Source organism: Corynebacterium cystitidis (assembly GCF_900187295.1).
In the GTDB taxonomy this organism is placed as follows: Bacteria; Actinomycetota; Actinomycetes; order Mycobacteriales; family Mycobacteriaceae; genus Corynebacterium; species Corynebacterium cystitidis.
Genome location: NZ_LT906473.1, coordinates 2183575 through 2241245, shown reverse-complemented (window position 1 = coordinate 2241245; position 57671 = coordinate 2183575). Strand labels below are relative to the sequence as shown.

56 protein-coding genes (1 of these 56 running past the window's edge) are annotated in these 57671 nt (G+C 58.9%); 40 read left to right on the top strand and 16 right to left on the bottom strand.

Translation table 11 applies throughout. From position 1 onward, the window contains the following. Window positions 1–87 precede the first annotated feature (87 nt). From CKV99_RS10660 to CKV99_RS10650, 3 genes are all read right to left on the bottom strand, one after another. Window positions 88–513, bottom strand: a complete 426-nt coding sequence (locus tag CKV99_RS10660; RefSeq protein ID WP_092260161.1) for a hypothetical protein — start codon at window positions 511–513, stop codon at window positions 88–90. 56 nt (window positions 514–569) lie between these two features. Further along, window positions 570–2294, bottom strand: a complete 1725-nt coding sequence (locus tag CKV99_RS10655) for a long-chain-fatty-acid--CoA ligase (RefSeq protein ID WP_092260164.1) — start codon at window positions 2292–2294, stop codon at window positions 570–572. Window positions 2295–2422: 128 nt separating this feature from the next. Then, window positions 2423–4153, bottom strand: a complete 1731-nt coding sequence (locus tag CKV99_RS10650; RefSeq protein ID WP_092260166.1) for a long-chain-fatty-acid--CoA ligase — start codon at window positions 4151–4153, stop codon at window positions 2423–2425. A gap of 86 nt (window positions 4154–4239) precedes the next feature. Between CKV99_RS10650 and mshA the strand changes: the two genes are divergently transcribed. The 5 genes from mshA (at window position 4240) to CKV99_RS10625 (ending at window position 9714) form a co-directional block, all read left to right on the top strand. Then, complete coding sequence (mshA, locus tag CKV99_RS10645) at window positions 4240–5505, top strand: D-inositol-3-phosphate glycosyltransferase (RefSeq protein WP_092260168.1); 1266 nt, start codon at window positions 4240–4242, stop codon at window positions 5503–5505. A gap of 103 nt (window positions 5506–5608) precedes the next feature. Then, window positions 5609–6355, top strand: coding sequence for a phosphoglyceromutase (locus CKV99_RS10640; protein WP_092260170.1), 747 nt, complete (start codon window positions 5609–5611; stop codon window positions 6353–6355). A 30-nt stretch (window positions 6356–6385) separates the two neighbouring features. After that, a complete protein-coding gene (locus tag CKV99_RS10635; protein WP_092260172.1) occupies window positions 6386–7639 on the top strand; it encodes a sensor histidine kinase in 1254 nt (417 codons plus the stop codon). Next, on the top strand, window positions 7636–8328 hold the full coding sequence (locus CKV99_RS10630) for a response regulator transcription factor (RefSeq protein WP_092260174.1): 693 nt from the start codon (window positions 7636–7638) through the stop codon (window positions 8326–8328). The genes CKV99_RS10635 and CKV99_RS10630 overlap by 4 nt, the downstream gene beginning before the upstream one ends. Window positions 8329–8409: 81 nt before the next feature. Beyond that, entirely contained in the window at window positions 8410–9714 is a 1305-nt protein-coding gene (locus tag CKV99_RS10625) for a hypothetical protein (protein WP_143063464.1), read from the top strand. 452 nt (window positions 9715–10166) lie between these two features. Here the strand turns inward: CKV99_RS10625 and CKV99_RS10620 are convergent, their stop codons facing one another. Then, the gene (locus CKV99_RS10620; protein ID WP_092260177.1) at window positions 10167–10535 is read right to left on the bottom strand and encodes a roadblock/LC7 domain-containing protein; all 369 of its coding nucleotides are present in this window, start codon (window positions 10533–10535) and stop codon (window positions 10167–10169) included. 285 nt (window positions 10536–10820) lie between these two features. Here CKV99_RS10620 and CKV99_RS10615 point away from each other — a divergent pair, with 285 nt between their 5' ends. Beyond that, the gene (locus tag CKV99_RS10615) at window positions 10821–11372 is read left to right on the top strand and encodes a YceI family protein (protein ID WP_092260179.1); all 552 of its coding nucleotides are present in this window, start codon (window positions 10821–10823) and stop codon (window positions 11370–11372) included. Window positions 11373–11398: 26 nt separating this feature from the next. Here the strand turns inward: CKV99_RS10615 and CKV99_RS10610 are convergent, their stop codons facing one another. After that, window positions 11399–12313 carry a hypothetical protein gene (locus CKV99_RS10610; protein WP_092260181.1) on the bottom strand — a complete coding sequence of 305 codons (915 nt, stop codon included), beginning with the start codon at window positions 12311–12313 and terminating at the stop codon, window positions 11399–11401. A gap of 34 nt (window positions 12314–12347) precedes the next feature. On the opposite strand from CKV99_RS10610, the gene CKV99_RS10605 reads away from it, so the two are divergent. From CKV99_RS10605 to CKV99_RS10585, 5 genes are all read left to right on the top strand, one after another. Continuing rightward, entirely contained in the window at window positions 12348–13232 is an 885-nt protein-coding gene (locus CKV99_RS10605) for a Ppx/GppA phosphatase family protein (protein ID WP_092260183.1), read from the top strand. Then, window positions 13233–14120 carry a hypothetical protein gene (locus CKV99_RS10600; protein WP_092260185.1) on the top strand — a complete coding sequence of 296 codons (888 nt, stop codon included), beginning with the start codon at window positions 13233–13235 and terminating at the stop codon, window positions 14118–14120. A gap of 28 nt (window positions 14121–14148) precedes the next feature. After that, entirely contained in the window at window positions 14149–14964 is an 816-nt protein-coding gene (gene proC / locus CKV99_RS10595; RefSeq protein ID WP_092260187.1) for a pyrroline-5-carboxylate reductase, read from the top strand. Between the two features lie 143 nt (window positions 14965–15107). After that, complete coding sequence (locus CKV99_RS10590) at window positions 15108–15299, top strand: helix-turn-helix domain-containing protein (protein WP_018581546.1); 192 nt, start codon at window positions 15108–15110, stop codon at window positions 15297–15299. A gap of 333 nt (window positions 15300–15632) precedes the next feature. Continuing rightward, window positions 15633–15734, top strand: coding sequence for a 30S ribosomal protein bS22 (locus CKV99_RS10585; RefSeq protein WP_012359487.1), 102 nt, complete (start codon window positions 15633–15635; stop codon window positions 15732–15734). Between the two features lie 77 nt (window positions 15735–15811). On the opposite strand, the gene CKV99_RS10580 is transcribed toward CKV99_RS10585, so the two are convergent. After that, window positions 15812–16840, bottom strand: a complete 1029-nt coding sequence (locus CKV99_RS10580) for an HAD family hydrolase (protein WP_231910013.1) — start codon at window positions 16838–16840, stop codon at window positions 15812–15814. Window positions 16841–16985: 145 nt separating this feature from the next. Here CKV99_RS10580 and CKV99_RS10575 point away from each other — a divergent pair, with 145 nt between their 5' ends. The 4 genes from CKV99_RS10575 (at window position 16986) to CKV99_RS10560 (ending at window position 21542) form a co-directional block, all read left to right on the top strand. Beyond that, window positions 16986–17228, top strand: a complete 243-nt coding sequence (locus tag CKV99_RS10575; protein WP_092260191.1) for a glutaredoxin family protein — start codon at window positions 16986–16988, stop codon at window positions 17226–17228. 80 nt (window positions 17229–17308) lie between these two features. Further along, window positions 17309–18661 (top strand): glutamyl-tRNA reductase, encoded by a 1353-nt coding sequence (locus CKV99_RS10570; protein ID WP_092260192.1) that lies wholly within the window; start codon window positions 17309–17311, stop codon window positions 18659–18661. 11 nt (window positions 18662–18672) lie between these two features. Then, complete coding sequence (gene hemC / locus CKV99_RS10565) at window positions 18673–19554, top strand: hydroxymethylbilane synthase (RefSeq protein WP_092260194.1); 882 nt, start codon at window positions 18673–18675, stop codon at window positions 19552–19554. Between the two features lie 290 nt (window positions 19555–19844). Continuing rightward, entirely contained in the window at window positions 19845–21542 is a 1698-nt protein-coding gene (locus CKV99_RS10560; RefSeq protein ID WP_092260196.1) for a bifunctional uroporphyrinogen-III C-methyltransferase/uroporphyrinogen-III synthase, read from the top strand. A 54-nt stretch (window positions 21543–21596) separates the two neighbouring features. Here the strand turns inward: CKV99_RS10560 and CKV99_RS10555 are convergent, their stop codons facing one another. Then, entirely contained in the window at window positions 21597–22034 is a 438-nt protein-coding gene (locus tag CKV99_RS10555) for a hypothetical protein (RefSeq protein ID WP_092260198.1), read from the bottom strand. A 417-nt stretch (window positions 22035–22451) separates the two neighbouring features. On the opposite strand from CKV99_RS10555, the gene hemB reads away from it, so the two are divergent. The 8 genes from hemB (at window position 22452) to CKV99_RS10515 (ending at window position 32226) form a co-directional block, all read left to right on the top strand. Beyond that, entirely contained in the window at window positions 22452–23453 is a 1002-nt protein-coding gene (gene hemB, locus CKV99_RS10550) for a porphobilinogen synthase (protein ID WP_092260200.1), read from the top strand. A 19-nt stretch (window positions 23454–23472) separates the two neighbouring features. Next, window positions 23473–24099, top strand: coding sequence for a hypothetical protein (locus CKV99_RS10545; protein WP_143063465.1), 627 nt, complete (start codon window positions 23473–23475; stop codon window positions 24097–24099). Between the two features lie 15 nt (window positions 24100–24114). Beyond that, window positions 24115–24591, top strand: coding sequence for a hypothetical protein (locus tag CKV99_RS10540; protein ID WP_092260203.1), 477 nt, complete (start codon window positions 24115–24117; stop codon window positions 24589–24591). 47 nt (window positions 24592–24638) lie between these two features. After that, entirely contained in the window at window positions 24639–27230 is a 2592-nt protein-coding gene (locus CKV99_RS10535) for a heavy metal translocating P-type ATPase (protein WP_092260205.1), read from the top strand. A 61-nt stretch (window positions 27231–27291) separates the two neighbouring features. Continuing rightward, window positions 27292–28377: a chymotrypsin family serine protease gene (locus CKV99_RS10530; protein ID WP_092260207.1), complete on the top strand. Its 1086-nt coding sequence runs from the start codon at window positions 27292–27294 to the stop codon at window positions 28375–28377. An 81-nt stretch (window positions 28378–28458) separates the two neighbouring features. After that, window positions 28459–29505: a uroporphyrinogen decarboxylase gene (gene hemE / locus CKV99_RS10525; protein WP_092260209.1), complete on the top strand. Its 1047-nt coding sequence runs from the start codon at window positions 28459–28461 to the stop codon at window positions 29503–29505. A 40-nt stretch (window positions 29506–29545) separates the two neighbouring features. Further along, the gene (locus CKV99_RS10520; protein ID WP_092260211.1) at window positions 29546–30949 is read left to right on the top strand and encodes a protoporphyrinogen oxidase; all 1404 of its coding nucleotides are present in this window, start codon (window positions 29546–29548) and stop codon (window positions 30947–30949) included. Window positions 30950–31353: 404 nt separating this feature from the next. Further along, on the top strand, window positions 31354–32226 hold the full coding sequence (locus CKV99_RS10515; RefSeq protein WP_231910012.1) for a DedA family protein: 873 nt from the start codon (window positions 31354–31356) through the stop codon (window positions 32224–32226). A 111-nt stretch (window positions 32227–32337) separates the two neighbouring features. Here the strand turns inward: CKV99_RS10515 and CKV99_RS10510 are convergent, their stop codons facing one another. Beyond that, complete coding sequence (locus CKV99_RS10510; protein WP_092260258.1) at window positions 32338–33186, bottom strand: NAD(P)-dependent oxidoreductase; 849 nt, start codon at window positions 33184–33186, stop codon at window positions 32338–32340. A 113-nt stretch (window positions 33187–33299) separates the two neighbouring features. On the opposite strand from CKV99_RS10510, the gene hemL reads away from it, so the two are divergent. From hemL to CKV99_RS10465, 8 genes are all read left to right on the top strand, one after another. After that, window positions 33300–34673: a glutamate-1-semialdehyde 2,1-aminomutase gene (gene hemL, locus CKV99_RS10505; protein ID WP_092260260.1), complete on the top strand. Its 1374-nt coding sequence runs from the start codon at window positions 33300–33302 to the stop codon at window positions 34671–34673. A 19-nt stretch (window positions 34674–34692) separates the two neighbouring features. Beyond that, window positions 34693–35301 (top strand): histidine phosphatase family protein, encoded by a 609-nt coding sequence (locus CKV99_RS10500; protein WP_092260213.1) that lies wholly within the window; start codon window positions 34693–34695, stop codon window positions 35299–35301. Then, window positions 35302–35889, top strand: a complete 588-nt coding sequence (locus CKV99_RS10495) for a TlpA disulfide reductase family protein (protein ID WP_092260214.1) — start codon at window positions 35302–35304, stop codon at window positions 35887–35889. A gap of 5 nt (window positions 35890–35894) precedes the next feature. After that, window positions 35895–36680: a cytochrome c biogenesis CcdA family protein gene (locus CKV99_RS10490; RefSeq protein ID WP_092260216.1), complete on the top strand. Its 786-nt coding sequence runs from the start codon at window positions 35895–35897 to the stop codon at window positions 36678–36680. 33 nt (window positions 36681–36713) lie between these two features. Further along, a complete protein-coding gene (locus tag CKV99_RS10485) occupies window positions 36714–38414 on the top strand; it encodes a cytochrome c biogenesis protein ResB (RefSeq protein ID WP_092260218.1) in 1701 nt (566 codons plus the stop codon). 43 nt (window positions 38415–38457) lie between these two features. After that, window positions 38458–39507 (top strand): c-type cytochrome biogenesis protein CcsB, encoded by a 1050-nt coding sequence (gene ccsB, locus CKV99_RS10480; RefSeq protein ID WP_092260220.1) that lies wholly within the window; start codon window positions 38458–38460, stop codon window positions 39505–39507. Between the two features lie 344 nt (window positions 39508–39851). Continuing rightward, window positions 39852–40106 (top strand): helix-turn-helix domain-containing protein, encoded by a 255-nt coding sequence (locus CKV99_RS10475; RefSeq protein WP_092260262.1) that lies wholly within the window; start codon window positions 39852–39854, stop codon window positions 40104–40106. A 371-nt stretch (window positions 40107–40477) separates the two neighbouring features. After that, window positions 40478–40801 (top strand): DUF4229 domain-containing protein, encoded by a 324-nt coding sequence (locus CKV99_RS10465; RefSeq protein WP_092260264.1) that lies wholly within the window; start codon window positions 40478–40480, stop codon window positions 40799–40801. 87 nt (window positions 40802–40888) lie between these two features. On the opposite strand, the gene CKV99_RS10460 is transcribed toward CKV99_RS10465, so the two are convergent. Together CKV99_RS10460 and CKV99_RS10455 are read right to left on the bottom strand one after the other, a co-directional pair. Further along, window positions 40889–41824 (bottom strand): AEC family transporter, encoded by a 936-nt coding sequence (locus CKV99_RS10460; RefSeq protein ID WP_092260222.1) that lies wholly within the window; start codon window positions 41822–41824, stop codon window positions 40889–40891. Between the two features lie 576 nt (window positions 41825–42400). Next, window positions 42401–42655: a PLDc N-terminal domain-containing protein gene (locus CKV99_RS10455; protein WP_143063466.1), complete on the bottom strand. Its 255-nt coding sequence runs from the start codon at window positions 42653–42655 to the stop codon at window positions 42401–42403. Window positions 42656–42849: 194 nt separating this feature from the next. On the opposite strand from CKV99_RS10455, the gene CKV99_RS10445 reads away from it, so the two are divergent. Next, complete coding sequence (locus tag CKV99_RS10445; RefSeq protein ID WP_092260226.1) at window positions 42850–44028, top strand: HNH endonuclease signature motif containing protein; 1179 nt, start codon at window positions 42850–42852, stop codon at window positions 44026–44028. Between the two features lie 51 nt (window positions 44029–44079). Here CKV99_RS10445 and CKV99_RS10440 read toward each other — a convergent pair whose 3' ends face one another. From CKV99_RS10440 to CKV99_RS10425, 4 genes are all read right to left on the bottom strand, one after another. Next, window positions 44080–44994, bottom strand: a complete 915-nt coding sequence (locus CKV99_RS10440) for a 1,4-dihydroxy-2-naphthoate polyprenyltransferase (protein ID WP_092260228.1) — start codon at window positions 44992–44994, stop codon at window positions 44080–44082. Window positions 44995–44997: 3 nt separating this feature from the next. Next, a complete protein-coding gene (locus CKV99_RS10435) occupies window positions 44998–46221 on the bottom strand; it encodes an AMP-binding protein (RefSeq protein ID WP_092260230.1) in 1224 nt (407 codons plus the stop codon). Between the two features lie 31 nt (window positions 46222–46252). Then, a complete protein-coding gene (locus tag CKV99_RS10430; RefSeq protein ID WP_092260232.1) occupies window positions 46253–47485 on the bottom strand; it encodes an ATP-binding protein in 1233 nt (410 codons plus the stop codon). A 141-nt stretch (window positions 47486–47626) separates the two neighbouring features. Beyond that, window positions 47627–48229, bottom strand: a complete 603-nt coding sequence (locus CKV99_RS10425) for a hypothetical protein (protein ID WP_092260234.1) — start codon at window positions 48227–48229, stop codon at window positions 47627–47629. A 105-nt stretch (window positions 48230–48334) separates the two neighbouring features. Here CKV99_RS10425 and CKV99_RS10420 point away from each other — a divergent pair, with 105 nt between their 5' ends. The 5 genes from CKV99_RS10420 (at window position 48335) to CKV99_RS10400 (ending at window position 53630) form a co-directional block, all read left to right on the top strand. Further along, entirely contained in the window at window positions 48335–49465 is a 1131-nt protein-coding gene (locus CKV99_RS10420; protein WP_092260236.1) for a sensor histidine kinase, read from the top strand. Further along, entirely contained in the window at window positions 49462–50151 is a 690-nt protein-coding gene (locus CKV99_RS10415) for a response regulator transcription factor (RefSeq protein WP_092260238.1), read from the top strand. Before CKV99_RS10420 ends, CKV99_RS10415 begins: the two co-directional genes overlap by 4 nt. Window positions 50152–50231: 80 nt before the next feature. After that, a complete protein-coding gene (locus CKV99_RS10410) occupies window positions 50232–50969 on the top strand; it encodes an ABC transporter ATP-binding protein (protein WP_092260240.1) in 738 nt (245 codons plus the stop codon). A 3-nt stretch (window positions 50970–50972) separates the two neighbouring features. Next, complete coding sequence (locus CKV99_RS10405) at window positions 50973–52394, top strand: ABC-2 family transporter permease (RefSeq protein ID WP_092260242.1); 1422 nt, start codon at window positions 50973–50975, stop codon at window positions 52392–52394. A 78-nt stretch (window positions 52395–52472) separates the two neighbouring features. Next, window positions 52473–53630, top strand: coding sequence for an AAA family ATPase (locus CKV99_RS10400; RefSeq protein ID WP_092260243.1), 1158 nt, complete (start codon window positions 52473–52475; stop codon window positions 53628–53630). Window positions 53631–53808: 178 nt separating this feature from the next. On the opposite strand, the gene CKV99_RS10395 is transcribed toward CKV99_RS10400, so the two are convergent. Further along, window positions 53809–54765, bottom strand: a complete 957-nt coding sequence (locus tag CKV99_RS10395; protein ID WP_092260245.1) for a 1,4-dihydroxy-2-naphthoyl-CoA synthase — start codon at window positions 54763–54765, stop codon at window positions 53809–53811. Window positions 54766–55014: 249 nt separating this feature from the next. On the opposite strand from CKV99_RS10395, the gene CKV99_RS10390 reads away from it, so the two are divergent. The 3 genes from CKV99_RS10390 to CKV99_RS10375 all read left to right on the top strand — a co-directional run bounded on the left by CKV99_RS10390 (window position 55015) and on the right by CKV99_RS10375 (window position 57424). Further along, window positions 55015–55995 carry an o-succinylbenzoate synthase gene (locus CKV99_RS10390; protein ID WP_092260246.1) on the top strand — a complete coding sequence of 327 codons (981 nt, stop codon included), beginning with the start codon at window positions 55015–55017 and terminating at the stop codon, window positions 55993–55995. A 10-nt stretch (window positions 55996–56005) separates the two neighbouring features. After that, complete coding sequence (locus CKV99_RS10385) at window positions 56006–56623, top strand: hypothetical protein (RefSeq protein ID WP_092260248.1); 618 nt, start codon at window positions 56006–56008, stop codon at window positions 56621–56623. A 399-nt stretch (window positions 56624–57022) separates the two neighbouring features. After that, complete coding sequence (locus CKV99_RS10375; protein WP_092260252.1) at window positions 57023–57424, top strand: hypothetical protein; 402 nt, start codon at window positions 57023–57025, stop codon at window positions 57422–57424. A 2-nt stretch (window positions 57425–57426) separates the two neighbouring features. On the opposite strand, the gene CKV99_RS10370 is transcribed toward CKV99_RS10375, so the two are convergent. Then, on the bottom strand, window positions 57427–57671 hold the 3' end of the coding sequence (locus CKV99_RS10370) for an IS256 family transposase (RefSeq protein ID WP_197697175.1). It continues 1090 nt past the right edge of the window; only the last 245 of its 1335 coding nucleotides appear in the window; its start codon lies beyond the right edge, outside the window; it ends in the stop codon at window positions 57427–57429.

Here is a 57671-nt window from a genome sequence, read left to right as displayed (position 1 = left end):
ATTACTGGGTACTGAGCCGGTGGTGCGTGCGCAGCAGATCGAATTCACTGGTATGAATGAAAAGTACGTGGCGTGGTACGGACATCCTTAGCTTTCAGACTCGTTTTGTGCAAGATCATTTTTGGTTAACGCTGCAACCTTGTAAACAACGGGAGTTCCAGTGATGGCGAGCATTACCCCTATTGCTCCTGTCGCGTTAAACAGGCCCGTCACAGCAATGAATGCAATCGACGAGAGAACCGCTGCTGCACAGCCGACTAAGACGGCCAACTGGATCGCACTAAGTGCCTTTTGCGAGTTCCACCCTAAGAGAAGGAGCACGCCTAGATACGCGAGACAGACACCTACCGCTGCGCTGAAGACGAAAATCCCAGCCGCATAAGGGAACCCTCCACCCGAAACCTGTGAGGCTTGCTCCAGTAAATCTCCTGTTTCTACCGCTGCGAAATAGCCGGTGACCAAAACGATTAACGCGCACAAAAACGCAACTACGGCGAACCCTGGACTTTTCATAAACAGTTACCTTAGTACGAAGTTGTAGTGCATCGTGGTCGTCGTCAAGCGAAAATCTATTTTTTCCTGTTCAGGAGCTTGAGCAGGTCTTCTTGCACTTCACGACGACGGATCTTGCCCAGCTGATCGCTGGCGAGCTCCTCGAAGTGGTAGAAGGTGCGCGGCACTTTGTAGCGGGTCAGCTGGTTGCGGGCGTGAGCCTTCAGCCCATCTGGGTTGAGGGCTGCGCCGTCACGCAGGGTGACACAGGCGACAACGTCTTCAGAGCCGTCCTCGCGAGGGCGCCCGACGACGGCCACGTTTTCCACATCTGGGTGAGAACGCACAGCATCTTCCACCTCGGCGGGATAAACGTTGAAGCCTCCGGTGATGATGACTTCCTTCAGGCGGGAAACAATCTTGATGAAGCCGTCTGGCTCCATGAATGCGATGTCACCGGTACGCAGCCATCCATCATGGAAGGCTTCTTCGGTGGCTTGCTGGTTATTCAAGTAGCCATCGAACACCTGCGGGCCGCGCACGAGCAGCTCGCCCTCGGTGCCGTCGGGCTGGGTCTCATCAAGGTTTTCGGGATTGGCGATGCGGATCTCAGTATCCGGGAATGGCACACCAATATAACCAGGGCGACGATTGGTGTTCATCGGGTTCCCCACGATCACCGGCGATGTTTCGGTCAAACCGTAGCCTTCCACCAGCAGCCCACCGGTCAGATCTTCCCACTCGTCCACGGTCTCCTCAGGCAAGGAAGCCGCACCGGACAACGCGTTGCGGATCCCTTTAATTTCCACGCCCTGCTGCTTTGCCGCCTCAATGATCTTGGTGTACAAGGTAGGCACACCCGGGATCCAGGTGGGGGTGTGCTTTTTCATAATGTCCATGATCAGTGGGATACGTGGTGCTGGCATGAGCACCATCTCGCCACCGATATACACCGATAGCGCACCGATCAAGGTCATGCCGTAGGCGTGGAACATGGGCAAAGCGCCCAGCATCCGTTCGTCGGATTCGCCGAGGCGTGGCACCCACGCCTCGCCCATCTTGCAATTAGCCATAATGTTGCCGTGGGTTAGCACCGCACCCTTTGGCGCGCCGGTAGTGCCGGAGGTATACAGCACCACCGCGGGGTCTTCTTTGGTGACGTTTTCGGGAAGTTCAACATCGGCAGCGCGGCCACCCATCGCGTCGGAAAGCAACGTCTTCCATGCCACGGTGTCCGGGGCTGGGCCGGAAAGCTGTGCGCGTTTGTCGCGGATCTGCGGGATCGGTAGCTTGAGTGCGAGCTGCTGGAGCCGTGGCATGGCCTCGATCATGTTGACTGACACAATGGTTTCGATCTTGGTGTCGGCGCGCATCATGTCTATAACGGGCGCGGCTTTATCCCACACGATGGCAACGCGGGCACCATGGTCTTGGAACATGCCGGTCAGCTCATGCGCTGTGTATAGCGGATTGTGCTCGACGACGACCGCACCCAACTTCAACACAGCGTAGAACGCGGCGATGTTCTGCGGGCAGTTAGGTAAAACGATGGCCACACGGTCACCGGAGCGCACGCCGAGGGCTTTCAGACCGGCAGCGGTGGCACGTACCTGCTCATCAAGTTCCTTGTAAGTCTGGGAACGGCCGAAAAACCACGTTGCAGGTTTATTCGCATTCTTCGCCAGATTCTCATTGTAGGAGTCGACTAACGTGGTATCGCCATAGTCTAAGGTGGAAGGTGTCCACTCGGCGTACTGGGAAAGCCAGGCCTTAGTCTCGAACGCGGATGCAGTCTCGGTCACGGTAATCGGCGCCTTTCTTGTGCTTTGGTGGTGCTTACTATTAGCAGACACCCAGTATTGCAGAAAAGCGCCGAACGTGAGGAATTACTCACGTATTTTGGAGGGATAATGTGTGTGAAATCTCCTCCTCACTTCTTTCTTTCCAGCAAGCGCAGCAAATCCTGCTGTACTTCACGACGACGGATCTTGCCCAACTGGTCACTAGCCAGTTCCTCAAAGTGGTAGAACGTGCGGGGCACTTTGTAGCGAGTGAGACGCTGGCGGGTGAATTCCTTCATCCCCTCTGGATCGAGAGCAGCACCGGAACGCAGCGTGACACACGCCACCACATCTTCGGAGCCGTCCTCGCGGGGGCGGCCAACAACCGCGACGTTGACAACGTCGGGGTGCTCGCGGACAACTTCTTCCACCTCGCCAGGGTAGACATTGAAACCACCGGTGATGATGACTTCCTTGAGGCGCGAAACCAGGCGGATAAAGCCGTCTTCCTCCATCACGCCTATGTCACCGGTGCGGAACCAGCCGTTGTGGAACGCCGCCTCCGTGGCCTCTGGGTTGTTCAGGTAGCCCTGAAAAACCTGGGGGCCACGCGCGAGGATTTCCCCTTCTGTGCCGTCCGGCTGAGTCTCGTCGAGGTTGTCTGGGTTGGCAATCCGGATGTCGGTGTCGGGGAAGGGGACACCGATGTAGCCGGGTCGGCGCGCCTCGCTCATCGGATTGCCAATCAAAATTGGTGCGGTCTCAGTGAGGCCGTAGCCTTCCACCAGCAGGCCACCGGTGAGCTCTTCCCACTTTTCTACGGTAGATACCGGCAGGGTCGCAGCGCCGGAAAACGCGTTGCGGATTCCCTTGATCTCAATGCCTTCCTGCTCGGCGGTTTCGCCGATCTTTTCGTAGAGCGTCGGCACGCCCGGCACCCAGGTGGGCGTGCGCTTTTTCATCACATCCATAATCAGCGGGATGCGCGGCGCCGGAAGAAGAATCATTTCGGCACCGATATAGACGGACAATGTTCCCACCATTGTCATCCCATAAGCGTGGAACAGGGGCAGGGCAGCAAGCATGCGCTCCTCATGGTCGCCGAGTTCCTTCACCCATGCTTTGCCTTGAAGCAGGTTAGCAAAAAGGTTGCCGTGGCTAAGCTCCGCACCCTTGGGAGTGCCGGTGGTTCCCGAGGTATAGAGCACAAGTGCCGGCGAATCCTTGGTGACGGATGGGGCTGACTCAATATCGTCCCCCTCGCCACCGATGGCAGAACCGATCAGGGCTTCCCACGGCACCGTGTTTGGGGCTGGCGCAGTGAGTTGGTCCCGCATATCGCGCAATTTTTTGATCGGTAACTTCAAAGCAAACTGGTTCAGCTGAGGCATAGCGTTGACCATGTTCACGCTCACGACGGTTTCCAAGTCGGTTGTCCCACGCAGTTCTTCCAGTGTTGCGGCAGACTTATCCCATGCAATGGCAACGCGGGCTCCGTGATCGTTGAACTGTTCGCGCAACTCGTGAGCGGTATAGAGCGGATTGTGCTCGACCACTGTCGCACCCAACTTCAGCACGGCATAAAACGCGGCGATGTGCTGCGGACAGTTGGGCAGCATGATCACCACGCGGTCACCAGGGCGCACACCAAAGGCTTTGAGTCCAGCAGCTGCGCGACGCACCACCTTGTCCAGCTCGCCATAGGTCTGCCGTTTTCCGAAGAACCAGGTTGCTGGCTTATCGGCGTTGATGGCCAAGTTGTTGTCGTAGATGTCCAGCAATGTTGTGTCGCCGTAGTCCAGCGAGGGCGGGGTCCACGGTGTGTAGTGCTGTAACCACACTTTTTCTTTAGCGTTCTCAGAGCCAACAGGTGCCGACATACTACAACCTCACATAATCATTTGGGCAAGCTAGCAACCGAGTATAACGGGAATAGCGCCCAAACCTTTGCTATAACATTAAACCTATGCGCGTTGCGATGATCTCCATGCACACCTCGCCGCTGGAACAACCGGGCACAGGCGATGCAGGCGGAATGAATGTGTACATCCTCAATATAGCCCGCGAACTGGCAAAACAGGGTGTCACTGTAGACGTTTTTACCCGTGCCACACGCCCCAGCCAAGGCGAAATAGTGCAGGTCAGCGAGAATTTCCGCGTGATTAATGTGGTGGCCGGGCCTTACGAAGGCCTAGGGAAAGAAGAATTACCCACCCAGCTGGCAGCATTCGCAGGCGGGATCGTGCAGTTCACCCGCAACAACGCACTGCACTATGACCTGATCCACGCCCACTACTGGCTCTCCGGCCAAGTTGGTTGGCTGCTGCGCGACCTCTGGGATATACCCCTCATCTTTACCGGCCACACGTGGGCGGCCGTGAAAAATGCGCACCGCTCGGACAGTGATTCGTCGGAAAGCGAGGCCCGACGCATCTGCGAGCAGCAACTCGTGGATAACGCGGACGTGCTCGTGGTGAACACCTACGACGAGATCGATGAGCTCTGCAACCACTACGACGTAGATCCGCAGAAAGTCGCCGTGGTTACCCCCGGGGCGAATGTGGAACTGTTCACCCCAGGCACCAACCGCAATACCGAAAACGCACGCCGAGACCTAGGCGTTCCACTGCACACAAAAGTCATCGCGTTTGTGGGTCGCCTCCAGGAGTTCAAAGGCCCGCAAGTACTGATCCGCGCCGTGGCCGAGATGATTGAGCGTAACCCAGAGCGCAACGTGCGCGTGCTGATGTGCGGTGGCGCTTCCGGCAATAACTCGTCGGTGCATTTTTACCGTGCCATGGCGCACAAGCTGGGCTTGGGTAACCGTATCCGCTTCCTTGAGCCGCGCCCGCCCGAAGAACTCGTCGCTATCTACCAGGCCGCCGACGTGGTCGCTGTGCCTAGCTATAACGAATCCTTTGGCCTCGTTGCCATTGAAGCGCAAGCCACCGGCACACCCGTGGTTGCCGCGCGCGTAGGAGGGTTGCCGATCGCGGTGGCCGACGGCAAGACAGGTTTACTCGTTGATGGGCATGACCCGCAGGCCTGGGCCGATGCTTTAGAAAGGGTGCTTGACGACGATTCCCTGCGCCACACTATGGCCGAGGCGGCAGTGGAGAGAGCGCAACAGTTTTCGTGGGAGAGGTCTGCCGAAGTAATGCGCGATGTTTATGGCAAAGCGCTGGCAGAAATCGACACTTCCGAGGCGACGCGTCGCCCAGAAGGCGCATAAGAAGCCACAACAAGCTCCTCGGCGATCTCAAAGCTGGTGAGTTGGTCGCGGCAATCGTCGTTAAGCTCAGCAAAACTGACGAGAAAGTGGCAAACTTGGAACTATGACTAACGGAAATTTAATTCTGGTCCGTCACGGCCAGTCTGAATGGAACAAGTCCAACCAGTTTACCGGCTGGGTCGATGTTGACCTAACCGAGCAGGGCGAGGCCGAGGCTGTCGCTGCAGGCAAGCTGCTCAAGGAAAAGGGCATGCTGCCAGACGTGGTGTACACCTCACTGCTGCGTCGCGCGATCCGCACCGCAAACATCAGCCTCAACGCGGCTGACCGTCACTGGATTCCAGTGGTGCGCAATTGGCGCCTCAACGAACGCCACTACGGCAAGCTGCAAGGCCTCAACAAGACCGAGATCCGCGACGAGTTCGGCGAAGAGCAGTTCATGACCTGGCGCCGTTCCTACGACACCCCACCACCAGAGATCGACACCGACAACCAGTACGCGCAGACCGACGACGCACGCTACGGGTTCCTGCCAGAGGTGCCACGCACTGAGTGTTTGAAGGACGTTGTGGAGCGCTTCGTGCCCTACCTGATCGACGAGATCCTGCCACGCGCACGGAAGGGCGAAAACGTTATGCTGGCAGCACACGGCAACTCCCTGCGCGCGCTGGTGAAGTACCTAGACAATATCTCTGACGACGAGATCGCAGGCCTGAACATCCCCACTGGCCAGCCCTTGGTCTACGAAATCACCCCAGAGGGCAAGGTTGCTAACCCAGGTGGAACCTACCTGGACCCAGAGGCAGCGGCAGCAGGTGCCGCAGCCGTGGCAAACCAAGGCTCCAAGTAAACCGCTGTACTTAAGCCTTGACTGAGAGCCTTGACTGAGCTGCTTTTCTTTCTCCTCGGTGCCACGCTCACTGTGATCTCCTTTCCGGTAGTCCGGTGGGTGCGACGTCGGCGTGACCAGGCCCGAAATTCGGCGAGTCTGCAGGACAATCGGGTCACCACCGTCAGCCAAGTCCTTCACCTGGCAATCCAGGGATCCCCGACTGGGATTACGGTGGTGGACCGCTCCGGCGAAGTGATCTTGTCGAATTCCCGCGCCCACGAAATGGCGATCGTGCATGACCGCACCTTAAACCCCGAGGTGTGGAAAGTGGGCCAAGAGGTTTTCGACGACCTGGAAACTCGCACACTGGACTTGGAGATTCCACGACGCTCCACCGGTAACCGGGTGTCCGACGTGCAGGCGGTGGTGAAGCCGTTGACTTTGGTAGATAACTACTTCATCATCGTGTACGGCACGGATGAATCAGAAAATGTGCGGATGGAATCTGCACGTCGCGATTTCGTAGCCAACGTCTCGCACGAACTTAAAACACCTGTCGGTGGTATGTCCCTTCTTGCGGAGGCACTGCTGCAGGACCCAGATGACCCTGAGATGGTGACCTACTTCGGCGAGAAGCTGGTGAAAGAATCCCAGCGCATGTCCAACATGATTACTGAACTGATCAGTTTGTCCAAGCTGCAGGGCGCTGAAGCGTTGCCGGAGATGTGTCCGGTGAAAGTGGACGACATTATTGATGAAGCCATTACCCGAAACCAAGTGGCGGCGGATAACCTCGGGATTGAGCTAACTCGTAGTGAACCAACGGGGGTAATGGTGAACGGCGATCGCTCCATGTTGGTGATGGCGGTGTCCAACCTGATCTCAAATGCGGTGAACTACTCGCCGAAATCCCAGCCGGTCAGCATTACCCAGAAGGTAGTGCGAGAATCGGTAGTCCTGATTCGGGTCACCGACCGTGGTATTGGCATCGAGCCGGAGAATCAAAAGCGTGTTTTCGAGCGTTTTTTCCGCGTCGACAAGGCCCGATCACGCTCGACCGGGGGAACGGGGCTAGGTCTGGCTATCGTTAAGCATGTGGTGGCCAACCACAGCGGTAATATTAAGTTATGGTCTCGTCCTGGCACGGGATCCACTTTTACAATTGAACTTCCCATGTATATTCCTGAACCCGAACCTGAATTTTTGGATGTGCAGGAAGACGATGATCAGGCAGCATCGCCCACGTTGCGTGAGGCAGTCACTCGCGTGACCACGCGTCGGAAAGAAAAGGAGAAGCAATGACGACGACCATCCTCATCGTGGAAGACGAGGAATCGCTTGCGGATCCGCTTGCATATTTGCTGCGGAAGGAAGGTTTCGAGGCGATTGTTGCCCCCGACGGACCAACCGCACTTGACGAGTTCAACGCCAACGAGGTCGATCTAGTCCTGCTCGACCTCATGCTGCCCGGCATGTCAGGCACCGACGTGTGCAAGCAGCTGCGCGCTGTGTCCCAGGTGCCCATCATCATGGTCACCGCACGCGATTCTGAGATCGACAAGGTTGTTGGCCTAGAACTTGGTGCTGACGACTACGTGACCAAGCCTTATTCCTCCCGCGAACTCATCGCCAGGATTCGCGCTGTGTTGCGCCGCGGCCCGGATGCGGAGGGCGAAGAGATCTTTGAGGAGCAGATCCTCGAAGGTGGCAGGGTAAAGATGGACGTTGAGCGGCACACGGTGCTTGTCGACGGCCAGCCTGTCCCCATGCCACTGAAAGAGTTCGACCTGTTGGAGTACCTATTGCGCAACGCCGGGCGGGTGCTTACTCGGGGTCAGCTCATCGACCGCATTTGGGGAGCAGATTATGTAGGGGACACCAAAACGTTAGACGTCCACGTAAAGCGCTTGCGTTCCAAGATTGAAGCAGAACCGTCTCGCCCGAAACAACTGATAACTGTGCGTGGTTTGGGCTACAAGTTCGAAGCATAGGCCGATAAGGCATAGAATATGAAGGACAAGAATTAATGAACCAGAAATGACTTGTTTTATGCGAAGGGGAGGTGGATCACGGTGGTTGAGCGCCCGCATTACTTGTTGCCTCCGTCGGCGCTAGGTTATTACCGCCGTATCCCGGTAGACCACATAGTTAGTGCAACGGTTTTCTCTCACTACTCTCCCACAGAAGAGGAGAGCCTAATCCCCGTGGTGTTATACGGTGACCCTAGTACCGATGCGTGGAGGGTGCGGTGGCAGTACGGCATCCTCGGGGAAATTGGTGCTGATATCCGCGAGGAATATCGTGACGTTGACCGGGTGCTTGGTTCTGGGTTTATGCCGGAAACTATTGCTGGAATTTCTTTGGGCGAAGACGGGACCCCAGAGGTTGATGTTTTCCTGCCCCCTCCAGAACTGACAGTGCCACGCAATAATGTGTCGAGTGATGTTCTGGTCTTACCCCCAGGCGAAGCGATATATATCGATACAACGCTGGGTGATTTTGAGGACCATGACTTGGCCCTTGCATCACCTGGGCAGTGGTTCGTCGTCCTCATCGAAATGGTCGGTGAACCGGTAGCGCTTATCGATGGTCGCGTTGTTGGGGCTTTTGACCACGATGCTCGAGACACAGTGTTGCGTTACATGCGGGCTGCGAAAGAGGAAGACCCAACGGCGCCTGTGGCTGCGCGCGGTTACGCGATAGAATCATCCATCGCACTGGATATCGGTTACCCTCAAGGGGATGCTGAGCATGTTCCACCGCTGACTTTGCCTGACCCACGTCCACGCGACATTATGAGCGTGACAGATTATTCTGACGGCACGTATTCCATAAACGTGGCATGGTTTGCGGCAACTGACCCGGTAGACAGCGTTGCCGCGGACGACACGTCTCGGCGTGTGCCCACCATCAGCAACCATGATTATGGTGCTGTGGCAGGTGACTCGCTCTCCAAGGAGTCGTTAGAAACAGCGGTTATGGACATGCGCGAGGTTGAGGTTGCTGAACGCAGTGAGGAACCTGTACTACACGCAGAGCTGGCAGGCGCAGAGCCGGCAGACGCGGAGCCTGGAGGCGCAGATCTTGGCGACGAGCTCGCAGCAGAACTGGGGGTCGAGCTAGGCGCAGATTTCACGCAGGCTTATTCTCTGCCTAGTTTCAGTGAAGATACCAGGCTAGAAAGGCTGCCAGCTCAAGTTAAGAAAATCGAAGAAACGGTTCAGCCAGAAGCGAAACCGCAATCGCGTCCTTTAACTCAACGGGAGCTTGTGCAGGCACGCCGCGCCGAACGGGCCTGGCGGTTGGAACAAGGCCTTCCGCTGCACACCGATCTTGACGAACTTGACCAGGTGCGCTACCGGCACCCTAAAGGTTAAAACGAGAATATTTAAGGGCAGTGCGCGGATGTGCACTGCCCTTAAATGTTTTTCATCGTGAGCTTCTATCAGCTGCTTCGACCTACGGAGAACTAGGGTGATAGCTACGGCGAAGGTCGCCACCTGTCGATCCACCCCCGCAAGCTAAATGGCGTGTCATTGTTTTCCTTCTGCTGCCGGGGTTGGCTCTGAGGAGGGAGAGTATTTTCGGATCCGCTATCAGGGTACATACCGCTAGGTGGAGGAGGTGCAGACTCTGGTGAGCCATCCTGCATCTGGTATGGATTCTGTATTGGATCTCTAAAACCGTCGGAGCGTTCCGGAGCCTCCGGAGGTGGAGAGTGATCAACTGGGGTGGAAGCCTCAGCGGCGGTGATTTCTTCCGAATGTGGAAGCTCGTTGCCGCCGACTTCCCTGAGGTGAGCGTACTGCCCGTCCGCTGAGGATCCTGCTCAACTAATCTTGTTGAGGTGTTGATTCACCACCGAGCGGAGAATAGCAAGGTTGGTGTCCTGGCTTGATACCGCAGCGTAAACGAATTGATCCTGGGACAGGAGACGGATGAGGTGGAATTGATCGTCCAAAGTGATCAGCATATCCTGCAAACCGGTTTTGATATTCAATGCCCGCATTGTCTTCAGTTTCGCCTTGACCATCTCGGAGTTGTAGGCGGATGCGACTTCTAGGTCAAAGTCTGCACGGTTGCTTACTGCTGCCAAAGACATGCCCGTGGTCATATCAACAACGGATGCGCCAATAAACCCAGTAAGGTCGCTGGCGATTCCGTTCAGCATGGAGTTCAATTCTTCTTGGCGTGTCATATAATTCCCTTTCGCGAAAGATCAAAGTAGCTTTACCGCACCTTATGTTCTCTCGGCAGAGTATGCGAATCTGTCCTCGATACTTACTTCGGTACAGGGCCGATATTACCCCTTGCCGTGTCGATTAACACAAATACCCCCTTTTTTCTGGTAGTAAAATACCATTTTCCCTGGAAAATACCTATCTTACGTTTTCAAGTCTATGTCTTTGTTAAGATTTGTCTTTGTAATTTTCATAAAACCAAAGACGCATAACTGAAACGCAGAAAGAATCAAGGTGGCGCCATGAATATCGACGGTTATTACCAACTCGATCCTGACCACTCCGCTATTAGCTTCACCGCGCGGCACGCGATGATCAGTCGCGTCCAGGGAACATTCGAAGATTGGAATGCCACGATCCTGATCAACGAGGGTGCCCCTGAAAAATCCCACATCATCGCCCATGTGGATGCGGCATCGCTCTCTACGCGTCAACCGCGGCGTGATGCTCACCTTCGGAGTGCCGATTTTCTCGACGTGCGCACCTATCCTGACATGAGTTTTGTCTCTACTGACATACAATTTCAAGGCTCGGACACGGTGTACGCAACTGGCGATTTGACGATTATGGCGGTCACCCGCCCAGTTACGTTTAATGTCCACGTCAGCGGAACGGAACAGGATCATCTGGGGAATATACGCGTCGGATTTCATGCAACCACAGTGATTAATCGGGTTGACTTTGGGGTGGTCTGGAACGCTGTGCTCGACTCGGGCAGCGTGTTGATTTCTGAGGAAATTGAGATCAATATTGACGGCTCTGCCGTGAGAGAAGAAGCCGCGGAAGACTTATAGTCTGCTCACTCGCGCCCTCACCTCAGTTATTCTCGTTCGCCCGTACTACCCGTATTAGGGGTCGCGTTTGCTGTTGTAGATGCTGCCAGCGTGGCCGGATGGACAGCCTTGTATATATCGGGGAGTTTCTGGCGCTTACGACAGTGCTGCGCCACGATCTCATAGGGCTTATCGCCGATAAGTCCACGAAGTTCATCAGCCATCGTTTGCCACACAGGTTCTCCGCCCTCATGGCAGCCGATATCGCCGGAGCACCACCAATCAAATTCTTCCCCACCGTCACCCCACTGGCGGCGGTGGTATTCACTGATGGTGGTGCGCAGGATTTCGACGCCGTCGGAACGCTCCTCCCACGCATCTTCCCGTGAGTACGGAACTTGCCAGCACACCTCTGGTTTGGATACTAAGATGTCTCGGTCTTCTGCTACTGCCCACTGATGTAGTGCGCAGCCCGGGCCGGTGGGATTGTCGTCCCCGCCACGGTTAGCGAAGATGCAGCCACCGTCAACTACCAGTGTTTTGATGGAGGGTTCGTCTTCGTCGTCGTCCCACTCCAGCCACGGCTCTAACACTGTCGGGTCTGCCTCCTCGATGAAGGCGTCCACGCCGTCTGGGCGCAGCTGCCAATACTTGGCGGGCATCTCGGCGACGGCGTTATAGAGGTTGTCGCGGTCAGCTTCGTCAGAGAGGTAGGCGCCGTGGTTGCAGCAACCAACGACGGGCAGTGACTCCATCATTCCGTGGCACTTATCGGTGCCGAAACGGCACTGCCAAGTGGATTCGATCCAGGTCAGGTCAATGGAAAAGATGTGGTTGGGGTCGTCTGGGTGGACGAATTCAAACCATTCGCGGGGGAAATCTGGTGGGACTTCACGTCCCGCGCGGATAGATTTGCCAGCGGGGGAGTTAGCAGGGAACCCTAGAAATACTGGTTGATTCACACTTCATCACCGTAGACCGTCTACCCTAGAACGTGTGAGATTAGGTGTATTAGATGTGGGCAGCAATACCGTCCACCTCGTAGCGGTTGACGCGCGTTATGGTGGTCGCCCCACTCCGTTGAGCGACTGGAAGCAGTCGCTCCGGCTGGTCGAGATGCTTGACAGTACCGGCGCGATCGACGAGAAGGGCATGAAGAAGCTCACTACTGCTGTCAAGGAGGGGGCGGATCTTGCCTCTACATTGAAGTGCGCCGAGATGATTACATTTGCAACCTCAGCGGTGCGGTCTGCCACCAACTGTGACCAGGTTCTTAATCACGTTGAGAAAGAAACCGGAGTGCGTCTTGAGGTGCTCTCGGGTGAAGAAGAGGCACAACTGACGTTTCTCGCTCCTCGACGCTGGTACGGCTGGTCTGTTGGGCGGATCACCAACCTCGATATCGGTGGGGTTTCACTGGAGATTTCCACTGGCACCGATGAAGCACCCGCGCGCAAGAAGATCAATGCTCTACGTGATTTCATTGATGCAGAGCTTGCAGGTCCAGCAGCTGATGTTGCGGCGTTGGGCCCGCCAGGTCATGCGGTGGCAACGTCGAAAACGTTCCGTACGTTGGCTCGGTTAACGGGTGCCGCCCCGTCGGTGGAAGGTCCGTTTGTGAAATGGGCGCTGACAGCACCGGGTTTACGCCAGCTGATTGCATTCATTTCGCGGATGACTGCTGCTGATCGAGCAGAGCTGGAAGGCATTAGCTCTGACCGCTCTCATCAGATCGTTGCGGGTGCCCTAGTTGCGGAAGCCAGCATGAGAGCGCTTAAGCTTGATAAGTTAGAGATCTGCCCTTGGGCATTGCGTGAAGGTGTGATTCTTCGTCGTATCGATAAGGGTTTGGATGGTTTCGATGAGGGAGTTGACGAGTAGATGTCAGACAATGACAAGCAGCTGACGGTTGCAGAGCTGCTCGCGCGTGCCGGAAAAGATAATCCGGAAGGCAGCGAGCGTCCGCGGCGTCGCCGTCGCCGGAGCCTTGAAGAGGGCGGTATCTCGGTAGCCGAGCTCACCGGCTCCTTCCGTAAGGTTGAGGCGCGCCCAGAAGAAGCGAAGCATTCGAGTGTGCCGATCGACGCGCCAGAACCCGCCCAAAAGGACGAGTCTGCTCAGAAGGACGAGTCTGCTCAGAAGGTCGAGCCTGCTCAGAAGGTCGAGCCTGCTCAGAAGGCCGAGCCTGTTGAACCCGAGCCGGAAAATTCACAGGCCCCAAAGGCTAATGAGACAGCTGTCATCGAAAAGGTCGACGAGGAGCCGGCAGCGAAGCAGGCATCGGCACAGGATGCTGATCAAACAAGTATCATGCCGGCAGTAAAAGGTGAGCCACGCACCGACGTGGCCAATACCTCGATGGATTTGCAACGTGTGGAGATCGGTGAGGAACGCGATCGCGATCGCGATCGCGCTGCTGCTGCTGCGCTTGCCGAAGATGAGGTTGACAGCCACCTCGACGACTACGAAAGCGAGGAGGTTTACGGCGACGAAGAGAGCGAAGAACATGACGAAGGAATGAATATTCCAGCCCTCGTCGGCATGATCCTGGGCGGATTATTCCTTGGTGTTGTAGTGTTCTTCGGTTTCGAGTGGCTGTGGGCCAACCTGAACGCCTTTGTGGTGGCGGTCCTTGCGGTCGTCGTTACTGTGATCATGATTGGTGTTGTCAAGGCATTGCGCACTGAAAAAGATGGTCTCATGATGACTATCTCAGGTTTCGTCGGTGTGCTCATGACATTCGGCCCTGCCTTGGTCACTCTTCTCTAAATAGGTGAATTTGTGGCACGCTAGTGCCATGCGCAAAATTGCAGTAATCGGCGGAGGCCAGATCGGTGAGGCGCTCATCGCTGGCCTTATCGCCTCAGACCATGATCCAAAACACATTACGGTGACCAATAGGCGTCCTCAGCGCGCTGAGGAGTTGGGGCAGCGCTACGGCGTCCACACCACCGACGACAACAACGAAGCTGCGGCAAACGCAGACGTGGTCTTCCTCTGCGTTAAGCCTGCTGGCATCGTCGACGTGATTGATGAAATCTCTGACACCGTGGCGGATAACGATGTGGCTACCACGCTGGTGTCCATGGCCGCGGGGGTGACCATCGAGACGATGGAAGAGGCGATCTCTGCGGCTGGCACATCGATCGTTCGTGTCATGCCCAACACTCCGATGCTGGTAGGTAAGGGTGTTTGTGCCGTCGCGCCCGGTAAATTCGTGGCCGAAGACCAACTGGATTATGTAGTTAAGCTTCTTGAGGCGACAGGGCGCGTCGTCGTTGTCCCCGAGTCTCAGATGGATGCTGTGACTGCGCTTTCTGGCTCTGGGCCCGCCTATATTTTTCTCGTGGCTGAGGCGATGATTGACGCTGGTGTGTCGCTTGGTGTCAGTCGCGATAGTGCCCAGGAACTCGTCAGTGCCACCATCGCCGGCGCGGGCGCGATGCTGGAGCAGGAGGGTGCAGATCCAGTCGCACTACGTGCCGGGGTGTCCTCGCCCGCGGGGACGACTGTTGCTGCACTCCGCGAATTGGAGGAATCGGGGGTGCGCGGAGCTTTTTATCGGGCTCTCGAAAAGAATGCTGAGCGTGCCCACGAACTGGGAAAACAGTGATTTCTGACAATTAGTTGGAAAAATTGTGGCACTTGGGTCGCAAGTGTCACACGATTCACGCTAGACTAGTTTCGGCACGTGCGTGTTCGTCCTGTGGGAGGGGAAGCCTACAGCGCGCCAGGTGCTGAAGGGTTATATAAAATATGGCAAATGAAGATAAAGGTAAGTTCCTGACCGTCGCTGAGGTCGCGGAGATTATGCGCGTGTCGAAGATGACGGTCTACCGTTTGGTTCACTCTGGTGAACTGCCGGCTGTGCGCGTGGGTCGTTCCTTCCGCGTACACGAGAAGGCAGTCAGCGAGTACCTGGACTCCTCCGTCTACGACGTGGGATAAGTCAGACGTGAGATAAGTCAACGGTGCGCGTGCCAGCGTCCATGGCTGAACGCGAACTTATTTCGTGAGTCTGGGGCACCCACCTGCTTTTTCGGGATCGGCTACGGTCCTGGGTGCAGGTGGGTGCCCTAGGTTGTGTGGGATGAGAAGTTTCCGGCCCCTGTTTTCGTCGTGAAGCGCGCGCCCTGTATGCTGGGTGCATTCCTGCAAGGATGTGGGTGTCGTGTGCGAGTGTGCACCTCGCTCCCGGCGGCACATACGGGCTTCGGCCCCACGGTGTCATCCACCTGGTCTGCGCAGACTGTACGTACACGATCGATGTGAGGAGACCCCATGGGTTCAGTCATCAAGAAGCGCCGCAAGCGCATGTCCAAAAAGAAGCACCGCAAGATGCTCAAGCGTACCCGCGTGCAGCGTCGTAAGCTGGGCAAGTAAAGCGCAAGATCCCGTCAGGATAAAACCTGGTGGGATCTTTTTAATTTGCACGACCACTCGTGTACAAGGTCAACAGACTAACGGTGGTGATTTTTCCAACCCCAATATGTCGCAGCGGCTGCGAGCAGAGAGGGGATGCCCCACTTTCGGATCGCGCGGCGCATACTGCGGTAGTCGCGTACCACCCAGCCGCGTCGTGCCGCCTCCTTTTTCAGCTTCGCATCCGGGTTAATTGCCACGGCAGTGCCCACCATCGACAGCATCGGAATGTCATTAATGGAATCCGAGTACGCCGTGCACTGCTGCAAATCTAGGCCCTGAAAGGCCGCCAGTGCTGCCACGGCATGCTGCTTACCGGGACCATGCAGCACATCGCCCACAAGGCGTCCCGTGAACACACCGTCTTCCTCTTCCGCTACGGTGCCGAGCGCACCGGTGAAACCGAAGTGCTTCGCCAGCGTTTGCCCAATCTGGACTGGTGTCGCAGACACCAGCCACACCTGTTGTCCCGCAGCTAAGTGCATCTGCGCCAAGTCAATGGTCTCCGCATAGCTTTTCTGCGCGATGGACCGCGAAACAATCTCGTCGCTCAACTTCAGCAGCACAGACACTTTCCTGCCGCGTACAAATTCCAATGCCTGCTCACGGCCACGGTGCATATCGCCGGCGTGTTCAGATCCGGACAACCGAAACCGGAGCTGCTTAAACAGCACAGGCCCCACATCGCGCAACCGAAAGTACCGCATTCGTGCCAGGCCTAGGGCCAATTCAACCAGCGAAGAGCCCTGAATTAATGTGTTGTCAATGTCGAAGAATGCTGCGGCTTCGGCATCTTGCGGAAGATCGGGGTCCGGGGCGGTAATGTGTACGCCACCTGCTGCAGCGAAGGCACCAGAGACGGAATCCATGCCTGAGCTGAACTGCTCCATGTCGAGGCCGTAGAGCTCCTCAACCGCGAGAGTTGCCGCAGCAACACCGGCCTCTTTTTGTGTTTCATCGTCAATCGGGGGAACCGCAGTGTTTTCGAGAAAGCGCCGCAGGTTACCGTGTGAGCGAAACCATGAACCTAAAAATTCGTGTGGTGAAGACGGGAAGCTGTCCGACACTGGCGTGCGATTCCTTTCTAGCCCGGCACGTGGCCTACTTTGGTTCCATACTGTCATGCCATCGTAGGGCCCCGCCGCCAAACTTTCCTACCGAAGAAACAAGAAGAAAACAAGAAGAAAACAAGAAGAAAACAAGGAGCAAACAATGGCACCTAAGGTTGCATTGCTGGTACGGCAGACCTGCGGTTCTTGTGAACGTGTCGCGGAGCAGATCAAGCCCGTTGTTCACGCTGCCGGAGCAACGCTGTGCCTGATTGATGTGGACAGCGACAAAGAACTCGCCATGGAATACGGCGACCGCGTGCCTGTGGTCATGATCGATGGTGTCGAGTTTGCATGTTGGGAAGTTGATAACGAGGAGCTTGCCGACGAATTGGCCCGCGAGTGACCTGCACCTGCCCCGACACCGAGGCCGAAAATCCTGGGGGGTATCCTTTTGTTTGATTCCAATTGACCAGGAGGGCATCCGTGAGTGTGCTTGTAGTGGGTATGTCCCACCGATCCGCGCCCGTGGCGCTACTCGAGCGCTTAAGCATGGACGATACGGTCCAAAACAAGACGACAACGACGCTAGTAGACCAGCCTTCGTTGTCGGAAGCCATGATCATCTCCACTTGTAACAGGCTAGAGGTCTACACCGTCACCAATGCCTTCCATGCCGGCGTACAAGACGTTGTCGATGTGCTTGCCGACATCTCAGGCGTGCACACCGATGAGCTGCGGGGCTACTTGTATGTGCGTTATGCGGACGCGGCCGCTGAACACATGATGAGTGTTGCCTCCGGCCTGGACTCCATGGTGCTGGGCGAACAGCAGATTATTGGGCAGGTGCGCACCAGCTACCAGGATGCGCAGGAGCGCGGAACAGTGGGCCCGGGCCTGCATTCTTTGGCGCAGTCTGCTCTGCGTGCAGGCAAGCGGGTTCACACAGAAACAGCTATTGACGATGCCGGTGGTTCCATGGTCACCTTCGCCTTGGACGTTGCACGCCAGGAAATGAACGTTCAGGACTTCTCCGGTAAAACAGCATTCGTGCTTGGTGCAGGTGCGATGGCGTCGCTGGCTGCCACCCATTTAGGTAAACAGGGCATCGACAAGCTCATTATTGCTAACCGCACGCGATCGCGCGCTGAGCGTCTCGCCGAACATGCGCGGGAAGCAGGAGTGAATGCGGAGGTTGTTGACTTCAACGCGCGTGCCGGTGCGTTAAGCCGGGTGGACATCGCGGTCTCGGCTACTGCCACCGACGAATTTACCATCACTTCCGACGACATTTCTGGGCCGATCATGCTGGTCGACCTCTCGCTTCCGCGCGATATCGACGATGCTGTCACTGACCACAACGGTGTGCGCCTGGTCAACATCGAGTACTTGCATGCCCGACAGGAAGCCGAAGGCGTCATCGACGCGACCGCGCAGCGCGAGGCCGAAGCAATTATCGACGAAGAGCTGTCCGCCTACACTTCCGCTGAGCGCGTCCGCGACGTCACACCTGCGGTAACTCAACTGCGACGGACAGCGGCCGAGCTTGTCGACGAAGAATATGCCCACCTTAAGAATCGGTTGCCCCACCTTGATGAGGATGATCTGCGTCAAGTCGCCCGAAGCATGAAGCGGGTCGTCGATAAGCTTTTGCATAAGCCAACCGTGAAGGTGAAAGAACTGGCCGCAAGCGAGGGCACTGTAAGTTACGAAACGGCGCTGCAAGAGCTGTTCGGGCTGACCACGACGCCGCCTGCGGTCGCTGTCAACGTGGACAAGCTGCCGAACCGCGAAGAACTAGATTTAAGCCCGGACAAACCGGGTAAGTCGGGTAAATAAGGAGAAGCAAGGTGCTGAAAATTGGTACTCGGGGTTCGAAGCTAGCCACCACCCAGGCAGGCCATCAGCGCGATGCGATCAATGCTGCAGGTTATGAATCCGAACTTCACATCGTCACCACCGCCGGCGATGTCAATATGGCACCGGTCGAGCGCATCGGAGTAGGCGTGTTCACCGCAGCTCTGCGCGAGGCACTCTACGCCGGCGAATGTGATATTGCGGTGCATTCATTCAAGGACTTGCCAACAGCATATGAGCCACGTACTCACCTGATCACGCCGGTGCGGGAGGATCGTCGTGAAGCACTCATTGCACGCGACGGCCTGACCTTGGACACCCTGCCTGAAGGCGCGCGCGTGGGCACCTCGGCTCCGCGACGCATCTCGCAGCTCAAGGCACACCGGCCTGATCTGAACATTCAGCCGTTACGCGGCAATATTGATACCCGCATGGGCAAGGTCACCTCGGGAGAACTCGACGCTGTTGTCTTAGCGTATGCTGGCATTTCGCGAGTGGGCATGAGCAACGTGGCCACCCAGGTTTTTGAGCCGACAGAGATCATGCCGGCACCGGCACAGGGCGCGCTTGCTGTGGAGGCGCGTGTCGACGACCAGGAAGCCCGTGCCGCGATCGATGTCCTGGCTGACCATGACGTGCTGAAAACGGTGACTGCCGAACGTACCGTACTGGCCACCCTTGAGGCTGGCTGCACCGCGCCTGTCGCTTCTTACGCTGACCTGGACGGTGACACTTTGACCCTGCATGCGGGAGTGTTTGCTCTGGACGGTTCCCGCCAACTTGTCCACCACGCATCGGGAAGTGACCCGGTCAGCCTAGGCCAGCACGTGGCGCAGGCGCTGCTGGAGCAGGGTGCCGCCTCGATCATTGGCTAACAGGGGCCGGTAGGTAGTGGTGTAAAATAGTTGTCCGTTTTTCCTATTTGGGGTTCCTAAATTAAGGTGTAACTATCATACGTTGATAACCACGCCGTTCACGTGGTCCCGTTAAAGGGAAAACAACCCCTTGATCAGCATCTTTGTGTGCTAGTTGGGGGAGAGGTGGCGGAGTTGTTCAACATTTGCGATAACCGTAAACGCCTTCACATTTGGTTTGTCGGCAGTTCGGAGCACGTGATCATTTCCGCGTGTTCTGGCCACAGGCCCGAATTAGAAAAGAATCGTCTATGACCATGGCCCACACCACGCCCCAACCGGCGAAAGTCGTCTTCGTCGGCGCCGGCCCTGGCAACCCTGATCTACTCACCGTGCGTGCACGGGAAGTGTTGGAGAACAACGCGTACGCCGTTGTGGATCCTGACGTGCTGCCCGAGATACGCGCCGTTGTCGGTTCCGCGTTGCCAGTTCCGCAGCATAAAAAAGACGCTGCCCGCAAGGAATATGAGGCCATGTGTGCCGCCGCGAAGGAGGCTGGCGCACGCCGGAAGCCGCCAAAGCCAGAGGATCCCACCGCGGCTGAATTGTCGGAGTCTGTTGCGGACTTAGGCTCCCGCATTGAACAGATTCAGCAGGTCATGGAGGCATCGGCCCAGTCGATTGTAGACGGCGAAGCCGGCGAAGGCGACGTGATCCGCCTCGTCGCCGGTAATCCACTGACCCGTGACTCTGTCATGGAGGAAATCGCTGCCGTTGCCGCGGCCGGCCTTGAGTTTCAGGTGGTGCCCGGGATGAGCTTGCCGTCGACGGTGCCGTCGTTTGCGGGGATCGCTTTGGGCTCAACCTACACGGAGGCGGACCTGTCCCACGATGTGGATTGGGACCAGCTCGCGTCAGCGCCTCAGCCACTGGTGTTGCAGGCAGAATCAGAGGACTTGCCGACGATCGCTGCCGAACTGACTGAGCGAGGTTTCGCCCCCGCCACTTCGGTGTACGTGACGACGAATGGCACCACCCGCCTCCAGCGCACCTTTGATGCCACATTGGGCACCCTTGGCAAGCTTGATGTGGAGTTGCCTGGAAAACTCGTCGTCACGCTCGGTACTGCTGTTGATGACCGCACGAAGTACTCGTGGTGGGAAAATCGTCCACTGTACGGCTGGCGCGTGCTCGTGCCTCGCACGAAGGCGCAGGCTGCCGCGATGTCCACCCGCCTGTCCAGCTATGGTGCCATCCCGCAAAGCGTGCCGACGATCTCCCTGGAGCCACCGCGCAACCCCGCGCAGATGGATCGTGCGATCAAGGGCATTGTGGAAGGCCGCTACCAGTGGATCGTGTTCACTTCGGTCAACGCTGTGACCACGGTGTGGGACAAGTTTGAGGAGCTGGGGCTGGATGCCCGCTCCTTTGCTGGCGTGCATCTTGCTGCTGTCGGTACGAAAACTGCGGACGCGATCCGCGCGAAGGGCATGACCCCGGAGTTGCTGCCGCACCGCACCAAGCAGAATGCGGCCGGGCTTGTGGAGGTTTTTCCGGAGTACGTTGAGGAACTCGACCCAGTTCCGCGTGTGCTTCTGCCACGCGCGGACCTCGGCTCTGACGTGCTGTTCGACGGCTTGACTGAGCTGGGCTGGGAAGTCGACGATGTGGTGGCCTACCGCACCGTGCGTGCAGCCCCGCCACCGCCGGAGATCCGCGACATGATCAAAACTGGTGGTTTTGATGCGGTGTGCTTTACGTCTGCGTCTACCGTGAAGAACTTGGTGGGTATCGCAGGTAAACCGCACCAACGCACAATCATCGCGTGCATCGGTCCCATGACGGCCGCGGAGGCCGAAGAGCAGGGCTTGCGTGTGGACGTTATACCTGAGGTGGCCGATGTTCCGTCGCTTGTCGACGCGCTGGCTGACCACGTGGCCCAGCTGCGGGCGGCAGGTCAACTCCCTCCGCCACGCAAGAAGCGGCGGGCGCGCAGGAAGTCGTCGTAAAGCGAAAGTGTCAAGCATAAAGCCACAACGTCCAGAGAACGCGTTTAGCGTTAGCTAGGCGCGGGACGTAGCTGGCTCGGGGATTTGCTTGCCGGCAGGTTCTGGTTCGGCTGAGCTGGCGCGCATGGAGCTCCAGGCCCGCCAGATGCTAACCCCGAGGATGATGAGGGTTGTGAGGGCGAAGTCGAACGTCACGCTGGTTTCGGTCTGATTGGCCACGCTAAAAATGAGCGCGACGATCATGCTAATACCGCACATGCCAAGTGCAATGAACATGAAGGTTCGCAGGCCTTTGCCAGGCTTCTCTGCGACATCGCAGGCTGTGGTCACTGTGATTGTCGTCAGTACGAGTCCTCCAATTGTGAGGACGCCTATCACACCCTCCGTGGTGGGTGTCAGGGTGATGTTTCGGAAGGCTGACCACCCAACGAGAATCACAAAGAAGAAATACGCGATCAGCTTGGCTGTTATGGAAGCGTTGGTGGTGTTCACTTTCTTGAATCCTTTCTCTATTCTGATTCCGGTGGGAGCGATTGGATTCCAGGCGAGGCAGGGACACAGGAAAAGGCTGCGCAATGCTCAGCGTTTAATTGGGCAGTGGTTACCAGACAAAGCGCTACTGCAGGGGGCGACCCCGCCAGACCACAAGCGGTTTCAGCCCACCCGGGAGCAATCTTCTTTACCCAATCGTAGTTGTAGTAGGTGTTGAGGGGGACAAGAACGGGAAGTTGTTTATTCAATAAACCTTGTCTCTTATTTCTATTCTAAAAAACTTGAAAAGCTTGTCAATGGTTCCGCCCACACCGCCACCACCTAAGATGAAAAGCAACGGAAAAAGAGCAACTAAGTTAAGACCAAAGTGGTCAAGACCAACCCCACAACCCAGCAACCCCACAAAGGACTAGCACTGTGAGTTCACTGCACCTGCCCCGCCGTCCGCGTCGCCTGCGCCAAAACCCCGTTCTGCGCGAGCTTGTGGCTGAGACGCACTTGCACCCGTCCGATTTCATCCTGCCCATGTTTGTGGCCGACGGCATTGACGCCAAGCGTGAGATCGGGTCCATGCCCGGGGTCTACCAGCACACCCCCGACTCTCTGGTCGAGGCCGTCGCAGAAGCCGCCGAAGCAGGAATTAAGTGCATCGATCTTTTTGGTGTGCCGTCGGAAAGCGATAAGGATGCGCAAGGCTCGGTGGCGTGGGACGCAGACGGTGTGCTGAACCGCAATCTCGCGCGTCTGCGTCGCGAGTTCGGCGACGACATCATGATCATGGCCGATACCTGTCTGGACGAGTTTACTGACCACGGACACTGCGGGGTTGTCGCCGCGGATCGCCAGGGCAACTCTGTCGTAGACAATGATGCCACCGTGGAGTTGTACCAGCAGATGGCGGTGGCACAGGCACGGGCGGGCGCGCATATCGTCAGCCCTTCGGGGATGATGGATGGGCAGATCGGGGCGATTAGGCAGGCGCTTGACGACGAGGGCTTCAGCGAAGTGCTCATCATGGCATACTCCGCGAAATATGCGTCCAGCTACTTCGGTCCTTTCCGGGAGGCAGTGGGCTCGTCGCTGCAGGGGGATCGCAGGACGTACCAGCAGGACCCGGCGAATGTGCGTGAATCCCTGTTGGAGGTTCAGCTCGATATCGAAGAAGGCGCGGACTTCGTCATGGTCAAGCCTGCGTTACCGTACCTCGATGTGTTGACCAAAGTTGCTGAGATATCGCCGGTCCCAGTCGCTGCGTACCAAGTATCGGGCGAATACGCGATGATTCAGGCAGCTGGACGCAACGGTTGGGTCGACTTGGACGCGGTAATGATGGAAACGCTGATGTCCATTAAGCGCGCTGGCGCGGACCAGATCTTAACCTACTTCGCAGTTGACGCTGCCAAGGCACTGCAGGGCTAGGGGAGGGCGACGAACAATTATGACGATAATGCCCAACGGTAATCCGACACCCACGGATAAGAAACCAACACCAACGCCTGCGCCCGAGGTGATCACATACCTGATCTGGATTTGGTCTTTTATGGTTGGTGCGGAGCTGCTCCACCAGCTCCTGAGCATCACGATGAGCCTGCTTGATCCCACGGCGTTGAAAGCGGCAGCACGTCAGACGGCAGAAGAAAACCAGAATGTGCCACAGTCAGTCTTGAACGCGTCGGTGTACCTCTCGATCGGATTCATGGCACTGGTCACCATCGTGATCGTGGGATTGCTGGTGTGGATGCTCGTTCTCTTCGCCAAGCAACACAAATGGTCTGGCTATGCGCGTCGCTTGTTGTCAATCTTTTCCCTGTTTTTCGCGTTTCGTGTGCTGCTGGTATTCCTCTCCACGCCCGCAGCATCGGATGTTCCGCTGTGGCTTGTTGCGTGTGACGGACTAGTCCAGATCGCGCTTGGAGTTGCAGGAATCCTGGGAGTGTTCTTTGCTAACAAAGAGGAAGCTTTGGCGTGGACGGGTGAGGATCAACGCCCCCCGTTTACACACTCAAATGGCGGCTCCCAGAACAAGAACCAGAACAACAGCACGAGCACCACAGACAACAAATAAGAAAAGAGTCACCCCATGCCCTCGATGTTCCCGTCGTTTAGCGCGCATCCCGACGATCTCAACAGGCGCTATGACACGACCGTGGGAAACGATTGGCCACGGTCGCTCAAGGTCGCGTTCTGGCTCATCATCGTTGGTGCTGTTTTAATGTTGGTCACCGCGATGCAGATGGTGGCGGTCGGCGCCCCAGATCAAGCACCGACCCAGCAATTCGTCGCTGCATACCTGCGTAATATGTGGTTCATGGTGGCAGTGAATGCTGTCACAGCGTTGGTGATGGTCAGCGCTGCGTCGTACTTGCGCACAGGCAGCCGCAATGCGCGGCGAATCGTTGCCGTATGTATTGCTATAGCGTGCTTTTTTAATGTTGTGGCGTTTGCGATTCGTGTTGCGGGTTTTTCGGCAATAGTGATTGTGGCGGTGCTCGCATTCGCGGCCCTGTTCTTGTTCCGCCCGAAGGCGAGCGCGTATATCTCGAAGAATACTAATTAGTAGATCGTAGTTTGAAGATCGTAGTTTGAAGAAAGTCGGGCCATACCGTGAGTTCTACTCAACACGATAGCGTCACCCACGCGATTGACACGGCGGTCGCCGCTGCTCGTGATGCGGGCATCGAGCTTAACGACGAAGCCCCGGTGCGCGATTTAGCGCAGCGCCCTAAAACGTCTCTCGCCTTTGACCTTGATAACTTGCCGGATGTGACTGATCTGGGAGCTGTCGAACGGGCCCTGGAAGAGCTGCCGGGCGTGCGAGCGCGCCTCGTCTTCTCCACGAAGACCGCGTGGATTACCGCCCCTGACTTAATGGATCCTTCAGAGTTGATAGCGGTGATGCAACAGTTTGGGATCACAGCTGTCATGACGGATTCGTCGTTAAGGCGCCGCACTGTGGCATCCCAGGTCGATGAACACCACGGTGCTGTGCCGCGGCGGGTGTTGCGGGGCACGAAGGGCATGAGTGGCCGGATGCGCCGCCACCAGGCGGATGAGGCGCGCGCGTTGGATTCGGCACGCACTGCCGGTTTCATGCGCGACCAACATGGTCGGCCGCGCCGGATGAAGCGGGACCCGGACGTGTTGTACACCTCGCGCGAGATGATGACAGTTCCGCGCTTGATTGTTGCGTTGGTGCTGGGTGTGCCTGTGATCGTGGTGTCTTATTTCCAGCAGTTGCAGTTCCCGGCGTGGCAGTGGGTGGCACTTGTGATGAGCGCTCCTGTAGTGGTGTGGTCTGCGTGGCCTTTTCACCGTGCACTGGTTGGCGGTGTGCGGCGCGGGCTCACCGCTTTGGATGGCGCGAGTTCCCTGGCAATCCTTGTGGCTTTTACCTGGTCGATAGCGCTGCTGGTGTCTACCCCGGCCGGAGACATCGGGTGGTTCTCTGAGCCGAAGTGGTTCGCGTTCAACCATTCCCGGCTGTCAGACGGCGAACTTTTTCTGGATGTGGCCTGTGGCATGACGATTTTGCTGCTGGCCGGCAGGATTTGGACGATGCGGGCACGGCCAAGCCTGCTTCATGAGATGGAGCAGCGCCGCCCCGACCCGTCTGCGAAAGTGGCCATCTCAGTGCGTAATCGCGCCACCGGTGCGGTGTCGATCGAACAAGTGCCGCTGGCCGAGGTCAGCCCGGGAGACGACATTGTCTTGCACGCAGGTGAGATCATCCCTGTCGACGGCTATGTGATCGGTGGGTTAGCCGAGCTGGAGCCGGGGCTTATCGACGCCCGCGAGGACACCGTGGTGAAGGTGAACTCCCCGGTGTTTTCTGGTTCGCGCATTGTCGACGGCCAGATCAAGGTGCGCGTGGCAGAAACCGGCCACCAAACCCGCATGGCTGCCACACACCGGTGGATTCAGGATGTGTCGCAGCGACAGAACCAGGCGACCATGCTGTCTACGAAGACGGCGAGCTGGCTGATTCCTGCGGCCATCGTGATCGCCGTGATTGACTTTGTGGCGTGGGTGACACTGTCGAATAATTACAACGCCGCGATGGCCACCGCGCTAGCGATTCTCGCGTCGGTGGCCCCGACCGCCTTGGCACTGTCACCGTCGATTGCGATTAGGTTGGGGATTGAATCGTCGGCACGCAACGGGATCATGATCCGGGATGGTAAAACGCTGCGCCGACTAGAAAACGTCGATACCGTCATCTTCAACCGCGTGGGCACCCTCGTCCTGCCTGAAATGCATGTAGAAACCATCACCGCTGAGCGGGGAGAAAACCCAGATATGGTGCTGCGCGTAGCGGGCGCGTTGTCCATGGAATCGGACCACCCATCGGCCCAGGCGATCGTGCGGGCTGCGCGTGAGGCGCGCGACCACGCCGAAGGCGGTGACGAGGTGCCACACTGGATCGACGTGACCAATCATGAGATCACCAAAGACGGTGACTTTAAGGCACGCATCGAGCTGACCACGCGTGACGACGATGGCACTGCGCACCTGCAACAAGTCGACGCGGTGCTGTGGAGGCCCACCAACCTGTCCAGCCTGCATGGGCGCCTGGCCGTGGCAGCTACTGCTGGTGGCACCCCTGTGGTGGTGCGATGGAAGGGGAAAGACCGTGGCGTTATTACTTTGTATGACCCGATTAAAGATGACGCGCAGGAAGCTATCACCAAGCTTGAAGAGATGGGCCTAGAAACCGTGATGCTCTCGCGCGACACCTACCCGGTGGCGCGCAAATTCGCGGACCTGCTCGGAATCTCTTCTGTGCTGGCGGGCATTAGCGGTAGTGAGAAGCCGAAGACCGTGCGCGCCGTGCATACCCAGGGCGCCAGCGTGGCGATGATAGGGGATCGTTCGGTCGCAGCCACTCTCGAGGTGGCTGATGTGGGCATCCTGGTAGATGCAGGCGATAAGCTCGACATTAGCCGCGACATGCTTGATGAGCTGTCGGTCGCTGTCGTCCGCGACGACGTCTCGGCGATCCCGCAGTTGATCGAGCAGGCACGCCGCGTGTGCACCATTATTGACCGTAATATTGTGTACTCGTGGGTCTATAACGTCACAGCTATTGTGCTTGCGGTGGCCGGCCTGCTTCACCCGATGGCTGCAACAGTGTTGATGCTGGGCATGTCCTTATTTGTGGAGGTTCGCTCGGTGTCTGCAAAGAAGTTCCCAAGTTAAACCCTGGCCGGGTTATGCTAGGAAGAAAAAGATCTACCAGCTTCCTTGAAAGACAGCATCAGTGAATCGTCGTCAAGCTCTTGTCTCCCTTACCACCGCTCTTGCCCTCGCGTTACCACTTCTGCCGGTAACGGCGGCCCCTGCAGCCCAGGGTGCCCCCGTAGGCCCAGGCGCACCCGTGCGAGCCTATCCCGAACCCAGCGAAGACCAGGACCTGCCCACGGAATGGGAAGGATACAGCTGTAGCCAAGCTTTCGCAGGCACCGTGACACTGCCCGACGGCAGCCGCAAAGAAGTGCTGGTAACCGCAGCGCACTGCGTCTCGCCATTCGGGCTCAACGAGAGGGTAGTGAACCCGGCAGTATATGCGCCAAAAACGTGGGGTGATCAACTGATCGCCTACCGTGACAAAACCGGAGAGTGGGTCGAGAGCGACGACGCCACCGTTGCAGACATTCTCCAGTACAAACTCAACGCGCCCGACTGGGCCACAGCACAACTGACACCCGGTACTGAAATGACCAACGTGAGCACTTCCGTGGACCACTACGGCCACCAGCGCTCCGCCCCAGTCGCCCTGACCGGTGTGCGCGACTACCCCGACCTAGCGCCATACGAGGTGTCCACGGACAACTTCGGCCAGCCGATCTGTAAAGACGGGCAGCGCTCAGCACGAACGTGCGGTGTGCAGCTGTTCCGCGCATCCGAATCTGTGGTGCACTGGGGGCTGTGGTACGAATCCGGTGATTCCGGCGGCATCAACTACGACCCCAACACTGGTGAAGTGATCGGTATCACCTCAATGGGGATTGGGCCGCTAGGCCGCGCGCAAAAAGCAGACCGGGCACTTCAAGAGGCCTACGACATTCCCGACGGCCAGGTCAACGAACATTTCCGCATGCCCGATAACAACGCGCCACACGACGGCGACTTCCGCACAGTGAAACAGGAAAATGAGGCGTACAACGAGTGGGCTGTGGAAAACGACCAGCCTCCACTCGTGGATTTCAAGGAGCAATTCGCCCACGACCGAGCAGCCGCTGAGGCTGACCTGCATACCGGTAACTGGGAGAGCCTTCCACATCACGCCGAAGTGCTGCCAGGCTCCGCGCTAGCCGCCGCAACCCAGCAGATGCTCGGCCTCTAGCCGGAAGCGCCCGGCAGGCTCGTCCGAGCCGGCCAGCCCTACGGTTTCCTTCTGTCCAACTTTTGGTCCACAATGGGGTGCATGAAACGTCGCGACCTTCCCAACGCCCCGCTGCTTGAAGTAGCCCATGGCCGCACCCCGTCCCGCACGCCAGTCTGGTTCATGCGCCAGGCCGGCCGCTCGCTGCCGGAATACAAGAAAGCGCGAGAAGGCATCTCCATGCTGGACTCCTGCTTCATGCCGGAACTGCTCGCCGAAATCACCCTGCAGCCAGTACGACGCCACGACGTCGACGGTGCGATCCTGTTCTCCGATATCGTGGTGCCGCTGCGTGCCGCCGGGGTGGGGGTGGAAATCGTGCCGGGACGCGGACCTGTCATGGATCAGGCCATCACCACGCGTGCCGACGTCGCCTCCCTGCCCATCCTCGATCACGAGGTAGACGAAGTAGCCAAAGGCATCGAGATCATCTTGGCCGAGCTGACAGACCAGCAGGCACTGATTGGCTTTGTCGGCGCACCATTTACCTTGGCCAGCTACTTGGTGGAAGGTGGGCCGTCCAAGAACCACGAAAAAACCAAGGCCATGATGCACGCCGACCCCGACACCTGGCATGCGCTGATGAAGCGCATCGTACCCACCGTGAAGAACTTCCTGCGCACCCAGGTAGATGCCGGAATCGACGCGATGCAGCTATTTGATTCCTGGGCGGGGGCGCTGACAGAACGAGACTACCGAGACCACGTGCTGCCGTACTCGGTGGAGATCCTCGAATCCGTGGCAGGCGAGATCCCACGTATCCACTTCGGTGTGGCCACCGGCGAGATCCTTGGTGCCATGAGTGAAGCAGGCTCCGAGATCATGGGCGTAGACTGGCGAGTACCACTCGATGTGGTGGCTCAACGCTTCGCCAGCCCACGAGTGCTGCAGGGCAACTTGGACCCAGCAATGCTGTTCGCCGGTGCTGACGTGGTGCGTTCCGAGGTTGCCCGCATCAAGGCGGAGGCGGCCCGCGCCATCAAGGCAGGAGATGCAACCGGCCACATCTTTAACCTGGGCCACGGCGTGCTACCCACCACCCAGGCCGAGGCCATCACTGAAGCGGTGGCCATCATCCACGAGGACTAGTTGGCCCCGGGCCAACTGACACTACCTGAGAGGAATCACTGTGAAGTTTGCCATCATCGGCGCAGGACTAGCTGGCTTGACCAGCGCGTACGAAATCCGCAAGGCGCAACCAGACGCGCATATCGACGTCTACGAGGCCACAGACCGGATAGGTGGCAAACTCTTCACCGTGGCCTTCGAAGCAGGCCCCACCGACATGGGTGCAGAGGCATTTCTCTACCACCGCCCTGAAGCACGCGAGTTCTTCACCGAACTAGGATTAGCCGACAAGATTAAATTCCCCTCGGGGTTACGCTCCACCGTGTATTCACATGGTGAGCTTCAGCCTCTGCCACGTGGCGGAATGATGGGCATCCCATCGTCGTCAAGCCCTGTGGAACACTTAGTGTCCGCCGACACTTGCGCGCGGATCGACGCCGAGGCAGACATGCCGGGCATCGACTGGACTGTTGGCGCGGACATGAATGTCGGCGCGCTGGTGCGCCAGCGCATGGGCGATGAAGTAGTAGACCGCGTGGTGAGCGCCCTGCTGGGTGGCGTCTATTCGTGCACCGCCGACGACCTAGGGATACGGGCAACCATTCCGCGTCTAGCTGAAGAATTTGACCGCCTGGCGCAGGACGGCGAGAAGATCACCTTCCACGCGGCGATTGAGGCGATCAGCCAGCAGCGTAAGGCGCAGACCGCTGGTGTCAAACCGGGGCCCGTTTTCGGCACCTTCGAAGGAGGTTACGCCGAAGTGTATGAAACGCTGGCTGAGAAGTCCGGTGCCAACATCTACATTGACGCATTCATTTCGGGTGTGTCGCGCACCGACGATGGAGTGTTTCGGCTTACCGGTGGCCAGGATGAGCAGTATGATCGCCTGATCTTGGCCACCCCGGCACCCACCACCGCCTTGCTGCTGCGCGAGATCGCCCCTGCCGCAGGTACCGCGCTCAAGGCGGTGCAGCTGGCGGATAGTGCGCTCGTCGGCATGCGTTTTGCATCCAGCGAAGGCCTGCCCGACACATCTGGTGTGCTGGTTGCCGCCGATGAGCACGGCGTGAACGCCAAAGCGTTCACGTTCTCCTCGAAGAAGTGGCCGCACCTCGGCGAACGCGGTGGGGCGCTGGTGCGCGCAAGCTTCGGCCGCTTCGGCGATAGCATCGCCCGCGACACCGACGAAGACACGCTTGTGGACTGGGCGCTCGACGACCTTGAGACCATCACCGGTTTTGATGGGCGTGCCGCAGGGCTTGAGGAAATTTATGTGCAGCGCTGGCTGGGCGGGCTGCCGCGCTACGACGAGCACCATCTAGCCACCGTGCGGGAAGTTTTTTCGCTTATCGACGACATCCCCGGCCTGGCGCTGACCGGAGCGTGGGCTGGGGGAGTGGGCGTGCCCGCCGTGATCACCCACGCTAAAGGTGCTGCTGCCTCGGTTGTTGGTGAAAGCGATTAGGCAAGGGCTTCCCGCAGGCTGCGTAGGCGCTTGCAGGTGCTTGCAGGCCTTCGCGCACACTCTTGCACACGCAATCTGCTGGGCGCTGTTCTCTCGGGCCCCCTTTGCAAGAGGGTTCGTATTCCTGCGTTCGTATTCCTGCGTTCGTATTCCAGCGTTCGTATTTCTGCGTTCGTACTTTGAATTTCAAGTAAAAGGCGAAAACTCTTTGACCTGCGTAAATGTTATTGCAAATTGTTGTCGAAGTAGTAGATTTCGAACTCAGGAATACGAACCGAAGACTTCGAACCCAGGACTTCGAACCCAAGAGACCAGTGCTCTGTCTGACAGGTATCTGGCAGCCAGTTGGACTGCGTGTTGGAAAATCAACGTGATACCTCAGATGTGGGCTAGATTAGGTGATCGTGAACCAGAAACCAGGAGAAAACCCCGCCGAACGGGACGACGCGCGCGACCATGCCCGCGACCGCGAATCTGATCTCGACGGCCGCGCTGAAAAGGAACTGCCAGTAGAGGCTGAGGCTGAGGAAGAACTGCAGGCTGAGGCTGCCGTAGAGGCGGAGACTGTGGCTGAGGCTGAGGTCGATACTGAAGCGGAGTGGTGGCAAGAACCCGGTATGCCGTGGAACAAGAAACCCGGCAAAGCCGACTACTGGTGTTTAGGGTGGCTGGGCTTCATTGGTGTGTTTGGCATGGCGATGATCCCGCTGCGGGCGTGGCTGCTTGGCCTCGACCCGCCGATCATGCTGGCACTGACCGGGTCTCGTTTAGGTGCTGCGTCGACGGGTGCGCTGGCGGCCGTCGGTGAGGCCCCGGGGTGGATCTGGTATCTGCTCATTGGTTCGCTGGTTGCCATCAAGTTTGACTGGGTATATTGGTGGGCCGGCAAATTGTGGGGTCGCGGCATGCTGGATGTCAATGCGCAACAGTCGGCCCGCACCGCCCGCAACATAGATCGGGCTGAACGCTGGACCCAAAAGCTGGGTTGGTTCGGCATCTTCTTGGCCTACCTGCCGATTCCTTTGCCGATCGCCCTCGTGGTGTTCATCATGAGTGGTGCCACAGGGATGAAGCTGCGCACCTTCATGGTGCTCAACTTCATCGCCAAAACCGTGTGGAACTTGGGCTACTTCGCGCTCGGCTACGCCATCGGTGAGCCCGTGGTGAACGTGCTGGAGCAGTACCAAAAAGTGGCCGGTTGGGTGGCGATCGGGCTTGTTGTGGTGATTATGGCCTCAGTGTTCTACAAACAATCCAAAAACCCCGCTCCGAAATAGCCACTGCGGCGCGTCTGTGCACTTTCGGTTGTCATTTTTTAATTTTTCCACAGGAATATAGAAAAGTGACAACCGAACGTGACGCGGTTCTGCATAGGTCGCCAGGTCTAACTACCCCTGCTCATTCCGGTAAACCATAAGCGACGAAAAATCATGGTCCCCGCGACCAGCCTCTTGTTGGCCCTCCAAAGAATCCAAGGCAGCACGCACAGCGGGAAGATCTTGATCAGCAGAATCAAGCATCAACCGCGCATCCTTCGCAATCGCATCGACAGTGAAGTCACCCGGTGAGGTCTCACGTTCACCCAGCACAAACGGCTGCTTCATGGTGCGCATAAACTCCAACCCGGTTGAACCTAGAAGATCAGATACCTCAGCAGCATCTAAGCCCTGCGACTCGCCTAAATACAGCGCCTCCTTATACCCCTGCGCGCTGACCGCCAACGCGAGGTTGGCGAGCAGCTTGCCCGTCGCTGCCTTCGCGCCGGAGTCCACAACCTTGAGCCGCTCAGGGTTTGCAGCAGCCCACGGTGCAACCACCTCGGCGACAGTGGTGCGTCGTGAAGCGTCCGTGCCGCCGACGAACACCCCCAACTTGCCGTTGCGCGCCGGGGTGAGCGTGCCGACGACCGGCGCATGCACATAGCCTTCGACAGCGCGGGCGAACTCGTCAGCATCGGCGGGCGAGACAGTGGTGGTATCGGCCCAGGTCACACCCTCAGGGATGAGGTTCGGCTTGATCACGACCTCACGCACTGTGTCCGGGCCGAAAAGAGAAGTGATCACCAGGTCCGCGCCTGCAACCGCCTCGGCGGGGGTGTCGGCGGCGCAAGCGCCCTTATCGACGAGCGCCTGCGTCTTTTCCTTCGTGCGGTTCCACACGGTGAGCTGGTGGTCACTGATGAGTTTAAGAGCGAGCTCGGTGCCCATGCGGCCGAGGCCGAGAAATGCAATGCTCAGTGAATTAGTCATGGGCCCCATAGTGCCAGAAATTAGGGTGCCTATGTCGCCTGAAACGTGGCTAGCTGGATTGGGTCAGGGCCGATAGGGCTACTGGGGCTACAATGGTGCGCATGACTGCCCGTGATACTGCCCCAGATCTTTTCAGCCAGAATACGTCGTCGAACACTGCGAAATCTGCCGAGCTGTTTCAGCGCGCGCAGGACGTCAACCCGGGTGGTGTGAACTCCCCGGTGCGCGCCTTCGGCTCCGTGGGAGGCCAGGCCCGGTTCATCGCCAAAGCAAATGGGTCGCGCCTGGTCGATGTGGACGGCAATGAGTATGTTGACCTGGTCAATTCCTGGGGCCCCATGATTCACGGCAACGCCTATCCCGCCATCGAAGAGGCCGTGCAGAAAGCCATCAAAAACGGTCTGAGTTTTGGCGCACCCACCGCAGCAGAGGTGGAGCTGGCCCAGGCGATCATCGACCGCACCAGTGTTGAGGCGGTGCGCATGGTCAACTCCGGCACCGAAGCCACCATGAGCGCGGTGCGCCTGGCCCGCGGGTTTACCGGCCGGGCAAAAATTATCAAGTTTGACGGCTGCTACCACGGGCACGTGGATTCCCTCCTGGCTGCGGCCGGCTCCGGTGTGGCGACCTTCGCGCTGCCCGATTCACCAGGGGTGACCGGTGCTCAGGCGGGCGACACGATCGTCGTCAAGTACAACGACCTGGATGCTGTGCGCCAAGCGTTCGCGCAGCACCCGGGCGAAATTGCGGCCATCATCACCGAGGCTGCCGCCGGAAACATGGGTACCGTCGCACCGCAGGAAGGATTCAACGCAGCACTGAAGGACATCGCGCACGACAACGGCGCGCTGCTGATCATCGACGAAGTGATGACCGGCTTCCGCACCTCCTACTCTGGATGGTACGGCGTGGACGAGGTAGCGGGTGATCTGACCACCTTTGGCAAGGTCATCTCCGGCGGACTGCCCGCGGCGGCTTTCGGCGGGCGTGCCGACGTGATGGCGCATCTGGCCCCGAACGGCCCCGTCTACCAGGCGGGAACGCTGTCCGGCAACCCTGTGGCCATGGCATCCGGCCTGGCTTCGCTGGCACTTGCCGACGAATCCATCTACCCCACGCTGCACGCCAACGCCGACCAGCTAGCCAACCTGATCAGCGAGGCTCTGACCCGCGAGGGCGTTGCCCACCACATCCAGCGCGCCTCCACCTTGCTGTCCATCCGGTTTGCTGAAGGCGCTGGCCACAACTTCGACGACATGAAGGCCGCGGATACCTTCCGCTACGCCCCCTTCTTCCACGCTCTGCTTGACCACGGCGTGTACGGCCCGCCGAGCGCGTTTGAGACCTGGTTTGTGTCCACCGCGCTTAACGACGATGACTTCGCCATCATTGAAGCCGCCCTCACACCAGCAGCTCAGGCAGCGGCCGCGGCCGTCGCTGACGCGGCCGTCACTAACGTTCCGGCCGGGGAATAAGGAAGAAGGAAACCACACTATGACTACCACCATCGTTCACCTGGTCCGCCACGGCGAAGTGTATAACCCAGGCAAAATCTTGTACGGGCGAATCCCCGGCTACCACCTTTCCTCGCGCGGGCAATCCATGGCTGCCGCCACCGCCGAATCCTTCCGTGGCCACGACGTTGCCTACCTGGCGGCCAGCCCGCTGGAGCGCGCGCAGGAAACCGCAGCACCCATCGCTGCTGTGACCGGCCTGAATGTGCGTATCGACGACGCCCTGATCGAGTCCGGTAACCGTTTTGAGGGGCTGCGCACCAAAGGCTGGCGTTCGCAGCTGTGGAACCCGATCCGCTGGCGTTACATGACTAACCCATTGGTGCCAAGCTGGGGTGAGCCTTACGACGACATTTTGTCCCGCATGATGGACGCCATCGAACGTGCACGGCTTGAAGCCGAAGGACATGAGGCGATCCTTGTCAGCCACCAGTTACCCATTGTGATGGTGCAGCGCGCCGTGGCAGACAAACCGCTGCCGCACAACCCGTTGGACCGCCAGTGCGATTTGACGAGCGTGACCTCTTTGCTGTTTCGTGATGACATACTCACTGAGTCGTTTTATTCCACACCTGCACGAGAGATCTAAATGCACACACGATGTGGCCAGAAGCTTGGCCTGGTAGCGGTGCTCACCGCTGTAAGCTTAGGTTTTGCTGCTTGCGCTCAAGATTCTGGAAACGCCCAAACCTTCGCCTTCCATTCCCCAGGTGGTGAGGTGGAAATTTTCTACCCCGCTGATGAGCGCAAACCTATCCAGGACTTCTCGGGCGAATCCCTCATGGAGGAAGGCGAGACCATCACCCTGTCTGACTTCGAGGGCCAGGTTGTTGTTTTAAACGCGTGGGGGCAATGGTGTGCGCCCTGCCGCGCCGAGGTCGACGACCTGCAAAAGGCACACGAAGAGCTGGGCGACAAAGGCACAGTGTTGGGGATTAATGTGCGCGACTACAACGCCCAGATCGCCCGCGACTTCGTCCTCGACAATGGGGTGACCTACCCCTCGATCTACGACCCACCGTTTAAAACCGCCGCGGCGTTAGGCGGTGTGCCCACCTCGGTGATCCCCACCACCATCGTGTTGGACAAAGAGCACCGCCCGGCCGCCGTCTTCCTGCGCGAGGTTAGTGCCCAGGACATCCTCGACGTCACCGATGAATTAGTGCAAGAAAGCTGACCGGCATGGGTGAAATCTTCGCAGACGCAGTCGCCAGTGGCCCGCTGCTGATCGGCCTGGTGGCCGCGGCGCTGGCTGGGCTGGTGTCCTTCGCCTCCCCATGCGTCGTGCCGTTGGTTCCCGGTTACATGTCGTATCTCACCGGAATCGTCGGCGGCGAAATGACTATCGACGAAAAGTACGGCCCGAAAGTGGGCAAGCGTCGGAAAGGCGCTGTAGTTGGTGCTGCCGCACTGTTTGTTCTGGGATTTACCGTTGTGTTCATCCTCATGTCGGTCACCGTGTTCGGCGCCGTCAGCCTCATCCAGCTCAACCGTGACCTGCTGATGCGGATCGGCGGTGCCGTCACCATCGTGATGGGGCTGGTGTTTATCGGCATGGTGCCCGCCCTGCAGCGTGACACACGTATGCAGCCGAAAAAGTGGGCGAGCTGGATCGGCGCACCACTGCTGGGTGGTGTGTTTGCGCTTGGCTGGACACCGTGTCTCGGGCCCACCTTGGCCGCAATCATTTCGGTCGCGGTGGGCACCGACGGCATGACGGCCGCACGCGGCACCCTGCTGATCATCGGCTACTGCCTCGGGCTGGGTCTGCCTTTTATCCTCATCGCACTCGGCTCCGCCCGCGCCATGAAAACTTTTGACTTCGTGCGCAAGCATTCGCGCACCCTGCAGGTGATCGGCGGTGTGCTCATGATCATCGTCGGCATCGCGCTGCTGACGGGTGTGTGGAACTACTTCATTAGCTGGTCGCAAACACTGGTCGCCGACTTCGGCACCACCGTTATCTAGCGCTGTTTAGCGTGAGCAAGAAAGGAACCCTTAGTGCAACGAGTGTGGAGATGGCTGAAGAAAGCCTGGCACTGGCTCACCAGCATGCGCACCGCCTTGGTGCTGCTATTCCTGCTGGCCCTCGTCTCCATCCCAGGTGCCCTGCTGCCACAACGCACAGTCAGCCAGTTCCAGGTTGATGAGTGGATCGCCTCCAACCCACGCCTCGGCCACATCTACGACCGCCTCCAGCTTTTCGACGTCTTCAGCTCCACCTGGTTTATCGCAATTGTCACCCTGTTGATGGTCTCGCTTGTCGGCTGCATCCTGCCCCGCTCCTGGGACCACTACAAGGCATACAAGACCCCACCTACCAGGGCACCAAAGTTTCTGCACCGCATGCCCATGCACGCAGAGGGAATCGTCGATAAGCCCCTGGAAGAAGCCAAAGCAGACGCAACACGCGCGCTGAAGCGCTGGCACGTAGCCGAATACAGCGCCGAGGAAGACAGGGCAGGAGCCAATTCTTTAGCGGCCGAACGCGGATACGGGCGCGAGCTGGCCAACCTGATCTTTCACATCGGCATCGTCGCCGTTTTAATCACCGTGTTCGTCGGGCGCATGATCTACTACGAAGGCCAAGTGATCATCGTCACCGAATCCGAGTCCGAATACGCCGTGCCCGTCGAGCAGTCCCAAGAATTCTGCAACACCTCGCCCGCCAACTTCGACTCCTTCCGCGCCGGCGCACTTTTCGACGGCACCGGGCTGACCCCGTTCTGCTTTGTTTCCCACAACTTCGTAGCCGACTACCTACCCAACGGGCAGGCCAACGAGTTCACCTCCGATATCTCCTACGCGCTTGACGACGAGATCACCACCGACCAAGAAACGTGGCAGGACTACACCTTGCGTGTGAATCATCCGCTACGCATCGGCGGTGACCGTGTCTACCTGCAAGGACACGGATTCGCCCCACAAATCACGGTGACGTGGCCGAATGGTGAATCACGCACCCAGATGATCCAGTTCCAGCCGGATGATCCGACGTTTTTCCTCTCCTCCGGTGTCATGCGTTTTGACCCGCCGGCCGGCATGTACCCAGATCTTTTTGAGCGCCGCCAAAACCAGATCGCCATCGAGGGCTTATTCGCACCCACCGCGCAGTGGGGTGGGGTGGATAATAATGAACTAACTTCGGTGTACCCCTCCATGCAAGATCCAGCCATGGCCATCGACATTTACCGTGGTGACGCTGGACTGGATTCTGGCCGTCCCCAGAACATCTTCACGCTTGACCAAACGTTGATCGCTAACGGCCAGCTGCAGAAGGTGGACCGCGTTAACCTTCAACCTGGGGACGAGGCAACCATCGACGGTGGTATTACCGTGCGTTTCGACGGTGCCGCCGAGTACGCAAATTACCAGATCAGCCACGACCCGTCGCAAGGGTGGGTGCTGGCCAGTGCGATTGTGATGCTGGCTGGGCTGATTGGTTCGCTGATGATTAAACGCCGCCGGGTGTGGGTGCGTTTTGTTGAGGAGCGTGCTGGTGTTTCCGGTGCGGGCGAGGAACGTGCTGGTGTTTCCGGTGCGGGCGAGGAACGAGCCCGCACCCGCATCGAATTGGGTGGCCTGGCGCGCACCGACCGTGCTGGCTGGACCGGCGAGTTCGACGAGCTAACCGACGTGATCTTAGGCAAGGTCGATCCCACTTCCGACGATTCCGATGTCATGGGCTATGACGATCTTTAATGGTCTTGGCTGTTCAAGCATCCGCAGGGTAGGGTGAGGATTCATGAACGTCAATACCGACCTGGCGGAACTGTCTGACCTGTCATTTCTGACCGCGTACATTATCTATTTCGTTGCGCTCATCGTCTCGTTAATACACTACGGGCGGATGCAGGGCGTTATCGATATGCGGCGGATGCGCGACGCCCAGCAGGTGGCGCAAGAGGCCGACGTGAAGGCCGAAGAGAAAGCTTTGGTCAGTGCCGGCGGTGGGTCGTCGACACGCGACTTCGACGAAGACCATGGGCTTATCGACGAGCCCTTTGACCAGGCGGAATATGATAGGCGGGTGAAGGGCGCGCGCAAATTTGCGGGTATGACGCAGGCATTGGTGTGGTTTGGTATTGCACTGCACCTGGTGAGCGTGGTTACTCGTGGTCTTGCGGCGCAGCGTTTCCCCGGAGGCAATATGTACGAATATATTGCCCTAGCCACCCTGATCACCATGGTTGTGGCAGCGATTGTTGCGCAGAAAAAGAACTGGCACACGATGTGGCCATGGGTGCTCACCCCGATGGTCATCCTGATGTTCATCAATAACACGGCGTTGTATATTCCCGTTTCACCGCTGGTACCGGCGTTGCAATCCCACTGGTTGCCGGTGCATATCTCGTCGGTGGCTGGTGGCGCGTCGATCGGCATGGTCTCTGGTGTGTTCGCGCTGCTCTACCTGCTGCGCATCTGGCAGCCGAAGGGCAAAGAGCATGGTTTCTTCGGTGCGGTGGCAAAGCCGCTGCCGAGTGCGAAGACCCTGGACTCGCTGACCTACAAGACCGCGATCATCACCCTGCCAGTGTTCGGTATTGGCATTCTGCTGGGTGCGGTGTGGGCGGAAGCTTCGTGGGGCCGGCCGTGGGGTTGGGATCCGAAGGAGACTGTGTCGCTGATTTCCTGGATTTTGTACGCGGCCTACCTGCATGCGCGTGCTACTGCCGGTTGGAAAAATTACAAGGCGGCGTGGATCAACGTGCTGGCATTGGCCACCACTATCTTCAACTTGTTCTTCATTAACATGGTGGTGTCGGGCCTACACTCCTATGCGGGGCTGAACTAGGACGCGCGGAGCGGGCAGGGGCAGCGTCCCTCGCCCGCTTTTGATCTTTGGATGAACTACATTTGGGGGTGATTCGCACGAATGAGAATCGCCGAACATGTGCCACTTCGGGGTGTGGAACCATCGTTAGAAGTAGTGCAAAAGCAAACTCTTATGAAAACCGCGACACAGTTAACGCATGTAGCCTGGTAGGTCTCTTGGTATGAACATAAACCCTTGATCTGCGCAGACTCACAACAAACGGACGATTTACCCACATGATCGGGCTGTAAACTGGGCTTGAAGGAACTAGGATAGCCACAATACCACCACGCATCTTAACAAGAATTTCTAAGGAGTTCGCCATGGCTGGTCCACGAAATAAGGTCGGCAAACCAGCCAGCGAAGACCCCGTCCTCATTGAACTGGGACAATCGCTGGCAGCCCGGCGTCGCGCCGACGGCCGCCTGCAACAAGAAGTTGCCGAAGCCGCAGGCGTATCCCGTTCTACGTTGCATACCATCGAGCATGGTGGCGCCGGTGTCCGCTTTGAGAAAGTAGTCGCCGTCGCCCACGCTCTCGGTCTGGGGATTTGCTTTAAGGAGCTTAACGACGATTAGCCATTCCCCCCCACTGCTGCCACCTCCCGCCGGGCCCTCTTCAGGATGGTCGCGGCGGAATTTTTTCTGTCGCTCCTCTTCCTCACGCGCTCGGCGTTCTTGTTCTTCTTTCGCCCGGCGCTGCTTGAAGCGCTGTTTCTCGATGCTCCATAAAAAATCCTCGTCGTCATCCGGCCCTTTGATAGCCGGGGGCTGCTCGCTGGCCCGTTGGGCGTCGATACGCGCCCGACTGCCCGGGCCGAACGCACGCCAAACCAGCCAAATAGCCAACAGGAGCAAGATGAAGAGGATGAACCGTCCCATGCCCACCACCTTACTTGGTTATGGTTTACCACTTTGGACTGACTAGGCTTGGGGTCGTGTCTACCTCCATGTCCGCAACTACACCAGGTTCCCCGAACGACGCCGATGTCAAAGCCACCCGCTCGCGCGCGAACCGCGCCGTGGCGATTTATGGCCTCCTGCGTATCGTCATGTTTGTGGTGCTAACCATCATCATCCAAGTAGTCGCAGTGCTTATCGACGCCCCCGTACCCCTTGTCATGTCCGCGCTCCTGGCACTGATTGTGGCATTCCCGCTGTCGATGTTGGTGTTCCGCCACCAGCGGATGGAAGCCACGGAGGCTGTAGCCGAGTGGTCCGAGAAACGCCGCGCGAAGAAGGAATGGGTCGCCCGCGAGCTGTCCGAGCGCTGACCCCGCTGCCGTGCCGGGCAGCCCCGCGGCGCCTGCCCCGCTGCCGTGCCGGGCAACCCCCGCGTTGCTCACGCGGTACCCCCGAAACTAGTTCCCGAATAGTAGAGCAATCACGATCATCGCCGGCATCGCCAGGAACGTGGTGAGAAAAACAGTATCGCGCGCCACGATCTCCCCACGCTGGTACGTGGCCGCATAGTTGTACACGTTTTGGGCTGTCGGCAAAGCTGCAAGAATCACGCCGGCGTAGAGCAGATTCGTCGGCAAGCCCAAAAGCCAGCCCGCAGCAAACGCGATGATGGGCATGACGATCAGCTTCAGCGCCGTCGCCGTGATCACTGCGGGGCGGTCTGGTTTGTGGTCCAGCACCGTGCCACCATGTAGCGAAGCGCCGAAGCTCATCAGGATCATGGGAATTGACGCGCCACCCAGCAGCTCGATCGGCGCCATCACCGGCTGAGGTACCGTGATCCCCAGCCACGCCACAATCACCCCGAGCAAGGGCGCCACCACTACCGGCGAGGTAATACCGGAGCGGATCGCCTCCACGATTTTACCGCCACTGGAGCGTGACGACGACCCATCCACCGTCAACCCAGCGATCACAAAGGGAGTAAACACCACCATTTGCAGCACGAGCACCGGGATCACCCAGGTGGCATCGCCGATGACATAGATGGAGATCGGCAACCCGATGTTGACCGAGTTGAAATAACTGGCAGAGGCAGCACCAGCTGTAGTTGTGGGAATATCCTGGCGAAAAAGCGCGGCCGACAGCGCCCAGTAAATCGCGGCCGTCACCACGGTGGCGACAAGTACCACCAGCACAACGGGGGAGAAGAACGTGGACACGTCCGAGACAGCCACCGACGAAAACAACAACGCCGGTGTCGCCGCGTAGAACGCTACCCTGTTAAACATCAGCCGTTGTTTGCCGGGGCCGATCACACCTGTGCGGGCCAGCACATAGCCGGTGGCGATCACCGCGAAAATAATGGCAAAACCGGTAATCACGTCAAGCATCAGACAATTCTCTTTCTGTATTATTTCCGTAGAATAGCGTTGCAGCTAGGAGTTGATGCCATGGCACCACGATGGCGATTGTTAATCACGTATGCACTCGTATCCACAGTAATTCTGTTGGTTTCGCCCGTGTTTGGGCCACTGGGGTGGGCCGTCCCGCTGGTTGTCCTTAACCCAGTACTGACTCTTCTTTTGTCGTGGCGAGATACGGCTCAACGCGGTTTTACTTGGTTGTGGTTTATGATTCCCACCTTAACTGGGGTGGTCCAAGCACTCATACTGATGAATGCTTCGGCGATCCCGTTTTCGACTTTGCTTCTTATCGGCGCTGCTCTCGGTGTAGGACTGGGTGCTATAAGCAGACGACGGACAATGGCAGTTAAAAAGAGATGATCGCGAACCCGGTAATCACGTCAAGCATCAGCTCAGCAGCTTCCCTTCAGGCAGGCCTAGACGGAACGCATAGCAGAATCTACCACCAGGAGCGGTTACCCAGTCCTGGCGGTGGAGTGTTTGTCTCCTCGTTGGACAGTGGTAAAGGTTGGCCAGTGGCTCGTCGATAAGCGTCGTTAGGCGCTACGCGTCACGGCGGGTCCGCAGCTCGGGGCGGATCGCGGCAGACCACACAAGCCAGACAACAAAACCAACCAGTGGGGCAACCAACGCAAGCAGCGCCCACACAAGAGTTGCTGGCCATGTCGAGCCGGTGCGACGCTCACCGATCACAACCACCACAGGCAGCAGAACGCTGAGCAGGAGCAGGCCACTCCACGCGATGTCATACACAGGGGGCACAAGAACGCTGGATCCGCTAAAGGCCATGTTACTCATGCCACAAGTATGGCACACCGTGGTGGTGCCCGTCGAGGGTGCGAGGCGACCCCATAGCACATTTCTGAAAATCGCCGCGAGAGTTATCCACAATTGCGCACAGTAGTGCGCACACGGCCCGAAATTGCTCTGAGTTATCCACAGATTTGAAAACAGTCTCGCGTGGTTTTGCGGAGTGGCTTAGTGTCAGAGCCATGGACGCATTCGAAGCTTTTGCAGCGCAGTGGCGCAGCGGCATGGCTGTCATTGAGGCAGCTCACGGCCGTAGCGTGATCGACTTGTGCCGCGCAGGAATCGATGCGACGATCGCGAAGCAGATCGAGAAGCTGGGCAAAGCGTACTGCGGGCCCACCCATTCCACGCGTAAACAGGCAGACGCGCGGAAGGCGGCAGCGCGCAACGAGCACACGATTAATACGTTGCTGGAGATTGAACGCCTCGTCGGCAAGCTCGATGATGACGCGCACGCGTGGCCGATGCGCCTCGCCCTGACCCGGCAGACGGCGAACCTGCGTGCCCTGCGTGCGCGCGGTGCCGAGCTGCTGTCCCAGTACAACGCCCCCACCAAGCCCAACCCGGACATGAAGCTGAGCCACAAGGCTGTGCCCGATTCCACGCTGACGGACGTGTCGGTGCGTGGGCCTGCGCATTTGGCGAAGGCTGCGCTGGACCGGGCGCACGCGCTTGCCGACGAGACCGGCCTTGCACCCGCCGAGGCGTTTTTGCACCTGGCGGCGTCTGACACCTCGGAGGAAGGCTCCGCACCTGGCACTGCGCAGGGCCCGGTGCTGGAGCCGGCGATTATCATCCCGCTCAACGAGGACGTCGCCGGTTGGGAGAAGCTTGGGCTGGACGAGGTACGCATGTCCATGACCAACGGCACCACCATGACAGGGGCTGACTTCGTCCGCGCCAACCTCGCAGCCCAAGGCTACGCGCTGATCGTTGACCCGATCACCGGTGAGGACCTTGAGCTTTACAGGCTTTACGACGAAGAACGCTTCGCCACTGTGAAACAGAGGCTGCGCCAACGGCTGAAAACCCCGGTGTGCGCGTGGCCCGGCTGCGGAAAACCTGCCGACGAGTGCCAGATGCACCACATCAAAGCCTACAAACATGGCGGTAAGTCCGAGATGAAGAACTACACCATGTTGTGCGGGTTTGATAACGGGCGTAACGACGATGACCGCGACAAACCCCGCTACGGCCACATAGAAAAAATCGATGGGCTGGACTATTGGGTGCCAGCGTTTGGCGGTGAGCCGGTGCTTAATGATCATCCCGCCGCGAGGGGCGGGGCGATCAGGTTAGTGCGCGGCGGGATGAGCACGCTCGCCGGAGCTGGAGCGAGTAATGCGCCGCCAGATGGTTAGCGGATGTCGTCGTCAAGCGCGCTAGTTCAGCGCGCGAAATGAGCCTGCGCGCTAGTTCAGCGCGCCGAAAAACAGGGCCACCGTGGTTGCGATGGCCCACACAAGCATGGCCTTACCGTTGATGCTGAGCACCGGGATCAGGTCTTTCCCGCGCGCGCCTTTTAATACGGTGATGGCTCCTTGTAGGGCGAGTGGTAGTGCGATCAGGCCGATCAAGGCCGGTAGGTAGGCTGCGGCAATCAGCAGGCTCATGACAAAAGGCACGATTGAGAAGGCGGCGAACAGGCGCCGCGCGTTCCGCTCACCGAGGCGGACCGCGAGTGTTTTCTTGCCGGTAGCCGAGTCGGACGGAATATCGCGGATGTTGTTGGCCATGTTCACACTCGCCGAGATCGCGCCGATCCCCACCGCTGCGGCCACACCAACCCAGCTGATCGAACCGGCTTGGGTGTACTCGGTACCCAACACCGCTACCAGGCCGAAGAAGATGAACACAGCAATCTCACCCAGCCCCCGGTAGCCGTAGGGGTTCTTGCCACCAGTGTAGAACCAGGCACCGGCGATACAGGCCGCGCCGACCAGGATGAACCACCACGCCGACCACAGCGACAGCACAATGCCTGCCACCGCCGCCACCCCGAAACTGATCAAGGCGGCGCGTTTGACGTCCTTCGGGTTGGCCAGGCCGGAGCCGGTCAGCCGTGTAGGGCCGGTGCGGCCAGCTTCGTCTGAGTCGGTTCCACGAACCCCGTCGGAGTAGTCGTTGGAGAAATTCACCCCAATGATCAGCGCCCACGCCACAATCAGCGCCAGCAGGGCCCGCCCGAAGTGCGCCCCACCGGCGAATGCGGCAGCGCCCGTGCCGACGATCACCGGCGCCCACGCATTGGCCCAAGTGTGGGGGCGGGAGGCCTCCCACCAGTCACGGCGCGTGGCCGAATGAGAAGCCGAATAAGAGGTAGTCATGGACTACATCCTAAACAGTGCCGCCACTTCCTGGCGATCCACCTTCCCCGGCCCAATCAGCGGCATCTGCTCCACGTGCAGGATTTCCTTGGGCACCTGCCAGCGCGGCAACTCCTCGAAAGCCTCAAGCAAGTCAGTGCGCGTGGCCGTTCCCGAATATACAGTCACAATGCGTTGGCCCAATCGTTCGTCCGGCACCCCAATAACGCAGGCCGAGTCCACCCCGTCGAGGGCAAGCATGTGCTTTTCGACGACCTCTGGGTGCAGTTTCAAACCGCCCGAGTCGATGATGGTGTCGATGCGCCCAGCAATGTGGAGGTGGTCGTCGATAAGCGAACCTGCGTCAGACGTGGCAAACCAGCCGTCGCGCGCGAAAGCCTCGTGTTCGGGGAGGTTGCGGTAGCCGTGGGCGATCATGGGCCCGCCGAGGTGGATGCGGCCGGAGCGTGCGCTCACGCCGCCGGAGCCCGCGCCCGCGCGACCGGAGTCCGGGCCCGTACTGCCCGAACCCGCGTCGGCACCAATCTCAACCCGGATCTGCGCCCCGGCGATGGGCTGGCCGTTATACACGCAGCCGCCGGAGGTTTCCGAGGAACCGTAGGTGGTCACCACGTTGATGCGCAGCTCTTTGGCCGCGCGCAGCAGCTTCGGGCTGGTGGACGCCCCGCCGACGAGGATCGCGTCGAAAAGCCGGAGTGCCTCAATGCCGTCGAGGGTGGACATGGCTTTGTTCAGCTGCATGGGGGTCAGCGAGGTGTAGCAGCGGTCGCCGGTGTCGTTGAGCTCGCGGGCAAGTGCGCTAAATTCGGCGACGTTGAAGCCACCGGTCAAGTCGCACGCGGCCGGTTCCACCCCGGCGATCAGGCTGCGCACCAGCACCTGCAGGCCAGCAATGTGGTGGGCGGGCATGGCAAGCAACCATTGCCCCGGCCCGCCTAAAAACTGGTGGGTGGCATCGGCGCTGGCCACCAGGTTCGCCGCCGTCAGCTGCGCGCCCTTCGGTGTTCCTGTCGAGCCGGACGTGGACACAACCAGCGCAATCTCCGCATCAATCGGCTCTCCTGCGCGTTGCGACGCTTTCAACACGTCTGTACGCGCGCGATCATCAGCAGGCACCGGCAGCAGCGTGCGGGCGCCTGCGATCGCCTCCTCTAAATTCGGCAGGATCGCGGTAGGATCAGCCAAGCTGACGGGCAGGACTTCCAGAACATGAGACGCTCGATTCACACCCGACAACCTTAGTCGTTAGCGGGAGTCTTTAGCGGTGCGAATCCTCACCCGGCAAGGGCGCGCCGTTGAGGAAAGCGATTGCATCGCACCAATCCACAGCGCCGGTGTCGGGGGAGAAACGGTCAGTGGTGAGCAGCAGACAGCGCGAACCCGCGTCGAGAGTTTTGAAGGGGGCGAGCTCTCGTCGTAAAGTGCCCTCGTCGGAGGCGGTCAACGCAACCTGGATGTGTAACTGCAGGCTGTCCTTAGTGGCGATGAAATCGATTTCACCTCCCGGGACGGTGCCCGTGGACACGTGGAAGCCGCGGCGGCGCAGCTCGAGGTAAACCATGTTTTCCAGGTCGTGGCCGAGGTTGAATGTGCGCGACCCAAGCAATGCGGTGCGCAGGCCCGGGTCAACGAAGTAGAACTTGCCGTTGGTGGACAGCCAGCGTTTGCCTTTGGTGTCGTAGTCGCGGCACTGGTAGATCAGGTGCGCGTCGGACATCAGCGCGAGGTACCGGTTGATGGTTTCGCTCGAAGCGGTGAAACCTTCCTGCTTGAGGTGGTTGGCTATGCGATGGGTTGCCACTGGGGAGCCGGCGTTGTCGAAGATGAAGCGGGCGACGCGGAGGAACATTTCCGTGTCGCGGATTTGGCCACGCAGTGAGATGTCGCGGGTGAAGATCGAATCGAATAGGGACGTGTTGGCCTGGCGGATCACTACCGGGTCGGTCAGCTGCACCGTGGCGGGAAAACCACCGATGTGCATCCACTCCTGAAATAGTTGGTCTGGGGTGGGTGGTGTGCGGTTGTGGTAGCGGAATTGGCGGAATTCGCTCAGCGATAGCGGCAGCATCGGGATCTCGATGTAACGCCCAGCCAGGTACGTGAGCGATTCACCAACGAACAGTGACGCGTTAGAGCCGGTGACGCAGATTTCCAGTTCGGGGTCGAGCCGCAGCGAGTTGATCACGCCCGCCCAGCCGTCGAGTTCTTGGACCTCGTCGACGTGGAGGTAGCGCACACCGGCATTGATGGCATCGCGGACGTGGTTGTGGAACGCGTCCGGGTCGCGCAGTGGGGCATTAGAGTGGTCCTCAAAGTTAATCACGAGGATGGCATCGTCGCTGGTACCGGTGTTGATAAGGTGCCGCCGGTACAGTTCAAGCAGCGTGGATTTTCCGCAGCGGCGCACCCCGGTGATGATCCGCACATAGTCGGGGTCAGTCACGCCGAGCAGGTTGTTTAGGTAGTGGTCGCGCTCAATTAGCTGCCTCATGAATTTCGACTATACCTGAAATCCGCCCCGGTTCTGGCCCTGATTTCAGGTATACCTGAAATGGTTTGCCTTATTACTTGCGCTGTAATTTGCCCCGTTACCTGACCAGCTACCTGCCCAGCGGCGCTGGCCCCCTTGCCGCTAGCGCCCGAGTTTGTCCACGCTGTCCGGCAGTGGCCGGAACCCCGGCACGCTGTGCTGCCGCGTATCGCTCGCCAGCTCCGCGTCGCCCGACTGATCCACAGCAACGAGCGTGCGTTGGATCAGCACCGATGGGTCGTCGAAACGCGTGCCTGTGCCGTCCAGCTTGTACCAGGTGAACACGGTTGTGGAGACCATGTCGCGTTCGTCGTCGGAAAAGCGCGTGACCAGGCGCGCTTCGGCATGCCGGTCGCTGGCGTGTTCTATCGCGCTTAACGACGACACCTGCCGCGCATCAACCGGCACAGGTTCTTTCAGGTTGGTGAAGATCAATTCGAAGGGCACGTGCCCGTCGAGCACCCAGGTGTAGGTGGCCACATTCTGGTGGAAGCCCTCGACCGGTTCGCTGTCCCGCAGCAGCATCACGCCTGACTGCTCGGGCGGCACGCCTTGGGTGAGTTCGGTGACGTCTTCCCAGGCGCCCGCGCCGGGGCTGCTGCTGGGCAGGTCCCAGAACATTTCTGCGGTGCCGAAGCCGTAGGGGGAGATACCGGTGACCTGAATGCTGTACTTCTTCAGCCGCTCGGCCAGGAAATCGCTCATGGGTGTTAACAGTAGCGGGTGCGCCCCAGCCGGTGCGGATCTCCTTGCACAAATCTCCTCCCGCAGTAGGAGCCGGGCCGGGGCGCTGCGGGTTATTCTCGATGAATGACTCTGCGCCCCTTGGATTGGTTGTATGGTGTGGCTGCCGTGGTGCTGGCGGTGGGCTACACCGCGTTTCTGGTTGGTGAGTCTGTCACGCTTATCGACGTCGGCTACGCCACCATCTCCTGGGCGTTCGTGCCGGCGGTGTTGCTGTGGCGCAAGTTCCCGCTGGCCGCGCCGCTGGCGATTGTCGCGCTGCTTGGCCTGTGGTGCGTGTTATGGCTGGTGGCGCTGCCTTTGAACACGGGTGTGTCGCCGTGGCTGCTGACCGTGTTGCTGGCGGTGTACGCCCCGGCCCGCTACAGCGGAGTTGGTAGCGTTCAGGGTCCGCGCGCGGCTGGCTTTTCCGGCGCGGCCCGCGCCGTTCTCATATTAGCGCTGGTCGGCTCGTGTGTGTCGCCGGTGATGTGGAGGCTGGGCCCAGATCTGCGGTTGGAGTACCGCTCGGGTATGGATTTCGTCGTTACGCTCGCTGCGCATTGGGGTGTTGTGGCGGTGACCTATTTGGTTGCGCGTCAACGTTATATTCGGCAACTTCAGCGCGCCGAGCAGGAGCAGGCGGCGCGCGAGGAGGAGCGTTTGGCTATTGCGCGCGAGATTCATGATGTGCTGGCTCATTCGCTGACGTTGATTAAGGTGCAGGCGAATGCTGGTTTGGTGGCTGGTCAGGAGCGTGATGCGTTGGAGCGGATTAAGAAGTCTTCGTCGGTGGCGTTGGAGGAGGTCCGTGGTGTCGTCGGCAAGCTACGTGGTGTGCAACCGGCGGCGCAGCTTGCCCACCTGCCGGAGCTGATTCAGCGTTCGCAGTCGGCGGGGTTGACGGTGCAGGCCGATCTGGCGGACGTGCCGGTAGCGCCTGCGACTGAGCGCGCGATTTACCGCATCGTGGCCGAGGCTTTGACTAACGCGTTGCGCCACCAGCAGGACGCGTCGGCACAGGTCACCGTGGCCCCGGATGGTGAGTTCGTCGAGGTGACAGTCGCGTCGACCGGCGCGATGCAGCCCGATCGGTCCGGCACTGGCACGGGCCTGGTCGGGTCGCAGGAGCGCGCCCGCAGCTTAGGCGGCGACTTGACCTACGCCGTCGACGGCGATACGTTCCGCGTTCACGCCACGTTGAGGAGGTTTCCATGATTAATATCGTGCTTGCCGACGACCAACCCTTGCTGCTGGCAGCCTTATCCACGGTGCTGGATGCCCAAGACGGCATGCGGGTTGTCGCTACCGCTGCTGATGGGGTGGAGGCTGTGGATCGCGTGCGCGGGTTGCTGGCCGGTGGCCAGGCGGACAGTGTTGACGTGGCTGTGCTGGATATTCGGATGCCCCGGATGGACGGGATTACAGCGGCCCGCGAAATCCTGGCGCTGCCGGGTGCGCCACGGGTGATTATGCTCACCACCTTTGATGATCCTGAGTTGGTCACCGCCGCCATCGAGGCCGGAGTGCATGGCTTTTTACTCAAAGATGCCGAACCTGAAGACCTTGCCGCAGCTGTGCGCCGCGTGCACGCCGGCCAGTCAATCCTGGCTAGTGGAGTGACCGGCGCGGTACTGGAGTCTTATCGAGCACTTGCCAGCGGAGCCCAATCCACCCAGCTTGAGCCACACGAGTTGCAAGGCCTGAGCATGCTGACCCCACGTGAGCTGGAAGTACTGACCCTGATTGCGGGTGGGGCCACGAATAAAGAAATCGCCGAGCAGTTATTCATCGCCGAGACCACGGTGAAAACACACGTGGGCAACCTCATGTCCAAACTGCATGCCCGCGACCGGGTGGCCCTGGTGCTGCTGGCCCAGCATGGCGGTCTCCTCCCACAGTAGGAGCCACTTAGGAAAATACAGGCCAAAATATCAGAGCTTGGTGGGAGTTGGTTTCTTCGTCGTGAAGCAAAAATAAGCCTATGAGTATTTCCTGTTCTGGTATCACTGTTAGTTTTGGTCATCACACTGTGCTCGATTCTGTCGACCTGGTGGCGCGCCCCGGCCGGGTCCATGCGCTGCTGGGCCGCAATGGCGCGGGTAAGTCCACGCTGATGAGCGTGATGCTCGGGTTAATCACCCCGGACCGTGGAACCGTTGAGCTTGGTGGTCAGCCGCTGAGCCGTGCGGCGCTGCGCAACGTCGGTGCCAGCGTGAATGGCCCGGCCTATTATGGGCATCTTTCGGCGCGCGACAACCTGCGAGTTTATACTGCGCTGCTCGGTCTTCCGGACTCTGAGGCTGACCGCGTCCTGGCGCTTGTCGGTTTCGAAGAGGCCGGGCGGAAGAAGGCCCGCAGTTTTTCTACCGGGATGAAGGCGCGTCTAGCGTTGGCGCAGGCTTTGCTCGGCGAGCCGAAGATTTTGCTTCTCGACGAACCCCAAAACGGCCTCGACCCCCAAGGCATTGCCGATCTGCGCCGGTTTCTGCGCCAACGCGCAGCGGCAGGCTCGACGGTGCTGGTTAGTTCTCACCAGCTTGGTGAAGTCACACACCTAGCAGATGATGCCACCATCATCGCCGACGGGCACATTACTTATTCGGGAACGCTTCAGCAGCTCGCCGCCGCTGGCAGTCTCGAAGAGGAATTCTTCCGGCTTACCGCAGGCGCCGCGCACAATGCTGCGCCTAACGCCGCGCCTAACCAGCAGGGGGCGTAAGCGATGAACTACTTAAAAGCCGAACTACTCCGCACGAAAAGTCACACCCTGATGTGGCTGCCACTGTTGGGCATCCCGGTCGCCTTGGTGAGCATTCTGATGGCGGCAGGCACCTCGCCTGATCCGGCAGGCCTGGCTGCTGCGCGCTGGCAGGGGCTGTATATCACCGGCTTGGCGGCCCCGGTGGTAGCGCTGTTCGCCGCGTCTGCCGAGGCCCGTGAGAAAATCCACAATTTCGGTAGTACCGCGTGGCTTCCTGTGAGCCCGCGGCGGACCAGTGCGGCGCGTTTTTTCGTCGTCACGTGCGCTGTTGCTGCTTTTCACCTGGTGAATTTTGGCCTGACCTGGCTGCTTGCGGGCGGCAGCGCGCGGGTGGCGGTGCTTGGGCTGTGCGCGTTTCTTGGCAGTTTGGGCATTTTTGGTGTTGCATCGGCGTTTGCGCGACGGATGGGTACCGTGCCCACTGTTGCGCTCGCCCTGGCTTGGCAGATCGGCTGCGGCCTTGCTTCTGATACGCAGTGGTGGTGGGCGGTGCCTGGCGCTTGGCCGGTGCGGTTGACGTTGCCTGTGATGGAGACCTATTTCAGTCTGGTGCCTTTGCCCGCAGACCATCCGATTCGCCACGAGCCACCCTGGCTGGCCCTTGCATTGTGCCTGGGTTTGGCGCTGCTCGGTGCGGCTTTAGCGGTGGTGACCCCGGTTGCTTATCGACGACCGACCGGCGCTCGTTTTCGCTTCCGTGGTCGGGCAGCTGGCGTGCTAGCTTCCGGCGCGACTGCTTCTACCAGCGCGCCCGCAGCGTTGTCGCGCCCGCGCCCGCTACGAGCTGTGTCCCGTGCTGCTTTCACCCCGGTGTTGCGGTGGTGCATCGTCGCGGTGGTACTTGCTTTGCTGTTGAGCATGCGCTACCCAGCAGCAATTAGCATGGCGTTGGCAACGTATGTGCTGTTTCCCCTTGGGACGGGTCTGCTGCCGGTGCTCGTGTGGCCGGCGATCGCCCCGGCGTGGAACCTGATGCGGGTGGAAAATCCCCGTGTTGTCGGCGCAGTTCTTGTGTGGATGTGCCTGATTGTCGCAGGGCTTGCAGGGGTTGCGGCGATTATCGTGCACTCCCCAGGGTGGGGCATCGTCACAATACTGACCAGTTGTCTTATCGCGTTGGTCTCGCTGGCGGTGGTTCTGCGTTTTGGCACGCTGTGGGCGATCGCACTGACCGTGGGTGCCACCATTTTCTCCGCCACCATCGGCGGTGACGTGCTTGCCCAGACCTGGCTGTGGGTTCTTACCCCACCGTCGTGGGCGCTAACGGCCACCACCGCCTCGCGATTTATCTTCGCCGTCACGGTCGCGTTGGCTGGTTGTGTGGCAGGGGTGCTCGTCGTTAAGCGTGCTTTCCGACGAATGCCCACGCAAAGCCACCGGTGAGGCCAGTCTTGAAGGAGCGCAAACCACGGCTTTATACTTCTTTATAAACAGTGCCATCTATAAAGAAGTATAAAATCCATGCAACCTAGCCCTTATACCCCCGGTACGGTAGCTCGTGACGTGTATGGTCGCGAGTCATATCTCAATGAACTGCGACGTGAACTTCTGTTTATGTCTGAATACCCTGCGATTCAAGGGAGAATCCACGTTTATGTAGGGCCTCGAGGCGTAGGGAAAACAAGTCTCTTGCGGGCAGTGCAATCAGAAGCCCGGGCTCTGGGATTCGATTCCGTGTGGGCCACAGCAGGAGACGGGCCACTTGTTCCTGTGTTATTAGAGGAATTGCGAGAGCTTTCTGGTAACTGGAAAGAACACGCACGGAACATTTTTACCTCCGCTGCCAACGCGATATCGGTAACCACTGGTGGTCTTAAGGTTTCTCCCCAGCTTGGAGAGGCCGCTTCGAAAGTGCCCAGTGGTGTGGGGCGGCAACTGCAAAAAGCGCTGATTGCTGCTGGGCAGGCGGCCCACGGTGCAGGAAAAGGGCTTGTTATTTTTATCGATGAAGTTCAAGCTGCTGACCCCGAAGGGATACGAGCTCTAGCGTACGCGTGGCAACACATGCAGTCCGAGGCGAAGGATGTCCCGATTATGGCTGTCACGGCAGGATTAAGCCATGCGCAAGATGTCATCACTGATGCCGTGAGTTTTGCGGAACGATTCCTGTACCAGCAGCTTCACAACTTAGAGGAAGACGATTCTGTAGCCGCTTTGCGCAGTCCTGCACAGCGGGCGGGAGTGCGCTGGGAAGATGAAGCACTCAACGTGGCTCTGGCAAGGACCAAGGGATACCCTTACTTTTTGCAGGTCATTGGTGATGAAACGTGGAAGTCAGCTGGATATCCGAAAGAAGGAGAAACTATCCGGCTGCCGCACATTAATGACGCTTCAGAAAATTTTAATCACATCCGTGAGTCGTTTTTCCGGACTCGTTGGGAGAAGGCTACCCCAGGAGAGAACGACTTTCTGATGGCGATGGCCGCGTTGGGTGACGGCGCAGTGGCACGAAAAGATGTCGCTGCGCGAATGGGAAAGTCGACGACGGATATCAGTATGGTTCGGGCTTCGCTCATGGACAAAGGCCTGATTGATTCACCTGAGCGAGGCCAGTTGGAATTTACCGCCCCGGGATTTGCTGATTATGTGCGTCGCGTTTCGGGCATGGACGATGAGTAGGTGCAACACTAAATTGCCTAGATCGGCAAAACCACCTAGACCGTCAAAACCTGCGCCAACCACGGCTTTATACTTCTTTATAAACAGTGCCATCTATAAAGAAGTATAAAACGTGGGCCTGTATTGCCTGTTTCGCGGACATGTCCAACGGGAGAACATGTCTGCTAGTGGCGCGGCTTTAGTAGTAGAAGGGGAACTGGTCCCAGTTCGGGTCGCGTTTTTCCAGGAAGGAGTCGCGGCCTTCGACGGCCTCGTCGGTCATATAGGCCAGCCGTGTCGCTTCGCCTGCAAAGACCTGCTGGCCCATTAGGCCGTCGTCAAGCAAATTGAAAGCGAACTTGAGCATGCGCTGGGCCGTCGGCGACTTGCCGTTGATTTCGCGGGCAACCTGGATGGCTTCCCGTTCCAAATCCTCGTGGTTTACCACGAGGTTGACCGCTCCCATGCGGTGCATGTCCTCGGCGGAGTAGGTCCGGCCCAAAAAGAAGATTTCGCGGGCAAATTTCTGGCCCACCATCTTCGCCAGGTACGCACTTCCGTAACCGCCGTCGAAGGAACCGACATCGGCATCAGTCTGCTTAAACCGGGCCTCCTGGCGCGAGGCGATCGTCATATCGCAGATCACGTGCAGGGAGTGGCCGCCGCCGGCCGCCCACCCGTTGACCACCGCGATGACCACCTTTGGCATAGTGCGGATCAGGCGCTGCACCTCAAGAATGTGCAGGCGGCCACCCTCGGCCTTCGCTCGTGCTTCATCAACAGTGGAGGCGTCGGCTTCGGCGTCGTTATGCTCGTGGCTGGTGGCGTACTGGTAGCCGGAACGGCCGCGGATGCGCTGGTCGCCACCCGAACAAAACGCCCAACCACCATCTTTTTTGCTCGGCCCGTTGCCGGTAAGCAGCACCACGCCCACGCTGGGATCCTGGCGCGCGTGATCGAGGGCGCGGTAAAGCTCGTCGACGGTGTGCGGGCGAAACGCGTTGCGCACCTCGGGCCGGTCGAAAGCGATCCGCACAATGCCGTTCTCGCGGCCGGGGGAGACATGCCGGTGGTAGGTGATGTCGGTCAGGGTGTCGAAGCCTTCGACAACCCGCCACTGCGAAGGATCAAAAGGTTGCTCGGTGGAGTAGCTCATAGCGCCCAAGTCTATCCGGCGCAGGCCGAGAGCGTTCCGACGCAGGCCGAGAGCGGGCCGGGAGCGTGCCGACGCCCGCGTGGCGTACACCTTCTATACGGCAAGGCGTTTCGGGTGCCCCCGCCGGCGGTGTGAATTGCAGCGAAACGCTCTGGCCTGTATGAATGCCCGGCCAGTTCTGGTTGAGGCAAAAAGGCGGACGGGGTGGACATTCTTCCGATCAACGGTTTGTGGTCGTAGAATCGCCGCATGGTTACGGTTGATGAGATCCTTGAACGCGCCCACGTGGTTAGCCTGCCGATGGCGGTGCGGTTCCGTGGGGTGGATCGTCGTGAAGCGCTGCTCATCGATGGCCCTGAGGGCTGGGGCGAGTTTTCCCCTTTCCTGGAGTACGGGGCGCGCGAGGCTAGCGCGTGGCTGGCGGCCGGGTTGGAGGCGGCGTTCGTGGGGTTGCCGGAGGCCCGCGGCTCGGTGGAGGTCAATGGCACGATCCCGGCGGTTGAGGCGGGGCGTGTGCCGGAGATTATGGCGCGCTACCCGGGGGTTCGCACGTTTAAGGTGAAGGTGGCGGAGGCTGGGCAGTCGCTTGCCGACGACATCGCGCGCGTCAACGCTGTGCGCGAGGCCATGCCGGAAGCTGTGATCCGGGTGGATGCGAACCGGGGTTGGACTGTTGAGCAGGCAGTTGAGGCGGCTGGCGCGTTGGGGGATCTGGAATATATTGAGCAGCCGTGTGCCACTGTGGAGGAGTTGGCGCGGCTGCGGGGGCTTACCGATACGCCGATTGCGGCTGATGAGTCGATCCGGAAAGCCAGCGACCCGTTTCGCGTTGCCGAGTATCAGGCGGCCGATGTTGCTGTGGTGAAGGTGGCCCCTTTGGGTGGGGTGCGCAGGTTGGTGGAGATTTCGCGCGCGCTGGATTTGTCGTTGACGGTGGCGAGCGCCTTGGATACTGCGGTGGGGATTCATGCGGGTTTGGTGGCGGCGAAGGTGGCGGGTTCGCGCGCGGCTGGTCTTGCCACGCAGCGCCTGTTCGTTGAGGATGTGGTTGAGCCGGGGGAGCTTATCGACGGCCACCTGGCCATCTGTGCACCTGTGCCGGACCCGGCGCGGCTGCATGAGCTGCGGGCTGCACCGAACCGGAAGGATTGGTGGTTTCAGCGGGTGGCGGATGCGCATGCACAGCTGTCTGCCGGGGATCTTCCAGGAAACATGGCATCGGGGCGGTAAGGTAGCGGGCATGGATGATCAGACACGGCAGTTTGGGGTTCCGGGACGCGGTGCGGGCGGCGACGGTGGCGCAACCGGTGAGAGCCGTCCGCGCCAGCAGTTCCCGCAGCAGCAACAAGGTAACGATCCAGGCCATACGCAATTTAATCCGCGCTATACAGATCCCGGTCACGACTACGATAGTGGCTACGGCAGCGGATATGACCAGCGTTATGAGCCGTACGAGGAACCCTACCGCCCCGATGACCAGCAGTATTATGACCCTGCGTATGGTGAGCCAAAGAAGAAGACACATACCGGGATGATGGTGCTTGGTATTTTGCTGGCGTTGGCGGTGTTGGCTGGCATTGTGATGTTTTTGATGTGGCGGTCGGCTGCGCATGAAGCGAATGAGCCTCCGCCACCACCGGTGACGGTGACTCAGACGGAAACCACGACTACAACAGAGGATGCCCCGCTGATTCCAACGCAGATTATTCCGCGCGATGACCAGGGCAATCCGCAGATTCCTACTGAGTGGCCCAGCGATATCCCAACTACTGTCCCGCCTGAGGTATCCGATGGTGCGCAAGACGCGCAGGATTGGCTTGATGGTTTCCTGAATGATCTGGAGTCTGCCTTCCAGTAGTGCCGTGTGGCGGGTAGTTATGACACCGTCGCTTATGCTGGTGATGACGCGGATGAAGCAAACGCGGTTGGAGAAATCGAGGAGCGAGTTTTCACCATAGACGGAATCACCACAGATGGGATCACCATGTCGTTCCTAAGTGGCTTACTTCTTCTTTGTACTTTTTCTCGGTTGTACTTTTCTGCTTGAAAGCTGCGTTCCCAAGACTCATCGTGGTTTTTAGGGTCACACTACAGCCTTGGTAGTTGATTCTTTTTCACAAGAATCACGCTTAACCCGAATCACACGTAGCTGGGGGACTACTCTTATGTTGCTGGTTGATGTTCTGCGTGGTGGTGGCGGGTGTGGCAGGATGGTGGGCGTTGGTGTTTCAACTCGGGGGAGGATCCAGTGCAACGGATGACTATTGCTACGACAGTTATTGCTGTGTGTGTCGGATGTTCTGGTGTGTTGGTCGCGGGGTGTTCTAGTGTGCTGGGTGAGCCTGATAGGTCCACTGTGGCCGGGCAGGAGGCGACGACAGAACACGGTGCTGGGACAGAAGCCGGTGCTGATGACGTGGTTGAAACATCGCAGCCTGTGGCGCAGAAGGCTGATGCGTTCCATTTTGATTCCGGCACGATTCAGATCGGCCCGTTTGATCCTGATGAGTTGTATCCTGACGTGTTTGATCCGTGTCAGGAGATCACGAGGGAAGAGATCGAGGAGCGAGGCTTCACCACAAACGGAATCACCATGTCAGAAGGGTCGGGCTCACTTTTGGGGTGTAGAGGGTGTCAAGTTGTTTGTGTGTGGGGTTGATTTTATAGGTAGTTTTGGAAGCGGTCGGGGTAGGCTACGGACATTTGGTTGATGGCTTGTTTCCACCCTGCCACGCGTGCACCTTCTATGAGGCGTCCGGCTGTGGCAGCAACCTTTTTGCCTTCTTTGGCTCGTTTGGCGGCACGGCGATCTTCGATATTGCAGATCATCAACCACAGCGTCTTGACTGCGGATTCATCGTTAGTGAACTGCACCCTATTACGGGTGGCTTTACGTAGTTGATTGT

Excerpts from the sequence above, each read along its gene's own strand:
- CKV99_RS10660 (WP_092260161.1), bottom strand. The coding sequence starts at position 513 with ATGAAAAGTCCAGGGTTCGCCGTAGTTGCGTTTTTGTGCGCGTTAATC.
- CKV99_RS10650 (WP_092260166.1), bottom strand. The coding sequence starts at position 4,153 with ATGTCGGCACCTGTTGGCTCTGAGAACGCTAAAGAAAAAGTGTGGTTA.
- mshA (WP_092260168.1), top strand. The coding sequence starts at position 4,240 with ATGCGCGTTGCGATGATCTCCATGCACACCTCGCCGCTGGAACAACCG.
- CKV99_RS10640 (WP_092260170.1), top strand. The coding sequence starts at position 5,609 with ATGACTAACGGAAATTTAATTCTGGTCCGTCACGGCCAGTCTGAATGG.
- CKV99_RS10630 (WP_092260174.1), top strand. The coding sequence starts at position 7,636 with ATGACGACGACCATCCTCATCGTGGAAGACGAGGAATCGCTTGCGGAT.
- CKV99_RS10620 (WP_092260177.1), bottom strand. The coding sequence starts at position 10,535 with ATGACACGCCAAGAAGAATTGAACTCCATGCTGAACGGAATCGCCAGC.
- CKV99_RS10615 (WP_092260179.1), top strand. The coding sequence starts at position 10,821 with ATGAATATCGACGGTTATTACCAACTCGATCCTGACCACTCCGCTATT.
- CKV99_RS10600 (WP_092260185.1), top strand. The coding sequence starts at position 13,233 with ATGTCAGACAATGACAAGCAGCTGACGGTTGCAGAGCTGCTCGCGCGT.
- proC (WP_092260187.1), top strand. The coding sequence starts at position 14,149 with ATGCGCAAAATTGCAGTAATCGGCGGAGGCCAGATCGGTGAGGCGCTC.
- CKV99_RS10590 (WP_018581546.1), top strand. The coding sequence starts at position 15,108 with ATGGCAAATGAAGATAAAGGTAAGTTCCTGACCGTCGCTGAGGTCGCG.
- CKV99_RS10585 (WP_012359487.1), top strand. The coding sequence starts at position 15,633 with ATGGGTTCAGTCATCAAGAAGCGCCGCAAGCGCATGTCCAAAAAGAAG.
- CKV99_RS10575 (WP_092260191.1), top strand. The coding sequence starts at position 16,986 with ATGGCACCTAAGGTTGCATTGCTGGTACGGCAGACCTGCGGTTCTTGT.
- CKV99_RS10560 (WP_092260196.1), top strand. The coding sequence starts at position 19,845 with ATGACCATGGCCCACACCACGCCCCAACCGGCGAAAGTCGTCTTCGTC.
- CKV99_RS10545 (WP_143063465.1), top strand. The coding sequence starts at position 23,473 with ATGACGATAATGCCCAACGGTAATCCGACACCCACGGATAAGAAACCA.
- CKV99_RS10540 (WP_092260203.1), top strand. The coding sequence starts at position 24,115 with ATGCCCTCGATGTTCCCGTCGTTTAGCGCGCATCCCGACGATCTCAAC.
- hemE (WP_092260209.1), top strand. The coding sequence starts at position 28,459 with ATGAAACGTCGCGACCTTCCCAACGCCCCGCTGCTTGAAGTAGCCCAT.
- hemL (WP_092260260.1), top strand. The coding sequence starts at position 33,300 with ATGACTGCCCGTGATACTGCCCCAGATCTTTTCAGCCAGAATACGTCG.
- CKV99_RS10500 (WP_092260213.1), top strand. The coding sequence starts at position 34,693 with ATGACTACCACCATCGTTCACCTGGTCCGCCACGGCGAAGTGTATAAC.
- CKV99_RS10495 (WP_092260214.1), top strand. The coding sequence starts at position 35,302 with ATGCACACACGATGTGGCCAGAAGCTTGGCCTGGTAGCGGTGCTCACC.
- CKV99_RS10490 (WP_092260216.1), top strand. The coding sequence starts at position 35,895 with ATGGGTGAAATCTTCGCAGACGCAGTCGCCAGTGGCCCGCTGCTGATC.
- ccsB (WP_092260220.1), top strand. The coding sequence starts at position 38,458 with ATGAACGTCAATACCGACCTGGCGGAACTGTCTGACCTGTCATTTCTG.
- CKV99_RS10475 (WP_092260262.1), top strand. The coding sequence starts at position 39,852 with ATGGCTGGTCCACGAAATAAGGTCGGCAAACCAGCCAGCGAAGACCCC.
- CKV99_RS10465 (WP_092260264.1), top strand. The coding sequence starts at position 40,478 with ATGTCCGCAACTACACCAGGTTCCCCGAACGACGCCGATGTCAAAGCC.
- CKV99_RS10460 (WP_092260222.1), bottom strand. The coding sequence starts at position 41,824 with ATGCTTGACGTGATTACCGGTTTTGCCATTATTTTCGCGGTGATCGCC.
- CKV99_RS10455 (WP_143063466.1), bottom strand. The coding sequence starts at position 42,655 with ATGAGTAACATGGCCTTTAGCGGATCCAGCGTTCTTGTGCCCCCTGTG.
- CKV99_RS10445 (WP_092260226.1), top strand. The coding sequence starts at position 42,850 with ATGGACGCATTCGAAGCTTTTGCAGCGCAGTGGCGCAGCGGCATGGCT.
- CKV99_RS10440 (WP_092260228.1), bottom strand. The coding sequence starts at position 44,994 with ATGACTACCTCTTATTCGGCTTCTCATTCGGCCACGCGCCGTGACTGG.
- CKV99_RS10430 (WP_092260232.1), bottom strand. The coding sequence starts at position 47,485 with ATGAGGCAGCTAATTGAGCGCGACCACTACCTAAACAACCTGCTCGGC.
- CKV99_RS10425 (WP_092260234.1), bottom strand. The coding sequence starts at position 48,229 with ATGAGCGATTTCCTGGCCGAGCGGCTGAAGAAGTACAGCATTCAGGTC.
- CKV99_RS10420 (WP_092260236.1), top strand. The coding sequence starts at position 48,335 with ATGACTCTGCGCCCCTTGGATTGGTTGTATGGTGTGGCTGCCGTGGTG.
- CKV99_RS10415 (WP_092260238.1), top strand. The coding sequence starts at position 49,462 with ATGATTAATATCGTGCTTGCCGACGACCAACCCTTGCTGCTGGCAGCC.
- CKV99_RS10410 (WP_092260240.1), top strand. The coding sequence starts at position 50,232 with ATGAGTATTTCCTGTTCTGGTATCACTGTTAGTTTTGGTCATCACACT.
- CKV99_RS10405 (WP_092260242.1), top strand. The coding sequence starts at position 50,973 with ATGAACTACTTAAAAGCCGAACTACTCCGCACGAAAAGTCACACCCTG.
- CKV99_RS10400 (WP_092260243.1), top strand. The coding sequence starts at position 52,473 with ATGCAACCTAGCCCTTATACCCCCGGTACGGTAGCTCGTGACGTGTAT.
- CKV99_RS10395 (WP_092260245.1), bottom strand. The coding sequence starts at position 54,765 with ATGAGCTACTCCACCGAGCAACCTTTTGATCCTTCGCAGTGGCGGGTT.
- CKV99_RS10390 (WP_092260246.1), top strand. The coding sequence starts at position 55,015 with ATGGTTACGGTTGATGAGATCCTTGAACGCGCCCACGTGGTTAGCCTG.
- CKV99_RS10385 (WP_092260248.1), top strand. The coding sequence starts at position 56,006 with ATGGATGATCAGACACGGCAGTTTGGGGTTCCGGGACGCGGTGCGGGC.
- CKV99_RS10375 (WP_092260252.1), top strand. The coding sequence starts at position 57,023 with ATGACTATTGCTACGACAGTTATTGCTGTGTGTGTCGGATGTTCTGGT.